Source organism: Vreelandella stevensii S18214, assembly GCF_000275725.1.
GTDB classification, from domain to species: Bacteria; Pseudomonadota; Gammaproteobacteria; order Pseudomonadales; family Halomonadaceae; genus Vreelandella; species Vreelandella stevensii.
This window is the reverse complement of record NZ_AJTS01000014.1, coordinates 1-56,826: the sequence shown is the minus strand read 5'-3', so window position 1 is coordinate 56,826 and position 56,826 is coordinate 1. Positions and strand designations below refer to the sequence as shown.

53 protein-coding genes, 1 tRNA gene and 1 other RNA gene (1 of these 55 only partly in view) are annotated in these 56,826 nt (G+C 60.9%); 30 read left to right on the top strand and 25 right to left on the bottom strand.

Going from position 1 to position 56,826, the window contains the following annotated elements:
* Positions 1-1,150, top strand: the 3' portion of a protein-coding gene (groL, locus tag HSS18214_RS0102350) for a chaperonin GroEL (RefSeq protein ID WP_016913702.1). It extends 494 nt beyond the left edge of the window; the window shows 1,150 of its 1,644 coding nt (coding positions 495-1,644); the start codon falls outside the window, past its left edge; the stop codon is at positions 1,148-1,150.
* Positions 1,151-1,260: 110 nt separating this feature from the next.
* Positions 1,261-1,995: an RNA methyltransferase gene (locus HSS18214_RS0102345; RefSeq protein WP_016913701.1), complete on the top strand. Its 735-nt coding sequence runs from the start codon at positions 1,261-1,263 to the stop codon at positions 1,993-1,995.
* Between the two features lie 71 nt (positions 1,996-2,066).
* Here HSS18214_RS0102345 and HSS18214_RS0102340 read toward each other — a convergent pair whose 3' ends face one another.
* Complete coding sequence (locus HSS18214_RS0102340; protein WP_016913700.1) at positions 2,067-3,413, bottom strand: Na+/H+ antiporter family protein; 1,347 nt, start codon at positions 3,411-3,413, stop codon at positions 2,067-2,069.
* 295 nt (positions 3,414-3,708) lie between these two features.
* On the opposite strand from HSS18214_RS0102340, the gene HSS18214_RS0102335 reads away from it, so the two are divergent.
* The 7 genes from HSS18214_RS0102335 (at position 3,709) to HSS18214_RS0102305 (ending at position 8,912) form a co-directional block, all read left to right on the top strand.
* Positions 3,709-5,100 (top strand): GntP family permease, encoded by a 1,392-nt coding sequence (locus tag HSS18214_RS0102335; RefSeq protein WP_016913699.1) that lies wholly within the window; start codon positions 3,709-3,711, stop codon positions 5,098-5,100.
* A 63-nt stretch (positions 5,101-5,163) separates the two neighbouring features.
* Positions 5,164-6,372 carry an MFS transporter gene (locus HSS18214_RS0102330; protein WP_016913698.1) on the top strand — a complete coding sequence of 403 codons (1,209 nt, stop codon included), beginning with the start codon at positions 5,164-5,166 and terminating at the stop codon, positions 6,370-6,372.
* Positions 6,369-6,497, top strand: a complete 129-nt coding sequence (locus tag HSS18214_RS19635) for a hypothetical protein (RefSeq protein WP_016913697.1) — start codon at positions 6,369-6,371, stop codon at positions 6,495-6,497. Before HSS18214_RS0102330 ends, HSS18214_RS19635 begins: the two co-directional genes overlap by 4 nt.
* A 103-nt stretch (positions 6,498-6,600) precedes the next feature.
* Complete coding sequence (locus tag HSS18214_RS0102320) at positions 6,601-7,368, top strand: DUF1538 domain-containing protein (RefSeq protein WP_016913696.1); 768 nt, start codon at positions 6,601-6,603, stop codon at positions 7,366-7,368.
* Positions 7,365-8,153: a Na,Li,K/H(+) antiporter subunit UmpB gene (umpB, locus tag HSS18214_RS0102315; protein WP_016913695.1), complete on the top strand. Its 789-nt coding sequence runs from the start codon at positions 7,365-7,367 to the stop codon at positions 8,151-8,153. The genes HSS18214_RS0102320 and umpB overlap by 4 nt, the downstream gene beginning before the upstream one ends.
* Positions 8,143-8,502, top strand: coding sequence for a P-II family nitrogen regulator (locus HSS18214_RS0102310; protein ID WP_016913694.1), 360 nt, complete (start codon positions 8,143-8,145; stop codon positions 8,500-8,502). The genes umpB and HSS18214_RS0102310 overlap by 11 nt, the downstream gene beginning before the upstream one ends.
* A 2-nt stretch (positions 8,503-8,504) precedes the next feature.
* Positions 8,505-8,912: a CBS domain-containing protein gene (locus tag HSS18214_RS0102305; protein ID WP_016913693.1), complete on the top strand. Its 408-nt coding sequence runs from the start codon at positions 8,505-8,507 to the stop codon at positions 8,910-8,912.
* On the opposite strand, the gene HSS18214_RS0102300 is transcribed toward HSS18214_RS0102305, so the two are convergent.
* From HSS18214_RS0102300 to HSS18214_RS0102290, 3 genes are read right to left on the bottom strand one after another with little or no spacing between them, the layout of a single operon-like run.
* Positions 8,909-9,838 (bottom strand): iron chelate uptake ABC transporter family permease subunit, encoded by a 930-nt coding sequence (locus HSS18214_RS0102300; RefSeq protein WP_026001671.1) that lies wholly within the window; start codon positions 9,836-9,838, stop codon positions 8,909-8,911. The genes HSS18214_RS0102305 and HSS18214_RS0102300 overlap by 4 nt on opposite strands.
* Before the next feature lie 14 nt (positions 9,839-9,852).
* Positions 9,853-10,677: a metal ABC transporter ATP-binding protein gene (locus HSS18214_RS0102295; RefSeq protein ID WP_016913691.1), complete on the bottom strand. Its 825-nt coding sequence runs from the start codon at positions 10,675-10,677 to the stop codon at positions 9,853-9,855.
* Positions 10,678-10,683: 6 nt separating this feature from the next.
* Positions 10,684-11,604 carry a metal ABC transporter substrate-binding protein gene (locus HSS18214_RS0102290; protein WP_026001670.1) on the bottom strand — a complete coding sequence of 307 codons (921 nt, stop codon included), beginning with the start codon at positions 11,602-11,604 and terminating at the stop codon, positions 10,684-10,686.
* A gap of 152 nt (positions 11,605-11,756) precedes the next feature.
* On the opposite strand from HSS18214_RS0102290, the gene mntR reads away from it, so the two are divergent.
* The 7 genes from mntR to HSS18214_RS0102260 all read left to right on the top strand — a co-directional run bounded on the left by mntR (position 11,757) and on the right by HSS18214_RS0102260 (position 17,121).
* Positions 11,757-12,233, top strand: a complete 477-nt coding sequence (gene mntR, locus HSS18214_RS0102285) for a manganese-binding transcriptional regulator MntR (protein ID WP_026001669.1) — start codon at positions 11,757-11,759, stop codon at positions 12,231-12,233.
* A 75-nt stretch (positions 12,234-12,308) separates the two neighbouring features.
* Positions 12,309-13,157: a MurR/RpiR family transcriptional regulator gene (locus HSS18214_RS0102280; RefSeq protein WP_016913688.1), complete on the top strand. Its 849-nt coding sequence runs from the start codon at positions 12,309-12,311 to the stop codon at positions 13,155-13,157.
* 289 nt (positions 13,158-13,446) lie between these two features.
* Positions 13,447-13,893, top strand: a complete 447-nt coding sequence (locus HSS18214_RS19435; protein ID WP_016913687.1) for a type 2 periplasmic-binding domain-containing protein — start codon at positions 13,447-13,449, stop codon at positions 13,891-13,893.
* 3 nt (positions 13,894-13,896) lie between these two features.
* Complete coding sequence (gene dctP, locus HSS18214_RS19430) at positions 13,897-14,484, top strand: TRAP transporter substrate-binding protein DctP (RefSeq protein ID WP_272942906.1); 588 nt, start codon at positions 13,897-13,899, stop codon at positions 14,482-14,484.
* Positions 14,485-14,502: 18 nt separating this feature from the next.
* Positions 14,503-15,075, top strand: coding sequence for a TRAP transporter small permease subunit (locus HSS18214_RS0102270; RefSeq protein ID WP_016913685.1), 573 nt, complete (start codon positions 14,503-14,505; stop codon positions 15,073-15,075).
* The gene (locus HSS18214_RS0102265) at positions 15,072-16,376 is read left to right on the top strand and encodes a TRAP transporter large permease (protein ID WP_016913684.1); all 1,305 of its coding nucleotides are present in this window, start codon (positions 15,072-15,074) and stop codon (positions 16,374-16,376) included. The genes HSS18214_RS0102270 and HSS18214_RS0102265 overlap by 4 nt, the downstream gene beginning before the upstream one ends.
* A gap of 4 nt (positions 16,377-16,380) precedes the next feature.
* A complete protein-coding gene (locus tag HSS18214_RS0102260; RefSeq protein WP_237718583.1) occupies positions 16,381-17,121 on the top strand; it encodes an aspartate/glutamate racemase family protein in 741 nt (246 codons plus the stop codon).
* Here HSS18214_RS0102260 and HSS18214_RS17740 read toward each other — a convergent pair whose 3' ends face one another.
* From HSS18214_RS17740 to HSS18214_RS0102250, 3 genes are all read right to left on the bottom strand, one after another.
* Complete coding sequence (locus HSS18214_RS17740; protein ID WP_040460747.1) at positions 17,122-17,907, bottom strand: DUF3750 domain-containing protein; 786 nt, start codon at positions 17,905-17,907, stop codon at positions 17,122-17,124.
* A gap of 162 nt (positions 17,908-18,069) precedes the next feature.
* Positions 18,070-18,166: signal recognition particle sRNA small type (gene ffs / locus HSS18214_RS18520), an RNA gene on the bottom strand.
* Positions 18,167-18,211: 45 nt separating this feature from the next.
* A tRNA-Met gene (locus HSS18214_RS0102250) sits at positions 18,212-18,285 on the bottom strand.
* 191 nt (positions 18,286-18,476) lie between these two features.
* On the opposite strand from HSS18214_RS0102250, the gene betI reads away from it, so the two are divergent.
* Genes betI through betA form a run of 3 tightly spaced genes read left to right on the top strand, consistent with a single transcriptional unit; the run spans position 18,477 to position 22,339 of the window.
* On the top strand, positions 18,477-19,100 hold the full coding sequence (betI, locus tag HSS18214_RS0102245; protein ID WP_193365613.1) for a transcriptional regulator BetI: 624 nt from the start codon (positions 18,477-18,479) through the stop codon (positions 19,098-19,100).
* Between the two features lie 10 nt (positions 19,101-19,110).
* The gene (gene betB, locus HSS18214_RS0102240; RefSeq protein ID WP_016913680.1) at positions 19,111-20,580 is read left to right on the top strand and encodes a betaine-aldehyde dehydrogenase; all 1,470 of its coding nucleotides are present in this window, start codon (positions 19,111-19,113) and stop codon (positions 20,578-20,580) included.
* 55 nt (positions 20,581-20,635) lie between these two features.
* Complete coding sequence (betA, locus tag HSS18214_RS0102235) at positions 20,636-22,339, top strand: choline dehydrogenase (protein WP_016913679.1); 1,704 nt, start codon at positions 20,636-20,638, stop codon at positions 22,337-22,339.
* Positions 22,340-22,686: 347 nt separating this feature from the next.
* On the opposite strand, the gene HSS18214_RS0102230 is transcribed toward betA, so the two are convergent.
* The 4 genes from HSS18214_RS0102230 to HSS18214_RS0102215 form a co-directional block, all read right to left on the bottom strand.
* Positions 22,687-24,105, bottom strand: a complete 1,419-nt coding sequence (locus tag HSS18214_RS0102230) for an IS1380-like element ISPsp9 family transposase (RefSeq protein ID WP_083844143.1) — start codon at positions 24,103-24,105, stop codon at positions 22,687-22,689.
* A gap of 66 nt (positions 24,106-24,171) precedes the next feature.
* Positions 24,172-25,473 carry an ISL3 family transposase gene (locus tag HSS18214_RS0102225; protein WP_016913678.1) on the bottom strand — a complete coding sequence of 434 codons (1,302 nt, stop codon included), beginning with the start codon at positions 25,471-25,473 and terminating at the stop codon, positions 24,172-24,174.
* 132 nt (positions 25,474-25,605) lie between these two features.
* Positions 25,606-25,914, bottom strand: coding sequence for an AzlD family protein (locus HSS18214_RS0102220; RefSeq protein WP_016913677.1), 309 nt, complete (start codon positions 25,912-25,914; stop codon positions 25,606-25,608).
* The gene (locus tag HSS18214_RS0102215) at positions 25,904-26,632 is read right to left on the bottom strand and encodes an AzlC family ABC transporter permease (RefSeq protein WP_016913676.1); all 729 of its coding nucleotides are present in this window, start codon (positions 26,630-26,632) and stop codon (positions 25,904-25,906) included. Before HSS18214_RS0102215 ends, HSS18214_RS0102220 begins: the two co-directional genes overlap by 11 nt.
* Before the next feature lie 113 nt (positions 26,633-26,745).
* Here HSS18214_RS0102215 and HSS18214_RS0102210 point away from each other — a divergent pair, with 113 nt between their 5' ends.
* From HSS18214_RS0102210 to HSS18214_RS0102195, 4 genes are all read left to right on the top strand, one after another.
* Positions 26,746-27,612, top strand: a complete 867-nt coding sequence (locus tag HSS18214_RS0102210; RefSeq protein ID WP_016913675.1) for a LysR family transcriptional regulator — start codon at positions 26,746-26,748, stop codon at positions 27,610-27,612.
* 433 nt (positions 27,613-28,045) lie between these two features.
* Positions 28,046-30,532 (top strand): acyl-CoA dehydrogenase, encoded by a 2,487-nt coding sequence (locus HSS18214_RS0102205; protein ID WP_016913674.1) that lies wholly within the window; start codon positions 28,046-28,048, stop codon positions 30,530-30,532.
* A 445-nt stretch (positions 30,533-30,977) separates the two neighbouring features.
* Positions 30,978-32,897, top strand: a complete 1,920-nt coding sequence (locus HSS18214_RS18515; protein WP_016913673.1) for an ATP-binding cassette domain-containing protein — start codon at positions 30,978-30,980, stop codon at positions 32,895-32,897.
* A gap of 92 nt (positions 32,898-32,989) precedes the next feature.
* A complete protein-coding gene (locus tag HSS18214_RS0102195; RefSeq protein WP_016913672.1) occupies positions 32,990-34,618 on the top strand; it encodes a glycerol-3-phosphate dehydrogenase/oxidase in 1,629 nt (542 codons plus the stop codon).
* A 114-nt stretch (positions 34,619-34,732) separates the two neighbouring features.
* Here HSS18214_RS0102195 and HSS18214_RS0102190 read toward each other — a convergent pair whose 3' ends face one another.
* The 7 genes from HSS18214_RS0102190 to HSS18214_RS0102160 form a co-directional block, all read right to left on the bottom strand.
* Positions 34,733-34,957, bottom strand: coding sequence for a hypothetical protein (locus tag HSS18214_RS0102190; RefSeq protein ID WP_016913671.1), 225 nt, complete (start codon positions 34,955-34,957; stop codon positions 34,733-34,735).
* 529 nt (positions 34,958-35,486) lie between these two features.
* Positions 35,487-36,971 (bottom strand): glycerol kinase GlpK, encoded by a 1,485-nt coding sequence (gene glpK, locus HSS18214_RS0102185; RefSeq protein WP_016913670.1) that lies wholly within the window; start codon positions 36,969-36,971, stop codon positions 35,487-35,489.
* 134 nt (positions 36,972-37,105) lie between these two features.
* Positions 37,106-37,864, bottom strand: a complete 759-nt coding sequence (locus HSS18214_RS0102180; protein ID WP_016913669.1) for a DeoR/GlpR family transcriptional regulator — start codon at positions 37,862-37,864, stop codon at positions 37,106-37,108.
* Between the two features lie 103 nt (positions 37,865-37,967).
* A complete protein-coding gene (locus tag HSS18214_RS0102175) occupies positions 37,968-39,797 on the bottom strand; it encodes an SLC13 family permease (protein ID WP_016913668.1) in 1,830 nt (609 codons plus the stop codon).
* Between the two features lie 181 nt (positions 39,798-39,978).
* Entirely contained in the window at positions 39,979-40,788 is an 810-nt protein-coding gene (locus tag HSS18214_RS0102170; RefSeq protein WP_016913667.1) for an enoyl-CoA hydratase-related protein, read from the bottom strand.
* Positions 40,785-42,956 carry an acetate--CoA ligase family protein gene (locus HSS18214_RS0102165; protein ID WP_016913666.1) on the bottom strand — a complete coding sequence of 724 codons (2,172 nt, stop codon included), beginning with the start codon at positions 42,954-42,956 and terminating at the stop codon, positions 40,785-40,787. The genes HSS18214_RS0102170 and HSS18214_RS0102165 overlap by 4 nt, the downstream gene beginning before the upstream one ends.
* Before the next feature lie 55 nt (positions 42,957-43,011).
* Entirely contained in the window at positions 43,012-43,821 is an 810-nt protein-coding gene (locus HSS18214_RS0102160; protein WP_026001668.1) for an enoyl-CoA hydratase/isomerase family protein, read from the bottom strand.
* A gap of 180 nt (positions 43,822-44,001) precedes the next feature.
* Between HSS18214_RS0102160 and HSS18214_RS0102155 the strand changes: the two genes are divergently transcribed.
* On the top strand, positions 44,002-44,898 hold the full coding sequence (locus tag HSS18214_RS0102155; protein ID WP_016913664.1) for a MurR/RpiR family transcriptional regulator: 897 nt from the start codon (positions 44,002-44,004) through the stop codon (positions 44,896-44,898).
* 21 nt (positions 44,899-44,919) lie between these two features.
* Here the strand turns inward: HSS18214_RS0102155 and HSS18214_RS0102150 are convergent, their stop codons facing one another.
* Positions 44,920-45,897 (bottom strand): NADPH:quinone reductase, encoded by a 978-nt coding sequence (locus HSS18214_RS0102150; RefSeq protein ID WP_016913663.1) that lies wholly within the window; start codon positions 45,895-45,897, stop codon positions 44,920-44,922.
* A 244-nt stretch (positions 45,898-46,141) separates the two neighbouring features.
* On the opposite strand from HSS18214_RS0102150, the gene HSS18214_RS0102145 reads away from it, so the two are divergent.
* Positions 46,142-46,906, top strand: a complete 765-nt coding sequence (locus tag HSS18214_RS0102145; protein WP_016913662.1) for a glycerophosphodiester phosphodiesterase family protein — start codon at positions 46,142-46,144, stop codon at positions 46,904-46,906.
* 2 nt (positions 46,907-46,908) lie between these two features.
* The gene (gene nfo / locus HSS18214_RS0102140) at positions 46,909-47,769 is read left to right on the top strand and encodes a deoxyribonuclease IV (protein ID WP_016913661.1); all 861 of its coding nucleotides are present in this window, start codon (positions 46,909-46,911) and stop codon (positions 47,767-47,769) included.
* Here nfo and HSS18214_RS0102135 read toward each other — a convergent pair.
* Entirely contained in the window at positions 47,739-48,326 is a 588-nt protein-coding gene (locus tag HSS18214_RS0102135) for a helix-turn-helix domain-containing protein (RefSeq protein ID WP_016913660.1), read from the bottom strand. The two genes, nfo and HSS18214_RS0102135, sit on opposite strands and share 31 nt — an antisense overlap.
* Positions 48,327-48,473: 147 nt before the next feature.
* On the opposite strand from HSS18214_RS0102135, the gene HSS18214_RS0102130 reads away from it, so the two are divergent.
* Positions 48,474-49,700 carry a benzoate/H(+) symporter BenE family transporter gene (locus HSS18214_RS0102130; RefSeq protein WP_040460744.1) on the top strand — a complete coding sequence of 409 codons (1,227 nt, stop codon included), beginning with the start codon at positions 48,474-48,476 and terminating at the stop codon, positions 49,698-49,700.
* Positions 49,701-49,757: 57 nt separating this feature from the next.
* Here HSS18214_RS0102130 and HSS18214_RS0102125 read toward each other — a convergent pair whose 3' ends face one another.
* Positions 49,758-50,207 (bottom strand): hypothetical protein, encoded by a 450-nt coding sequence (locus HSS18214_RS0102125; RefSeq protein ID WP_016913658.1) that lies wholly within the window; start codon positions 50,205-50,207, stop codon positions 49,758-49,760.
* A gap of 251 nt (positions 50,208-50,458) precedes the next feature.
* Between HSS18214_RS0102125 and HSS18214_RS0102120 the strand changes: the two genes are divergently transcribed.
* Positions 50,459-52,189 (top strand): proline--tRNA ligase, encoded by a 1,731-nt coding sequence (locus HSS18214_RS0102120; protein ID WP_016913657.1) that lies wholly within the window; start codon positions 50,459-50,461, stop codon positions 52,187-52,189.
* A gap of 40 nt (positions 52,190-52,229) precedes the next feature.
* Positions 52,230-52,760 carry a transglycosylase SLT domain-containing protein gene (locus HSS18214_RS0102115; protein ID WP_202801268.1) on the top strand — a complete coding sequence of 177 codons (531 nt, stop codon included), beginning with the start codon at positions 52,230-52,232 and terminating at the stop codon, positions 52,758-52,760.
* 4 nt (positions 52,761-52,764) lie between these two features.
* On the opposite strand, the gene HSS18214_RS0102110 is transcribed toward HSS18214_RS0102115, so the two are convergent.
* Both HSS18214_RS0102110 and HSS18214_RS0102105 read right to left on the bottom strand, forming a co-directional pair.
* A complete protein-coding gene (locus HSS18214_RS0102110; protein WP_016913655.1) occupies positions 52,765-53,994 on the bottom strand; it encodes a PqqD family protein in 1,230 nt (409 codons plus the stop codon).
* A 6-nt stretch (positions 53,995-54,000) separates the two neighbouring features.
* Positions 54,001-54,342 (bottom strand): hypothetical protein, encoded by a 342-nt coding sequence (locus HSS18214_RS0102105; protein WP_016913654.1) that lies wholly within the window; start codon positions 54,340-54,342, stop codon positions 54,001-54,003.
* 240 nt (positions 54,343-54,582) lie between these two features.
* On the opposite strand from HSS18214_RS0102105, the gene HSS18214_RS0102100 reads away from it, so the two are divergent.
* Positions 54,583-55,047 (top strand): group I truncated hemoglobin, encoded by a 465-nt coding sequence (locus HSS18214_RS0102100; RefSeq protein ID WP_337459479.1) that lies wholly within the window; start codon positions 54,583-54,585, stop codon positions 55,045-55,047.
* Here HSS18214_RS0102100 and HSS18214_RS0102095 read toward each other — a convergent pair.
* Together HSS18214_RS0102095 and HSS18214_RS0102090 are read right to left on the bottom strand one after the other, a co-directional pair.
* Entirely contained in the window at positions 55,031-56,104 is a 1,074-nt protein-coding gene (locus tag HSS18214_RS0102095) for a GGDEF domain-containing protein (RefSeq protein ID WP_016913652.1), read from the bottom strand. The genes HSS18214_RS0102100 and HSS18214_RS0102095 overlap by 17 nt on opposite strands.
* 41 nt (positions 56,105-56,145) lie before the next feature.
* Positions 56,146-56,523: a hypothetical protein gene (locus HSS18214_RS0102090; protein ID WP_237718580.1), complete on the bottom strand. Its 378-nt coding sequence runs from the start codon at positions 56,521-56,523 to the stop codon at positions 56,146-56,148.
* Between the last annotated feature and the right edge of the window lie 303 nt (positions 56,524-56,826).

The following is a 56,826-nucleotide window of genomic DNA, read 5'->3' as shown; positions in this document are numbered from 1 at the left end:
GATGGAGAAAGTAGGTAAAGAAGGCGTCATCACCGTTGACGAAGGTCGCGGCTTCGAAGACGAGCTGGAAGTCGTCGAAGGCATGCAGTTCGACCGTGGCTACCTCTCTCCCTACTTCGTCACCAATCAGGACACCATGGCGGTCGAGCTGGAAGACCCCTACATCCTGCTGGTCGACAAGAAAATCTCCAACATCCGCGAGCTGCTGCCGGTGCTGGAAGGTGTTGCCAAGCAAGGCAAGCCGCTGGCCATCATCGCCGAAGACATCGAAGGCGAAGCGCTTGCCACGCTGGTAGTCAACAACATGCGCGGCATCGTCAAGGTAGCGGCTGCCAAGGCACCCGGCTTTGGTGATCGTCGCAAGGCCATGCTGCAGGATATCGCTATCCTGACCAACGGCACGGTCATCTCCGAGGAAGTCGGTCTGACCCTCGAGCAGGCAAACCTGGATCACCTGGGTACTGCCAAGCGCATCACCATGACCAAAGAGAACACCACCATCATCGACGGTGCTGGTGCAGAAGGTGATATCGAAGCACGCGTCAATCAGATCCGCGCGCAAATCGAAGACACCTCCTCCGACTACGACAAAGAGAAGCTGCAAGAGCGCGTTGCCAAGCTGGCAGGCGGCGTTGCCGTTATCCGCGTAGGCGCAGCTACCGAAGTCGAAATGAAAGAGAAGAAAGCACGTGTCGAAGACGCGCTGCACTCTACTCGCGCTGCCGTCGAAGAAGGCGTGGTACCTGGTGGCGGCACGGCGCTGGTACGCGTCATGGCCAAGGTACAAGGCCTGACCGGTGACAACGAAGACCAGAACCACGGCATCAACATGGCCCTGCGTGCCATGCAGGCGCCGCTGCGTCAGATCGTCACCAACGCCGGTGAAGAGTCTGCGGTGGTCATCAACCGTGTGAAAGATGGCGAAGGCAACTTCGGCTACAACGCACAGACCGGCGAATACGGCGACCTGTTCGAAATGGGTGTACTCGACCCTGCGAAAGTGACCCGTACTGCGCTGCAGTCTGCCGGTTCCGTTGCGGGCCTGATGATCACCACCGAGTGCATGATCGCCGACGACCCGGAAGAGAAAGAAGCTGCCCCGGACATGGGTGGCATGGGCGGAATGGGTGGCATGGGCGGCATGATGTGAGCCCCACCACCTCGCTCTGACGTAAAACGTCCTTCAGAACCCCGCTTCGGCGGGGTTCTTTGCGTGTTACCATCCCCTTTCTTCTTGGCAGCTTTCAGGTTCGACGTCCCGTGCTTTCCAATATTCGTATCGTGCTGGTACACACCTTTCATCCCGGCAATATTGGCGCCACCGCCCGCGCCATGAAAACCATGGGCCTGACCCAGCTGGTGCTGGTCAACCCACGTGCTTTTCCTGACGAAGAGGCCACTCGACTGGCGGCGGGCGCTACCGATGTGCTGGACAACGCACGCTGCGTCAGCACCCTGGAAGACGCCCTGCAGGACTGCGTTCAAGTGGTCGGGGCCAGTGCCCGATTACGCAGCATGCCGCTCCCCCACTTCGACGAACCGGATGACATGGCACGTCAGGTCATCGTCAATGCCCATCAAGCCCCTGTGGCGCTGGTGTTTGGCCGCGAGCGCTCCGGATTGACCAATGACGAGATCCGCTGCTGCACCCACCAGGTCAGCATACCGGCCAATCCGGATTACGGCATTTTGAATCTCTCGCAAGCCGTGCAGATTCTTGCCTATGAAGTGCATCGCGCCTGGCGACGGCGCGACGACAGTGATTTCGTCTATCAACGGCCCCTGGAAGCGGCGCCGCCCAGTCGCGAACAGTTTGGCTACTTCCAGGAGCACCTGGGTCGGCTCATGCACGAGAGCGGTTTTTTGACCCAGCCCCACGCACGCACCGAAGAGCAGTTGCAGGCACTGTTCTCACGTGCCCAGCCAAGCCGCAAGGAATTATCGCTACTCCGTGGACTACTGAGCGCCTTCGAGGCACACCTGCCCAAACAGTAAGCAGCGCACGCCAACCGCCAGACAAAAAAGGCCGCCCGCCATTTGGCGGCCTTTTTCGGATGATGCGCAGATCAAAGCGACATGGCCGCCAGCCAACCAAACGCAATCAGCGGAAGGTTATAGTGAAGGAAGGTCGGCACGACGCTATCCCACATATGGTCATGCTGGCCGTCCACGTTCAGGCCGGCAGTGGGCCCCAAAGTGGAGTCCGATGCCGGTGAGCCAGCATCGCCCAATGCCGCCGCGGTGCCCACCAAGGCCACGGTGGCCATGGGCGAAAACCCGAACTGAATCGCCAATGGGACGAAAATGGCGGCAATGATCGGAATAGTAGAAAACGATGAACCAATGCCCAGCGTAATGAACAGTCCCACCAGCAGCATGACCAGCGCAGCCAGGCCGCGATTGTCACCAAACAGCTCGAAGGCGCCCGCCACCAGAGCCTCGATATCCCCCGTGGCTTTCATCACTTCGGCAAAGCCTGCCGCTGAAATCATGATGAAACCGATGAGTGCCATCATGCGCATGCCGCTGGTGAACAGATCATCGGCCTCACGCCATTTGAAAATCCCCCCCAATGACAGCAGGCCAATGCCCACCAGGCCGCCCACGATCATGGAACCGGTATACAGCTGCAGGCCCAGCGCAGCCACGATGGCGACCCCCGACATGACCAACCCCAGCATATGAGGCTCGGCGGGCGTATGCGCCTGCTCACCCGCAGGTGCGGCCAGCGGCTTGGCGGCGTAGTGGCGCTGACCGCGATAGCTGAACAGCAGGGCGACGACCAGCCCGATGGCCATTCCGCCCACGGGGATCGCCATGGCCATGGGCACCATGCCCCGAGTGATGTCGAGCCCCGCCGCCGCCCCTGCGCTATTCAGGTTGGCCAGCAGTATGTCGTTCAGGAAGATGGCCCCAAAGCCCACTGGCAGAAGCATATAGGGTGCCGTCAGACCAAAAGTGAGCGCACAGGCAACCGCGCGGCGGTCCAGCTGCAAGCGGTTCATGACCACCAGCAGCGGCGGAATCAGGACGGGAATGAACGCAATATGCACCGGGATGGCGTTTTGAGAAGAAATCGCCACCAGCAACACGGCGCCCAGCAGCAGCATTTTCACCCGCGCCTGATGCGCTGCCGTGGCCTCCTTACCCAACAGCTTGATCAACCGCGTGGCCAGCAAATCCGGCAGGCCGGAGCGAGAAATAGCGACCGCAAAGGCCCCCAGCGTGGCGTAGGCCAACGCCACCTGGGCACCGCCTCCCACACCATCATTGAAAGCGCTGAGCGTGTCATCCAGCGACAGTCCACCCGCCAGCCCTCCTACCAGGGCCCCTACCACCAGGGCAAACACCACCGACACACGAAGAAGTGACAGCGTCACCATCACGAGCACTGCAAGAATGACTGCATTCATGGAGATATCCAGAGCTAATGGAACGTCTTTAATACGAAGTCTTCACCAGGTTCTTAAAACCAAGTTCTTGAAACCAGGCACTTAAAACCAGGTTTTTAAACCATGCCTTTAAAACCAGGCGGCGGATTTTAGCAGATAGCGCGCCCTTCATCAGGCTTATCTGATCCCCGAGTACGCTGGCACAGCGGCTAAGACTTTAGTCACAGCGCTCTTGCTGCTATGCAACAATCCTCCTAGTATCGGGACCTTCATTGATGACCGGCACTGCTAATTTAACAATGTCTTAGGAGCCTGCATGGACATTTTCGCCATTCTCATTTCCCTGATACTGCTGATGTTACTGGCTTACAGAGGCATCTCAGTGCTGCTGTTGGCACCGCTCATGGCGTCGCTGGCAGTCCTGCTTTCCGGTGATGGCGGCCTGCTGCTGCCCATTTACACCGACACCTTCATGCGGGCGCTGGGTAACTACGTCACTCAGTTCTTTCCGCTGTTCCTGCTGGGCGCCCTGTTCGGCCAACTGATGGCCGACTCCGGTGCCGCGCAGTCCATTTCCAACGGTATCGTCAAGCGGCTGGGCACGCATCACGTGGTGCTGACCGTGGTCATGGCCTGTGCCGTACTGACCTACGGTGGCGTGTCACTGTTCGTGGTGGCCTTTGCCATCTATCCCATCAGCCGTGAGCTCTTCCGTCAGGCCAATGTGCCTAAGCGGCTCATACCTGCGTCCATCGCGCTGGGTTCCTTTACCTTTACCATGACGGCCCTGCCAGGCACCCCAGCCATTCAGAATGCCATTCCCATTCCTTACTTTGGCACCAACAGCTTTGCGGCTCCCGGATTGGGCATCATTGCCGGGCTTATCATGCTGGGCCTGGGCACCTACTATCTGCAGTCCAGGGTTCGCAAGGCGGCGGCCAACGGCGAAGGCTATGGCACGCATACCGAGCGTGAAGTCGACCCCCAGCAGGACGACTCGCCCGCCCCCACGCTCCCCCTGGCAGTGGCCTTGATTCCCCTGATCATGGTCATCGGCCTGAACGCGCTGTTTACCTATGGCGTTTTCCCCGCCATGGATCTGAGCTATATCAGCGACGCCTTCGAGAACATCACCCCCAGCCGCCAGACTGGCCTGTGGGCGATCCTGATCTCGCTGCTGAGCGCCTCGGCATGGCTGATCATTACCCGCTGGAATCATTGGAAGGATCTGAAAAACACCATCAACCAGGGCTGCTTTGGCTCGCTGCTGCCAATTTTCAATACCGCCTCCGAAGTGGGCTATGGAGCAGTGATTGCCAGCCTGGCAGGCTTCATGATCATCCGTGATGCCGTGCTCAACGTTTCCGGCAACCCGCTGATTTCCGAAGCCGTAGCCATGAGCGTGCTGGCAGGCATTACCGGCTCCTCATCGGGCGGCCTGTCGATTGCCTTGCAAACCCTGGGTGATGAGTACCTGGCCATGGCACAGCAGGCGGGGATCAATCCCGAACTGATGCACCGTGTCGCGACCCTGGCGGCGGGCGGCATGGACACGCTACCCCACTCCGGGGCGGTGATCACGCTGCTGGCCATTTGCGGGCTGACGCACCGCCAGTCCTATGCCAACGTGGCCATGGTCACTATCGTGCTGCCGATTTTTGCGTTGATCAGCGTGATTACGCTGGGCACGCTGTTTGGAAGCTTCTAAAGCCGCGTAAGCCATGCGATAGTTGGTTAACGTGTTAACCAGCGAACAACAACGAGACCCGTCATGGCCCTTACACGACACTCCTCCCTGCTGCTGATTCTTCTGGCCAGCCTCATCATCTCTACGGCGATGGGGCTGCGCCACGGTTTCGGGTTGTTCCTCGAACCCATGAGCAGTGAGCTTGGCTGGGGGCGCGGGGTCTTTGCCCTGGCGCTGGCCATTCAGAATTTGATGTGGGGCCTGGCACAGCCTTTCACCGGCGCGCTGGCAGACCGCTTCGGCGCGGCCAGAATCATCGTGGCCGGGGGCGTGCTCTACGTGCTGGGGCTGTGCTTCATGAGTCTTTCCACCAGCGCGTTGGGCATGACCCTGAGCGCTGGCCTGCTGATCGGGATCGGCCTCTCTGGCACGACCTTCTCGGTGATCCTGGGCGCTGTTGGGCGGGCGGTGCCTGCCGAAAAGCGCAGCATGGCCATGGGAATCGTCAGTGCGGCGGGCTCGTTTGGCCAGTTCGCCATGCTGCCGGGCACGCTGGGGCTGATCGAGTGGCTGGGCTGGTCGGCGGCCCTGCTGGCCATGGGCATGATTGCCGCCGTGATGATTCCGCTGGGCGCCATGCTCAAGGATCGCCCACGCCCCCATGCGCTGGGCGACCTGAGCCTGCGCGACGCGCTCAACGAAGCCGCCGGGCAAAAAGGCTTCTGGCTGCTCTGCCTGGGCTTTTTCGTGTGCGGGTTTCAGGTGGTGTTCATTGCCGTGCACTTGCCGGGCTACCTGTTCGATAACGGGCTTGCCGTGCAAGTGGGTACCACCGTTCTGGCCTTGGTGGGGCTGTTCAACATCGTGGGCACCTATACGGCAGGCTGGATAGGAGGAATCTGGTCCAAGCCGCGCTTGCTCAGCTGGCTATACCTGATCCGAGGCGTGGTCATCACCGCGTTTCTGGTCGCGCCCCTCAGCGCCTACAGTGCCTACGCGTTTGGTATCGCCATGGGCTTGCTGTGGCTCTCGACCGTGCCACTGACCAACGGCATCGTGGCGTCGGTGTTTGGTGTCAAACACCTCTCCATGCTGGGCGGCATCGTGTTTCTGTTCCACCAGTTGGGGTCGTTCATGGGCGTCTGGCTAGGCGGCTACCTTTATGACATGACCGGTCACTACGATACCGTCTGGCAAATCGCCATCGTGCTCTCCGTGGTGGCCGCCGCCTTGCACTGGTTCATCAGCGAAAAACCGCTGGCACGCGCCACTCCCACGAAGGTGATACCATGACACCACAAACCCTTTCGCTAGCGCTGCTGACGGTACTGATCATCGCCGGGGGAAGTGCCCTTGCCTGGTGGGGGTGGCACACGCTGGATGCTGGCCTGCTGTTGATGGGCAGTCGTTTGTGTTGAACGGTATTTTCGACCCAAAGCTTGCGCCATATCAGGCCTGCTTCATGATCATTTGATTAATATCAAGTCATTGCCCTGACGTTTACGGACTTCCCCAGACTTCATGAATATCGTCACTTCACTGCTTCATCAATTTAAAGACAGCCTCCGGGATTTGCTGCCCGTCGTGGCTGTCATGGCCTTTTTTCAGCTGGTCGTGATCGGTCAGCCGCTACCCGCAAGCCTGGCTTTCCTGGACTTGATCATAGGCTTGTTGTTTGTAGTGGTAGGCCTGACACTATTCATCAAAGGGCTGGAGCTTGGCCTTTTTCCTTTAGGAGAAAACCTCGCTCGAGCCTTTGTCGCCAAGGGCTCGATCGCCTGGCTACTGCTGTTCGCATTTGCTCTGGGGTTTGGCTCCACCGTGGCTGAACCAGCATTGATTGCAGTGGCTGCTCGTGCAGGCGAGGTGGTTGCTGCAGGGGGCCTGATTGCCAACACCGGTGAGTCACAAGCCTCGTTTGCTTTCACGCTACGAATGGTTGTTGCCTGCTCGGTAGGCACCGCCGTCATGCTTGGCGTATTGCGCATCTTCAAGGGCTGGCCGCTGCATTTGATGATTATTGGCGGCTACGCGCTGGTCATGCTGCTGACCCTTTTTGCACCCAGCGAACTCGTCGGTATTGCATACGACTCTGGGGGCGTCACAACATCGACGATTACTGTGCCGCTGGTAACGGCCCTGGGAGTCGGTCTCGCCTCGAGTATCAAGGGCCGCAACCCCATGCTGGATGGTTTTGGCTTGATTGCCTTCGCCTCCGTCATGCCGATTATTTTTGTGTTGCTCTTTGGCATTTTTGGACTCGATTTGGTCAAGGGGATCAATCCATGAATTTGCTTATTACGCTCTGGAGTACGCTACTCGATATCTTTCCTATCGCCGCGATTATTTTTGGTTTTCAATATCTTGTCATCCGCAAACGTGTGAAACGCCTGCCGCAAGTCATCGTGGGCTTTGTCATGGTTTGGGTAGGATTATCACTTTTTCTGGTGGGTCTGGAACAAGCGCTGTTTCCGATGGGAGAGCTCATGGCCGGCCAGCTGACCAATCCCGACTTTCTCCCCGGGCTCGCCGATGGCGCCCAGCGCCACTGGAGCGACTATTACTGGGTATACATCTTTGCCTTTACCATTGGCGCCAGCACCACCATCGCCGAACCCTCGCTGATTGCAGTGTCCATCAAAGCTGGAGAAATATCCGGCGGCACCATTCGACCGTTTACATTGCGCCTCGCCGTCGCACTTGGCATGGCCTTCGGCATCACGCTAGGGGCCTGGCGTATTGTCATGGGCTGGCCACTACAGTGGTTTGTATTGGGTGCCTACACGTTGGTGATCTTGCAAACGTTGCGCTCGCCAAAAAGCATCATTCCGCTCGCGTTTGATTCCGGCGGCGTGACGACTTCTACAATAACAGTTCCTATTATCGCCGCCCTCGGGCTTGGTCTGGCTTCCTCTATTCCAGGGCGAAGCGCACTCATGGATGGCTTTGGGATGATTGCGCTGGCCTGCCTGTTTCCCATCATCACGGTGATGGGCTATGCCCAAATCGCTCAATGGAGAGACCGCAGACTCAGCGTAAGGTTAACCAACGAAGGAAAACGTAATGCGCTTTAAACTCATCGTAGCACTGGTTGAAGACGACTTGACCGATGATGTCCTCAAGGCGGCTCGTGATGCGGGCGCAACGGGAGCGACCGTCATCAATAATGCCAGGGGCGAAGGACTCAAAAAAGCACGCGGCATCTTTGGCATGGAAATCACCGCTCAGCGGGACGTGCTCCTGTTCCTGACCGAAGAGCATATTAGCCGACTCATTCTGGAGTCCATCGCGGAGGTAGGTCAGTTCGATGAGACACCAGGCACTGGCATCGCGTTTCAGATAGACGTTGAAGATGCCGTGGGCGTACAGCATCAAATCAAATCACTGACCGAGGTGCTTGGTCAGCCAGCAGACAGGGAGTGAGCATGTTAGAGCATCAAAGTGCCATACCAACGGCAGAAACGATCATGCACTCACAATACAGGCTGGTCGATGGCCTGTTGACGGTTGCAGAAGGCATCGACGTGATGCGCAAACACAACGTTAACGTCTTGATCATACAACCACGTGACGCAACCGATGAGCATGGAATAGTGCTCGCAACGGACATTGCCAAAAAGGTACTGGCGGCGAATCGCTCGACAGAACGCGTCAGCCTGTACGAAATCATGACCAAGCCGGTCATCAGCGTCCGCCCCGAAATGAGCATACGTAACTGTGCTCGGCTATTTGGTCAATTTGGCCTTTCGCTAGCCCCGGTCACTAATCAACAACACCAGGTCCTTGGCATAGTGGATTACTCCTGTATCGTGACCGGGTGGGCATCCTCTTAACGTCCTAGTTGGCGATGCCGCCAGCGCCGCATCAGCACGCCATGCCGAGGAGAAAACAGTAGCGCCAGGAAGAAGCAGCTGGTGGCGACCAGGACGATGGTGCCTCCCGAAGCCACATCGAAGGCATAAGAGAGCCATAGCCCCAGCACCGCCGAGCCCACACCGACACCGGTGGAAATCAACAGCATCGTTGTGAAACGGTCGGTCAGCAGGTGGGCGGTGGCGCCAGGGGTGATCAGCATCGCAACGACCAGAATGATGCCTACGGTTTCCAGGCTTGCCACGATAGTCAGGGTCAGCAGCAGAATCAGGCCGTAATGAATGACGCTGGTATTGAATCCCAGCGCCTGGGCCTGCGTGGGGTCGAAGGCGTAGAGCATCAGCGGCCTGAAGGCGAGCCATATCACCAGCAGCGCCACGACGCTGGCGACCAGCGTGAGCATCAGTGCCGATTGCTGTACGCCCAGCACGTTGCCGAACAGGATATGCATCAGGTGCGTGCTGGAGGCCATCTTGCTGATCAGCACGATGCCCAGCGCAAAAGCGCCGGTGAACATGATGCCCATGGCCGCGTCCGACTTGATGCGGGTATGGCGCTCGATGGCACCGATACCCAACGACGTCAGCGCCCCCGTCACGAAAGCTCCGATGAAAAACGGCAGCCCCAGCAGGTAGGCAATCGCCACGCCGGGCAAGACCGCGTGGGAAATCGCATCCCCCAGCAGTGACCAGCGCTTGAGCACCACATAGCAGGAGAGCAGACCGCAGATGGCGCCCACCAGCATCGAGGTCAGCAGCGCACGCTGCATGAAGGCGTACTGAAACGCATCGGAAATGGCGTCGGGTAACAGATTGATGGGCACCATCAGCGCCGCCAGCAGGCCAGCGATCAGCGCGCTGGCCATGCTATCCAGTGTATCTAACATGTTAAAATTGACCGTTATTGAGGCATCAAAGCAGGAGCACTGGTCTGTTGCATGGTAAAAGAATCTGGCGCTGGCTGGGCGCTCACCGCCAGTTCGGCCAGCCTGCGGTCGCTGAGCATTTCATCCGGGGGCCCCGCCCCGCGGATGAAGCGGTTGATCAGCACCACGTGATCCACATAGCGGCGCGCTCCCGGCATGTCATGGGTCACCATGACAATGGTCCTGCCCGCTTCTCGCTCCCGCTTGAGCACATCAAGAATCAGCTGCTCGCTGGGCGGATCAACGCCCGCCAGCGGTTCGTCCAACAACAGGATACTGGCCTGCTGGGCCAGCGCCCTGGCCAACAGCACACGTTTTTTCTGGCCGCCCGACAGCGCCCCAATGGGACGCTCGGCCATGTCCAGCATATTCACGTCCTGCAGCGCCTTGCTCACGACGTCACGGTGGCTCAGAGCCTGCCAACGCCCAGGCAGCAGACGCCGCCATAGAGGGTCATGGCGCATGTGGCCGTAGCGCGCCGTCATTACGGTGTCCCATACCGAGATCGGAAAGTCCCACTCGATCGCTTCACGTTGCGCCATATAGGCGATACCGCCAGCTTTGCGACGCCGCTGAATGGGCTCTCCGAACGCCATCACCTGGCCACGCAGCGGCTTCATGCTACCGGTCAGCACATGAAACAGCGTCGACTTGCCAGCCCCGTTCGGCCCGACGATAGCCGTCCAACGCCCCGCCGGCAAGCTCAGCTGAATGTTTTCGAGCACCGGCTGGCGCTGATAGGCGGCATAGACCCCCGATACCTCAATGGCCGCCGGAGGTAGTGACGAAGCACTGTTCATGATGACCTACTCGACACCCAGATAACGGCGCAGCAGTTCGGCATTGTGGCGCTGCATGGCAAAGTAGTCACCCGCCACACCGTCCGGCTCGCTGAGCGAGTCCACGTAAAGTGGGCCTGCCACCGGCAGCCCCGTATCACGGGCGATGCTGGTCACATGACGGTCAGAAATGGTGCTTTCCCAGAACAGTGCGGCGGGCTGACGCTCATTGATCAAATCGATAATGCGCATCAGCTGGCGTGGAGAGCCTTCGGTTTCGGCATTGGTGCCCCAGATACCGTCGTGCTTGAAGTGAAAGGCATCGGCAAAGTAAAGAAACGCTGCCTCGCTAGTCAGCAGCAGGCGCCGATCGTCGGGAATCACCTCCAGGGTCTCCTGCAGCTCGACATACAGTGCGTGCAGCTCGTCTTCCAGCGCGCTGGCACGCTGGTGAATCTCTTCGGCCTGCTGCGGCAAGCGCTCTTCCAGGGCGTTGGCGATGGCCTGCACGTAGGCGCTGGCGGCCCGCGGGTCCATCCACAGATGCGGGTCAATGTCCCCTTCCATTTCACCAATCGCAATCGATTGAGTGGGATAGCCGGATGCCTCGGCCACCGCTAGCACGGGCACGCCCTGCGATACCGTGGCTTCCACCTGGCGCATCCACTGCTCCAGCTGGTAACCGTTGTAGAAGACCATATCGGCATTCTCGAGGGCCGCAAAATTATCCGGTGTCAGCTCCCATTCATGCACTTCCGCATTGATCGGGGTCAGCACGGTCACTTCGGCATCGTCACCCGCTACCCGCTGCACCAGATCGCCCAGCACCGAAAAAGTGACGGCCACGTTGATGGGCGGTTGCAACAGCTCGTTGGCATACGCCGAGGACGTGCTCGCACCGAAGGCCAGGGAAGCCCCCATCAACATCCATCCGTAAGATTTCGCCATCGCCAACTGCTCCCGTGTAAACTCACATATGATATCACTGTAGCGCAAAGAAAAAGCCAAGTGCAAATAGTTTAGCCTTGGCTAACAATTATCCGTCCAAATGCGCTACCATCACCAATCAACGATGCCACTAACCTTGATAAATATTGCCAATGAGTGATCACGACCCGCGGCACGCTCCTGCCTCATGTGAGAAAAGCGGTGACGCCCTACCGCCAGTGGAGCAGCACGCTCAGCAGTATGAAACCGTGCGCAACGCTCATGAAACCGAGCTCATCGAAGATTACGTGGAGCTGATCGGTGATCTGTTGCGGCACCGCGGTGAGGCCCGAGCAGCAGACATCGCCAATCGCATGGCCGTCAGCCAGGCCACCGTGTCGAAGATGATTCGGCGACTCAACGAGCTGGGGCTCGTCACCAGCCAGCCTTACCGCTCGCTGTTTCTGACCGAAGAAGGCCAGAAAGTGGCCGAAACCTCCCGCGCCCGGCACGACATCGTGCTGCATTTCCTGCGCGCTCTGGGCGTCGAAGACAGCACCGCGCGCATCGATGCCGAAGGCATGGAGCACCACGTGAGTGATACGACCCTGGCCATCATGAAGCGCTTCACCGAGCAACAGTCGCAGTGATCACTGACGCGGCCATCTTGTCCTGATGCCTGATAACCCGCATCATTCAAGAAACCGTGGTTTCAGGATACTGTCATGTCGCCCGCTTCGAAAGAACGCTCCTTTCTTGCCCGTGTTCGCCATGCACTGCCCTCCCTGCATCCGGCAGAGCGGCGGCTGGGTGAATTCGTCTGCGACTTTCCCGGCGAGTTGGCCAGCTACAATGCCCAGGAGCTGGCACGCTTTGCAAAAGTTTCCAAGGCGACGGTATCGCGTTTCGTCAGGCGCTTGGGTTATGACAATTACGAAGCCGCACGCAGGCATGCCCGCGAAGAGCAGACGACGGGGTCGCGCCTGTTTCTCCCCGCTCAGCGTCTCGGCCAATCCGAATCCTGGCTTGCCCAGGGGCTGACCTTCAGCAAGGACAACCTGGACAGAACCTTTGCCGCCATCACCCAGGCCGATATCGACGCCGTCGCCCATGCATGGCTGGCGGCACGTAAAATCTGGGTCGTTGGCTATCGCGCCAGCCGCCCGCTAGCCGACTACCTACGCTGGCAGCTGCTGCAAGTGACCGGAGATATCGCCGCCATTCCCGGCCCTGGCGAAACCCTGGGCGAGCACCTTGCCGACATTGGCCCGGAAGACAGCGTCATCGTGCTGGGGTTGCGGCGCCGAGTTGCGACGACCGAACAGCTGCTGAGCAGCGCCAGGGAGTGCGGGGCCTCGCTGGTGTATATCACCGATGAAGGCACGGAGCCCCACCCTTCCGCTACCTGGCATTTTCGCTGCCATACGCACGCTTCCGGGCCGCTGTTCAATCACACTGCGGTCATGACCCTCTGTCATCTGCTGATCATGCGCACCATCGAGCTGGCCGGAGACGCGTCACGACAGCGTTTGAGCCGCATCGAAACCCTCAACGACCGCTTTGAAGAGCTTTAATCGAGCCATTTCGACGAGCGCCTGCTTTTACTGAAGCACTCTTCTAGTTCATCACCCCATCAACATGCACTTTCAAGGTGCATTTTTGTCTCTCACGCCCCATGTCGTGTTACCCCATTTTTCGGGCAACGCGTGGTTTCTGCCTGTTTTATATATGAAATTTAAATTTCATAGCTCTTGTGGCATGAAATATGGATCTACTTAACAAACGCTGCGCAGGATGCGCGGTGAGCAACACGCCCAGCCTGGCGTACCACATCGCACCCACTACAGATAACAGGAAGCCTCCATGTTCAAGCGCACTCTTCTCATGACCGCCCTTTCCGCCGCTGTGATCGGCAGCGCCGCCAACGCCGATACGCTGTCTCTCAAAGTGCTCGGCCAACCTGCCGGTTCGGGGCTGATTGCCCAGAACAAGGAGCGCCCCTTCTTCGAAAATTTCGCCGAGCACAGCGGCCTGGAAGCCACGGTTCAGTACATTCCGGTAGATGTGGCAGGCATTCCCGATACGGACGGGCTACGCATCCTCAACTCCGGTCTTTTCGACATCGTCTCGCTGCGCGGCCCCCAGGTCAGCCGTGACGAGCCCTCGGTGCTTGGGATGGACTTGATCGGCCTGAACACCAGTTTCGAGACTGGCCGGGACAATGTCATGGCTTTTTATGATTATGTGGATTCACGCCTGCAGTCCCGCTTCAACGCCAAGTTATTGGGCGTATGGCCTGCCGGTCCCTAGGTCATCTTCTGCAACAAGGATATTTCCGGCCTGGAGGACTTGAGAGGCCTGCGCGTACGGGTGGGTGACCAGAGCGCAGCCAACTTCATTGGCCAGTTGGGCGCCACCGGCATTTCGATGCCCTTCGGCGACGTGCAACAAGCGCTCTCTCGTGGCGTCGTGGATTGCGGCATCACCGGCCCTGCCTCGGCCAACGCCGGCGGCTGGCCAGAGGCAACGACCACCGTGTTGCCCATCGCTCTACAGCTGGCCATCAATGGCTACGCCATCAACCTGGACACCTGGAACCGCCTGGATGAGACCCAGCAGTCCCAGCTGGAAACGGCCATTGCCGAGCTCAGCGACGACATCTGGAGCTACTCGGAAGCGCTTTACGAAGATGCCATGCGCTGTAACGCCGGTGAGTCGCCCTGCGAGTTCGGCAACCAGTATGCGCTGACCGAAGTCGCCGTTTCCGACGCCGATCTGGCTGCCGTCACCGCCGCCGTAGAGGAAGTGTCCCTGCCGCTGTGGGCCACCCAGTGCAATAACGTGGCCGCCGACTGCGAAGCCACCTGGCGCGAAACGGTCGGCGCTCAGCTTGGCCTGTAACGTTACCAGGAGACCCGTATGACTTTTTGTGCTCGCCTGATGGGGATCCTGTTCGGCACGTTCATGCTACTGCTGGCCGTGCTGATCACGATAGAGACCCTGATTCGCAAATTCTTTTCGCTGTCGTTTGGTGGCGTCGATGAGTTGGGAGGCTACGCCATTGCGGTGGCGGCGCCTCTGGCCTTCGGCGTCGCCATGATCGAGCAGTCGCATATTCGCATCAATCTGCTGCACATGCGCCTGCCCACCACCGTCAAAGCGATCCTCAATGCCCTGGCAGCCCTCTCGTTGGGGCTGCTGGCGGCCTTCCTGCTGTACTTTACCGTGCAGACCGTACTCGACACGCACAACTACCGCTCCATCGCCCAAACCCCTTGGGCCACGCCGCTGATCTACCCTCAGTCGGTCTGGCTGGTGGCCATGGGCATCTTTGCGGCGAGCGCGGCCCTGCTGGCCCTGCAAGCCCTGCGCCTGCTGATCCGGCGAGACTGGCCCGCACTGAACCAGCGCTTCGGCCCTGCTTCAGCCAGTGAAGAACTCGAAGCCGAACTGGCCGATCTCGAGCAGCGTGAAAAAGGAGCACAGCCATGAGTATTCCGGTCATTGCAGGGGCGTTCATGGTTATGCTGGCCCTGATGCTGCTCAGCCTGCCAGTGGCGGTGTCGATTTTGCTGGTGGGCGTGGCGGGCGGCTATCTGATGTACGGCGCCCCGCTGGTGAACATGATGGGCGGCGTCGTCTGGAGCAGCCTGAACAGCCCGTCGATGCTCGCCATTCCACTCTTCATGCTGCTGGGGGAGCTGCTGTTACGCGGCGGCATCGCGGACCGCATGTATGCCGCGCTGGCGGTGTGGTTCAATCGCCTGCCGGGTGGTTTGCTGCATACCAATATCGCTACCTGCACGCTGTTCTCCGCCACCTCCGGCTCCTCGGTGGCCACCGCGGCCACCGTAGGCACCATCGCCCTGCCGGCGCTCCAGCAGTATCGCTACCCCATTCGTCCTTCGCTGGGCTCGCTGGCAGCGGGCGGCACGCTGGGGATTCTCATTCCCCCCAGCATCAACCTGCTGGTGTATGGCCAACTGGCCAATACCTCCGTCAGCCAGCTCTTTGCTGCCGGGTTGATACCGGGCATTGCCCTGGCGCTGCTGTTCTCACTCTACCTGTGGCTCGCCCACGGCAAGGCGGGCAAGGCATCGCTGGTCGAGGTCAATGTCTCGCTTCAGGACAAGCTGTCGCTGTCGAAGCACCTGATTCCTCCCGTGGTCATCTTTGGCGTGGTCATGGGCAGCATCTACGGCGGCCTGGCCACCCCCACCGAATCCGCCGCCATTGGCGTGGTCATCGCCCTTGGCTTCATCGCCGTTGGTGGCAAGCTGACGCTGGACCTGTTGATTCACTGCTCGCTGCAGGCGGCCAAAACATCGGGCATGGTGATCATCGTCTTGATGTGCGCCCTGCTGCTCAACGTCACCATCTCGATGCTGGGAGTTACCCAAGCACTTACCCAGTGGGTCGCCTCCTTCGGCCTGACGGCAGTAACGCTGCTGCTGGTGCTGTTCGTGTTTTACGTGATTCTGGGCACCTTCATGGACGCCATGTCGATGCTGGTACTGACCGTACCCATTACCGTGCCCATGGTCATGGCGGTGGGGATCGACCCCACCTGGTTTGGGATCTTCATCGTGCTGATGTGCGAGATCGCCCTCATCACACCACCGGTGGGCATGAACCTGTTCGTGGTTCAGGGCGTGCGCAAGGATGGCGGCAGCTTCAACGACGTCATCATGGGGTCGATTCCCTTCGTGGGCATCATGGTGTTGTTCACCTTTGCCATCATGATTTGGCCAGACATCGTCATGTGGCTACCCGACCTTCTGGCGGGGCGTTGAGGCAATGACGAACAAGACTGGACCCAGCCATACAGCCCCCATCGGCAGCATGTGCCAAGCGTCGCGAACCGATACCCCGCGCATTCTGGTCATCAACCCCAATACCAATCCCCAGGTCACCCGGGAAATACGCCGCCTGGTACGGCAGTGCTCGCCTGAAGGGGTTCAAATGGAGGTCACCAATCCACTGGCGGGGCCTATCGCCATCGAAAATGCAGCGCACAAGGCCACCGCCACTCGGGAGGTCATGGCGCTGATCCAACAGCGCCAGTCCGCCGACGACGTTGGCTACATCATGGCCTGCTTCGATGATCTGGCGGTTCAAGAACTGCGCGATGCAACACAGCGCCCAGTGGTGAGCCTGGCCGAGGCAGGCATGCGTGCCGCTGGCCAGCATGACCGCCCCTTCACCGTCATCACCACGTTCGAGGGCGCCGTGGAAACCATCCGCGCGCTGAGCCGTGGCTATGGCCTGGACGTGCGCTGCCGGATCGTGGCCACTGGCATGGGGGTGTCGGAAACTGCGGCCCGCACGCCGCAGGCCGAACAGCGCTTGCATGACGCCATCGTGAGTTCGCTCGAACAGGGTACCAATGCCATCGTGCTGGGCTCCGGCGCCTTCGTGGGACGAGCGGCTCTGCTGAGTGAGCGGTATGGCATCGATATTACGGACGGGCTAAGCGACGCCATCCGCTACGTGCACACTCCTTTACTAACGTTGAGCTCCGAGGCTCCAGCAGGTTAATCACCCCTGCGGCTCTGCCTGCTCGGCAGCATTCCCCAGCACCCGAGCAGGCAGGCCCACCCGGCCCACGCCAGGCAGCTTCAAGGCCGGCCTGAGAATATCGACGCCCAGGCTCGTGCCCAGCACGTTGAGCTCCACGCCCTCTTCCAGCGCCAGCATCAACCCCAACACCCCGCCCAGCGAAAACTGATACCCGGTGCCGCTGGGCACAGGGGCTACTACGCTATCGAACAGGAAATCCTTGCCCACGGCGGTGACCGGCAACGCCACCGCCAGGCCCTCCACTTCGCGGGTAAGCCATGCGATGAAACTGTTGCTGTTGGGGCCGGGCCACACCCGGTATAAATCGGCCTGAGGGTAACGGCCAATCACCTCTTCTATCTGGGTAATCAACTGCCCCGCTTCATCGCCGCGGTAATCGGCCAGCAGTTCGGGCGCATGGCCAAACCACGCCCGATCCGGCGTATCGGTGCTCGACACCACGGTGGGCCTACGCCAACTGAGCACCTGGTGCAGGCGGTAGTCGCTGGCATTGTCAGCTTTGGTAGCCACCCAGATATGCACCCCAAACGCGCCCCGCCAGTGATACGCCCGTGCAGCGTACACTTGCACCACCGCCTCGGGATGGGCGTCAGGGTCTGGGGCCAACCCCGCCGATGAGCGGTCCAGATTCGACCAGTGGCCATCGGTAACCACCTGGTTACTGGCCAACATCCAGGCGGGCCCGGCCAACAGCAGTGCCAACAGCACCACCACGCCCGCTATCCAACGCAGTAGAGTTTTCATGAGCTTTCCGAAGTGACAAAGAGACGTTTCTGGCACGCACGACCACTCAGAAAGCGCAAAAGGCCATCAGGGTGCCAAATGGAGCCTCGTACGGGCAACAGAATCTCGACCCACAGGGAATCAAGCGAAGCAAAACTAAGGGGGAGGATATAATGGAGGCGGCCCCAAAAGCCACATCCCGGCACACGCAGCCACCACTACCGTTGCTCCCTTCCGGGCCTGGCGGGGTTCGCAGTTTAGCGTTGCGGGAGGACCTAAGGGGCCACCATGACGGCACACAAGAGAAGCGTACCTGGCTGACCGGTGGCTACGCCCTGATTTGAACAGGGGACCCCATCATTATGAGTGATGTGCTCTAACCAGCTGAGCTACGTAGCCTTTCCGACATCAGCGGGTGCAGAGTATGCCAATCTCGTTGGCAAAAGGCAAGTCAATCGCCGCAGGTATTTCATTTCCCAATGAACAAGACAGCCCGCAAGTACCGTCAATTGCCTTTTATTGATTGAACGTTCAATAAAAAAGTGCCATGATAATTTTCATCATCCTCGAAGAGTGTTCAGGAGATCGCCGTGCCTAAGGTGGGAATGGAACCAATACGTCGTCAGCAGTTGATCAAGGCCACCATGGCCGCCATCGACGAAGTGGGCCTGGCGGAAGCGACGGTCATGCGCATTGCACGGCATGCCGGAGTCTCGGCAGGCATCATCAGCCACTATTTCGGCGGCAAGGATGGCCTGCTCGAAGCCACCATGCGCCAGATGCTGACCGACCTGACCGATGCCGTTGCGGCGCGCCGCCAGGCGCTGGACGACGACTCGGCACGCGCCCACATCGGCGCCATCATCGAAGGAAACTTCGACCGCTCTCAGGTGACCGGTCCGGCCGCCAAGACCTGGCTCGCCTTCTGGGCTAGCAGCATGCACAAGCCCGTGCTGCAACGTCTACAGCACGTCAACGACCGTCGGCTATATGCCAACCTGTGCCATCAGTTCCGGCGCGTCATGCCGCATCGCGATGCGCGCAACGCCGCGCGCGGGCTGGCTGCCATGATCGATGGTCTTTGGCTACGCGGCGCCCTGGCGCCGGAAGGGCTCGATGCGCTGGAAGCACGGCAACTGGCTCACGCCTATCTGGATCAACTGCTGGCCCACCACGGCTGCCTGAAGCACACCACCGCTGACGCATCATATTAAGGAGAACCCCATGGCCCATCAGGACGTACTTCCTCTATATATCAATGGCCGCACGGTCGCGGCGACGTCAGGTGACACCTTCACCGTCACCAACCCCTACGATGGCTCGCTGCTCGCCACCGTTGGCCAGGCAAGCCAGGGCGATCTCGACGAGGCCGTGCGCACCGCGCAGCAAGGCCAGCGGGTCTGGGCGGCCATGACCGGTATGGAACGCTCACGCATTCTGCTGCGCGCGGTGGCACTGCTACGCGAACGCAACGACGAGCTTGCCGAGCTGGAAACCCGCAACACCGGCAAGCCCATCAGCGAAACTGCCAACGTCGATATCGTCACCGGCGCCGATGCGCTGGAGTATTACGCAGGCCTGGCCCCCGCCATCGAGGGCAGCCAGATACCGCTGCGCGAAAGCTCGTTCGTTTATACCCGCCGGGAACCGCTGGGTGTGATCGGTGCCATCGGCGCCTGGAACTACCCCATCCAGATTGCCTGCTGGAAAGCCGCGCCTGCGCTGGCAGCGGGTAACGCCGTGGTCTTCAAGCCCAGCGAGGTCACGCCGCTGACGGTGATGAAACTCGCCGAAATCTTCACCGAGGCAGGCCTGCCAGATGGCGTCTTCAACGTCGTTCAAGGCGACGGAAAAGTCGGCGCCATGCTCACCGAGCACCCCGGCATTGCCAAGGTATCCTTCACTGGCGAAGTGGGCACCGGCAAGAAAGTCATGGCCGCTGCCGGTGGCTCCACGCTCAAGGACGTGACCATGGAGCTGGGCGGCAAATCGCCGCTGATCGTGTTTGCCGATGCCGACCTGGACCGCGCCGCCGATGCCGCCATGATGGCCAACTTCTATTCGAGTGGCCAAATCTGCACCAACGGCACCCGTGTCTTCGTCGAGCGCAGCGTCAAGGAAGCCTTCGAAGCCAAGCTGGTCGAGCGCGTGGCGCGCATCAAGGCCGGTGACCCCATGGACCCCAGCATCAATTTTGGCCCGCTGGTCAGCTTCGAGCATCAGGAGAAAGTGCTCTCCTACATCGCCCTGGGCAAAGAGCAAGGAGCCCGCGTACTGGCCGGTGGCGAACAGTGGAATAGCGGCCCATGGGCCAACGGCGCATGGGCGGCCCCCACGGTGTTCACCGACTGCACCGACGACATGCGGATCGTGAAAGAGGAGATTTTCGGCCCGGTCATGTCAGTGCTGGCCTTCGCTGATGAAGACGAGGTGATTGGCCGCGCCAACGACACCCTGTACGGGCTGGCCGCTGGGGTGTTCACCGAGAGCCTCAACCGCGCTCACCGAGTGATTCACCAGTTGGAAGCCGGCATCTGCTGGATCAACACCTGGGGAGAATCGCCGTCGGAGATGCCGGTGGGCGGTTACAAGGAGTCGGGCATTGGTCGCGAGAACGGCGTCGAGACGCTCAATCACTACACCCAGACCAAGTCCGTACAGATCGAGATGGGCCCGTTTGAATCGGTGTTTTAAGGCGCCCACCGCCACCGTTTGATGCTCTTTATGTCGTCTTTGCCAAGGTAAACGAATGTCGCAAGTACGTGAATTTGATTATATCGTCATTGGCGCTGGCTCAGCAGGCAACGTGCTGGCCACGCGCCTGACCGAAGACAGCGATGTCAGCGTGCTGCTGCTGGAAGCAGGCGGCCCGGACTACCGCTTCGATTTTCGCACCCAGATGCCCGCCGCGCTGGCGTTTCCGCTACAGGGTAAACGCTACAACTGGGCGTTCGAAACCGACCCCGAACCGCATATGGACAACCGCCGCATGGAGTGCGGCCGAGGCAAGGGGCTGGGCGGGTCTTCCTTGATCAACGGCATGTGCTACATTCGCGGCAATGCCCTCGATTACGACCACTGGGCCAAGCAGCCCGGGCTCGAAGAGTGGGATTACCTGAGCTGCCTGCCCTACTTCAAGAAGTGCGAAAACCGTGACATCGGTGCCAATGAGTATCATGGCAGCGGTGGCCCGGTGAGCATCACCACGCCCAAGGCGGATAACAACCCGCTGTACCGGACTTTCATCGAAGCGGCCAAGCAGGCGGGCTACCCGGAAACCGAAGACGTCAACGGCTATCAGCAGGAAGGGTTTGGCCCCATGGACCGCTTCGTCACGCCCAAGGGGCGGCGCGCGTCCACGGCCCGTGGCTACCTGGACACCGCCAAACAGCGCAGCAACCTGACCATCGAAACCCATGCCGTCACGGACGTGATCGAGTTCGAGGGCAAGCGTGCCGTGGGCGTCCGCTACGAACGGAAGGGCCAACCAACGCAGGCTCGGGCACGTCGTGAAGTGCTGCTGTGTGGCGGCGCCATCGCCTCGCCGCAGATTCTGCAGCGCTCAGGGGTGGGCAACCCGGAGTGGCTGAAAGAGCTGGGCATCCCCGTGGTGCATGAACTGCCCGGCGTCGGCGAAAACCTCCAGGACCATCTGGAGATGTACATTCAGTACGAGTGCAAGGAGCCCATCTCCCTCTACCCGGCGCTGAAATGGTACAACCAGCCGAAAATCGGTGCCGAGTGGCTGTTCAAGGGTACCGGCATTGGGGCCAGCAACCAGTTCGAATCCTGCGGATTCATCCGCTCCAACGACGAGGAGGAGTGGCCCAACCTGCAATACCATTTCCTGCCCATCGCCATCAGCTACAACGGCAAAAGCGCGGTCGAGGCCCACGGCTTCCAGGCCCACGTCGGTTCCATGCGCTCCGAGAGCCGTGGCCGCATCCGGCTGACCTCGAAAGACCCCCACGCCGCGCCCAGCATCCTGTTCAACTACATGGCCAAGGAGAAGGACTGGCAGGAGTTCCGCGATGCCATACGCCTGACCCGCGAGATCATCGCCCAGCCCGCCTTCGACGCCTACCGCGGGCGTGAAATTGCCCCCGGCCCCGAGGTACAAAGCGATGCCGAGCTGGACAGCTTCGTCAAGCAGCACGCCGAAACCGCCTACCACCCCTGCGGTAGCTGCCGGATGGGCGAAGACGCCATGGCCGTCACCGATGCCCAGGGCCGGGTGCACGGCCTGGAAGGCCTGCGAGTGGTGGATGCTTCGCTGTTCCCGGTGATTCCTACCGGTAACCTGAATGCGCCCACTATCATGCTGGCCGAAAAGATCGCCGATCGCATTCGCGGTCGCGAACCCCTGCCCCGCGCCCAGGTCGATTACTACATTGCCAATGGGGCACCTGCCAAAGGAGCGGTCGCCAAAGGAACGCCTGCCACACAGGCCTGACCCGACCTGCACTCGCTGCTCCAGCAACCCGCGCCATGGCATTCGCCATGGCGTTTTTTTGGGTATCCGGATTAACTGGTTGAAGGGGCTTTCAAACTCCTCCGCCCCCTTAATCCCGCCTTATTCACGAGGGCGCTGATTGAGCGGTCTGAAGGTACTGGCTGTTGGCATTGCTCATCAGGATTCGCCTTTTCAGCGCGAGTGGCTGTTGAGTAATGCCTGAACGCAGCCCTTTTCCTACTTACTTATAGCTCTTTGGAATCAATGGTGGCCGTCCAAGCAGCCGTGATCGCCGACCGCCGCTCCGGTCGCTCGCTTTCTGATGCTGTGGTGGTCTCGCAGGAGCGTCAGCTCAGTGCGGTCAGCTTCGGTAGCCCCTTCAGCAGCGTCGGCCACCACTTGTCGGCGGCGGCACCCAGATGAACGGTGATTCGCCGAGCGTGCAGCCTCAGCGTGGCGGCGACCTTGAGCACCTGCTCGCGCATCCGACTCAGACTCCAGCCTTGTCGGGTTTGCCGCTCCAGGAGGCAGCGCAGGCCATGCAGGACCTGGTAGGCGTAGAGGCTGAGCAGCAGGCTCACCTCGTTGCGCGCCATCACGTTCTGAACGGTGGAGGCGCCGCGATCGGTCGACGAGAGGTGCACGTCGAGCGCCGACTTCACTTCGCCCATGTGCGCCTCGGCGCTGCCGCGCTTGCGATAGAGTGCCAGGACCTTCTCTGGCGGCCAGTCGAACTTGCTGAGGTTGGTGACCAGGAAGAAGGCATGCAGCAGCAGGTCATCGGGGCGTTCCTGCACCACCAGCACTACGCGCCGCGGTGCCGACCAGGAGCCGGCTTGGTACTCCAGATCGTGGCACCACTCGCGAGGCTGCTCGGGTGGCCGGCCGGGTGGCCGCTTCAGGAGCGGTGCTGCCAGCTTCTGTAGACCGGTGTGACTGCGCAACCGGCCCAGGTATTCGATCTCCCGATCCTCCAGGGCCTCCAGCGTCGCGTTATCGGTAAAACCGGCGTCGATGCGCACACGAACCTGTGCCCCGGTGCTCTCGTTGAGTCGTCGTACCAGATGCGGGATCCAGGTGTCGGCGTTCTCTGCCGGGCCGGCGTTGCCCTCGCGCAGCAGGCCGCCCACCATGTCGCCGGTCTCCGCCAACGATGCGACCAGCGGCGAGTAGATGCGGGCCCCGTAAAGGCCATGATAGGCCGACCCGCCCTGATGGCCATGCACCTCGATCGGCAGGCCATCGATGTCCAGCGTCAGCTGTTTGGGGCGCTCGCCGTTCTTCAGCGAGGTCAGGCGCCAGACCACCAGTCGCAGCAGGCCTTCGTGCACGGCATCGATGTTGTCGTCTCGGCCGAGGCAGGTCAGCAGCCGCGACAGCGTGGCTTGAGACGGCCTGTCCTGCGCCAATGGCGTCGTCCCGCGTGCATCGCTGCAGGCCAACTGCCAAAGCGGGTCACGGCGCAGCGTGTCGGTATCGCTGAGATCGATCCAGCCCATCGCACGCTGCAGCACCAGGGTACGCAACTGGCTGGCCAGCGAATGAAGGATGCGCAGCGGGTGGCGTCGATCGACCAGATTGTCTTCCAGCGCCTCAATCACGCCGCTGTTGTCGAGGGCCTCACGCAACAGCAGAGCGCCGCTGTCGCTGGTGGTGCGCTGGCCGCTCAGCTCAACACGGACAGAGCCGTTGCATGAGGGCGTCCAGGTGGATAGGCTTTCACCCATGGCGAGTGGTCCTCTTGAATCGTGTTCTGGCAGGAATATCCTGATTCTACAAGAGAAAACCACTCGCCATCTTCGTTTTCAGGTCGGCCTCATGAATAAGCCGGGTTAATCTGTCCAGAAGGTTGATAGATCGACGCCGTAGTTCTTCTCGACCGGGGGAAGGCTCTTGCCGTAGGTCATGGTGGCCCTGCCCAGAAACGGGGATTCCTTGGCCTGCGGCGACTTCTTCTTGTGCTTGGTGGTGTAGAGCATCCGAGCACGCATCACCTCGAACGAATAGCCCCGGCCATCGCGGTTCTTGTCCTTGGCCAGTCGGTTGATCGACTCCGTGAAGGCGTTGGTGATCGGGATGTCCGTCTCGAAGTAGGTCAGCATCTCCTCACGCCAGTTGCTGACAGCTTTGACAAGATCCTTCCAGACTTCCTTCTGCCCCTGCGGGATGTCGTCAATCCATTGAGCCAGCGCCTTCTCGGCGTCACGCCGGTTGGTGCAGTCCCAGATGTGGAAGAACCGTTCCTTGTGCTCGTAGGCCGACAGAAGCTGGGGAAAGGCCCCGGCCCAGGTCTCCATGATGAGTCGTTCGCGGTCTGAGACGTCGTGAGCCCGCTTCAGCAGGATCTTCCGGTCGCCCTTGAGGGTTCGGCGCTGGTTGGCCGTCAGCTCCCTCCTGAGGCCCTTGCGGATCTTCTCCAGGGCTTCGTTAGCCATGCGCACGACGTGGAATTTATCGACCACGATGCGAGCCTGTGGAAGCACCGCCTGGACGGCGCGGCGGTAGGGCTTCCACATATCCATGCTGACGATCTCCACCTTTTGGCGATCGGTCATGCTCATGAGGCGCCTGGTTACTGCGTCTTGTTGACGGCCGGGCAGCAGATCCAGCAGAGTGCGCTCCTCCAGGTTGGTCAGGATGCAGCGGTAGCGGCGGTTGAGGTACAGCTCGTCGATGCCCAAGCATCGGGGCGTCTCGAAGCGGTGCCAGGCTGCTAGGAACTCGGCCTTCTTCTTGAAGATCTCGCGGACGGTCTTCTCGTCGAGGCCTGTGGTATCGGCCACGTAGGCATAGGGGTGTTTGAAGGCTTCCTTCTCGACATGAGTGTGGAGCCGGCGAGTCATGCGGTGGTCATCCACCATATCCGGGAGCTTAGGGCGGAACGTTTTCTCGCAAGCCCGGCACACGTAGCGGCGGCGAACAACCCAAAGGTTGACTCGCTTTCCATGGATAGGCAGATCTCGGTAAGCCATATCGCGCTTGCCGAACCTGACGAACTCACCCTTAACGCCACATTCCTCGCACGCTAGAGGTTCAGGCGCTTCAACTTGATAGTGGAGATCATGCTCATCTTGTTTAGTGTTCAGGATATTATATTGCGGTAAATGCAGGGCATTGTTGGGCAGGTTCGTCACACATCTCTCCCTGAGAGGTTCACCATTTCACCTAACCCCGGGTGTCTGGTTTAACTGGTTCAAGAGAGCCCAGCATGACAAGCTGGGTGCTTTTTGTAGAAAACGCAGCGCGTCCGTGTCGCTAGGGTATGGCTACATCTGACGGAACAGTGCCGCCACTAGAATACCGCCGGCGATCGCTGGCAGTGGCTTCTTCAGCGTTAGCATAATCACGGCGGTGGTCAGCAGGGCCAGACGGGCGCCATTGTCACCGGTGATCGCCAGCGGCGCGAGCAGCGCCACTAGCACAGAGCCGGACATGGAGTGAATGAACCGTTTGACGCGGTAGCCGATGGGCACGAAGGACATCGCGAAGACGCCACCCCAGCGAGTCACCAGGGTCACCACCGCCATGATCAGGATGATGGCGAGCGCGCTCGGGTTGCCTGTCTCAATGCTCATGGTCACGACTCCCCCAAAAGAGGCCGACCAGGCCACCGGCGATGGCACCCACGACCACATGGCTGTTTTCCGGCAGGTAGCGATAGGCCAACAGGGAAGCTCCCGCCGCCACCGCCCAGATCACCAGCATCCGCAGGTTCTTCTCTCCGCCCACCACCATGGCGAGCAGGAAGCAGCCCATCACCATGTCCAGTCCCAGGCTCGCGGGATCGCTCACGGCGTTGCCGAAGTACAGACCCAGCCAGGTGCCGAGAACCCAGAAGCTCCATAGGGCGATACCACCGCCCAGCAGCAGCCCCAGCCCCGGCCGGCCCTGGCTGAACGCCTGCATGGCCATGGCCCAGTTGGCATCGGAAGCCACCAGCATCACGCCGTAGCGCTTCGCCGGCTTGAGTGGTTGCAACCAGGGGTAGAGCGTAGCGCCCATCAGCAGGTGCCGGGCATTGATCGCGAATACTGTGAGCATCATCGTAAAGAGCGGGATATGTGGCCCCCATAACTCCAGAGACGCGAACTGTGCAGCACCCGCGAAAACCAGGGTACTCATGATGACGATGGAGGCATCGCTCAACCCAGCCTGAGTCGCCGCCAGGCCGAAGGCGGCGCCGAAGACGATGACGAACAGCGAAATGGGTACCAGCTCCCTGAACCCTTGCCACGTTAGCGCCCCGTCCAGGCGATGCAGTGCCGCCTCTTCACTTGCCGTCTCGTTGGTCATGCCATGCTCCTCCTGTCTCATGACATGGTCGTCACTGTGCCGCGGTACATCTCTTGATGAAAGCGAATGATTTTGCTATTAGATATTCGAAAATCGAATTTATGTGACAACGTATGGCCTACCAAGATTTGCAGATCGACTGGCTCAAGTGCTTCGTCGCGGTGGTGGACGCCGGCTCACTCTCCTCCGCGGCCCCTGAGGTGCATCGCTCCCAGTCGGCGGTGAGCATGCAGCTGAAGAAGCTGGAGGCCGCTCTGGGTCATCGCCTGCTGGAACGAGGGCCACGGTCGCAGCAGCTCACCCCGGAAGGGCAGCGGCTGCTGGGCTATGCTCGCAGGATGCTTGACCTGCACGCTGAGACCCAGGCGGCGTTTCACGGCCGGGTGCTGACTGGGCATATCCGTCTCGGCGTGCCGGATGACTATGCGGCCCGCTACCTGACTCCGGTGCTGAAGCGCTTCGCGCCGCAGCACGGCGCGGTGGAGATCGAGCTGAGCTGCGAGCAGTCGACCGCACTGATTCCGCGGGTCGAGAATGGCGACCTAGACCTCGCACTGGTCTCGCGAGAACAGCCGCGTCACGGCACCCTCCTGTTCCATGAACCGATGGTGTGGGTCGGCTCGCCGGAATTTCCTACCTGGCGACGCGACCCGTTGCCCATCGCTGTCTACGAGAGCACGAGCCTCGCCAAGCGCAGTGCCATCAACTCCCTGGCTCTGCAGGGACGTCGCTACCGGGTGGTGTACAACAGCTCCAGCCTGGCAGGGCAGATCGCTGCGGTGGAGAGCGGTCTTGCCGTCGCCGTGTTGACGCGGTGCAGTGCCCCGCCCCACCTGGAAATCCTTGGCGGCAAGCACGGTCTGGGCCCGCTGGAGCCCATGGCGGTGGCGGCCTATCGCAGTCAGGCCTCTCAGGGCAACGAAGCCGTCGACAGCCTCTATCAGCTGCTGATCAGGACGCTGCGCAGCACGGTGGATTGAGCTTTCGCTCAGCGAGCGGCGGTAGCCCGATACCCCTATGGCCGGTCGAGGACGGAGCGCAAAAGCCCCAGGCCAGCCGTTTCCTAGTAGGGGGCACATGAATCCCAAAAGCTAGCTACTACGATCATCTGTTGGCTAGCGACATTGGACGATCATTGATCGATAAGGCAGCGCTGCTGGCTGCACAAGACCGCTCAGCATCCTAATTCTATCAACCGAATAATCCGGAGAGCATAGGAATAGATGCCACATCATAATGGGGAGCTATCAACCAGTTAATCCGGATACCCGTTTTTTTATGCCGCAACTGAGCTACAGTGAAGGGATAAAGCGAACGTATAAGGCCGAAACGCTTGCACACTGCCAAGCGATTCTGCGAATATTCAAACATACGTTTAAATACCTTCAAGACCACCCACCTATGGAGAACCCCATGCTCACCCTACTACTCATCGTGCTGGCCGTGGCTGGCCTGCTGGTGGTGATGCGCCGCGAGGCAGGCGCACCTCCTGCCCTGGCCCTGCTGGGCGTACTGGGCCTGGTCGGCATCGTGCTGGGCGCCCCCGTAACGGGCACTCTGCTGCTGATCGGCGCATTGGCCGTGGCCGTGGCCGGTTTGCCCGCCCTGCGTCGCCTCTGGTTGACCCCACGCATCTTTGCAACCTTCAAGAAAGTGGCCCCCAAGGTGTCTGCCACCGAGCGCACCGCGCTGGAAGCGGGCAGCGTCTCCTGGGATGGAGAGCTGTTTTCCGGCAAGCCCAAGTGGCAGTCGCTGCTGGATTTCAAGGATGACGGCCTGAGCGAAGAAGAGCAGGCCTTTCTGGATGTGCAGTGCGCCAAGGCGGCAGGCATGTGCAACGCCTGGGACATCGCCAAGGAGCGTGCCGACCTGCCCCAGGAACTGTGGGATTACCTGAAGAAGGAAGGCTTCTTCGGCATGATCATCCCGAAGGAGTATGGTGGTCTGGGCTTCTCTGCCAAGGCGCAATCCATGGTACTGCAGAAGCTTTCCGCCAACGAAACGCTGATGGTGACCGTCGGTGTCCCCAACTCCCTGGGCCCCGGCGAGCTGCTGCTCAAGTACGGCACCCAGGCACAGAAGGATCACTACCTGCCTCGCCTGGCCGATGGCCGTGAAATCCCCTGTTTTGGCCTGACCGGCCCCCGCGCAGGCTCCGACGCCACCTCGCTGCCGGATACCGGCGTGGTCTGCAAGCAGGTCATCGATGGCCAGGAAGTGGTCGGGGTGCGCCTCAATTTCGAGAAACGCTGGATCACCCTGGCGCCGATTGCCACTGTAGTGGGCTTGGCATTCCGCCTGTTCGACCCGGAAAAGCTGCTGGGCGACGAAGAAGACCGTGGCATTACGCTGGCCTTGATCCCGCGTGACACGCAGGGCATGGAGATTGGCCGCCGCCACCACCCCATCGGCAGCCCCTTCATGAATGGCCCAATCAAGGGCAAGGACGTGTTCGTACCGCTGGACACCATCATCGGCGGCCCGGACATGATCGGTCAGGGCTGGCGGATGCTGGTGGAGTGCCTGTCGATTGGCCGCTGCATCACGCTGCCTTCGGGCGCTACTGGTACCGCCCGCTATGCGCTGGGCTGGAGCGGCGGCTTTACACGGGTACGTCGTCAGTTCAACGTGCCGGTTGCCGAAATGGAAGGTGTACAGGAGCCGCTGGCTCGCATGGCCTCGCTGGCCTACATCTCTGCCGCCACGGTATACCAGACCGCCAACCTGATCGACCACGGCGAAAAGCCCGCCGTCCCCTCGGCCATTCTGAAAAGCCAGCTGACCGAGTTCCAGCGCGTGCTGCTCAGCGATGCCATGGACGTTCACGGCGGCAAGGCCGTGACCCTCGGCCCACGCAACTACCTGGGCATCGGCTATAGCGCTAACCCCGTCGCGATCACCGTGGAAGGGGCCAACATCATGACCCGCAACCTGATGATCTTTGGTCAGGGCGCCATCCGCTGCCACCCCTACGTGCTTGAGGAGCTGGCCGCCAAGGATGCCAACGACGCAAAAGCATTCGACAAGGCGTTCTTTGGTCATGCGGGCCTGATTTTCGGCAACGCGGCCCGCGCCTTCACGCAGGGCCTCGGCCTCGGCAAGCCCAGCGTACCGTTCAGCGGCCCGGCCGTTGGCTACGCGCAGGACATCGCGCGCCTGTCAGCCGGCTTTGGCCTCTGCGCCGACGCCGCCATGGCCAGCCTGGGCTCCACGCTGAAGAAGCGCGAAATGCTCTCGGCACGACTGGGCGACATTCTCTCCAACCTCTATCTGGCGTCCATGGTGCTCAAGCAGTGGCACACCGGCAATAAGGTAGAAGGCGAAGAAGCGCTGCTGCACTATAGCCTGCAGTTCCTGCTCAACCGCGCTGAACAGGCGTTTGTCGAGATCTTCGACAACCTGCCCAACCGCGCCCTGGGCAAGGTGCTGAAAGTGGTCGTCATGCCGACGGGCCGCCGCTGGAACAAGCCCCATGACGACCTGGCCCGCGACATCGCTCATCGCGTCTCCACCCAGAGTGCCCTGCGCAGCAAGCTGCTGAGCAACACCTGGGACAAGGATGACGGCGCCGAGCGCAATCCGCTGGCCCGCTACAATGCACTGTTGCAAGAGTACGAGCGCGCCGAGGCCATCTACCGTACGGTGAACAAGGCCTATGCCAAGGGCGAGCTGCCGCAAACGGCGCTCCACCCGGAAGCACGCGTGGAAGCCGCGCTGGAGAAAGGGCTGATCAACGAGGACGACGCCACGTTCATGCGCACCTTCGAGGCCGAAGTGCTCGAAATGCTCACCGTGGATGACTTCGCCTACGATGCCTTTGCCAACGACAAGGCGACGCTGATCGACCACAACGCGGCGCCTGCCAAGGCCACGCCGCAAGCAGAAACCAGCGTCAAGTAAACGACGCTTGAGGGTGAATGAAACCGGCCTGACACAGGCCGGTTTTTTCGTTTATCGCCTCACAATGTTCAAAAGCGAAACGCACGACGCCACTTTGCTTTTATTCGGCACTGCGCCGCCCCCTCTTCTCCCTCTTCTCCCTCTTCACATCCTCTGCTCATCTATTGCGCACACTATAATGGGCTCTCTACGCCTAAAAGCGAATATATGAGCCATCAAAAAAGCGTTGCACGTTCGAAAATGATCAACTAGCCTTTCGTTAATGAAAATATCGCCTTGGTCGGTGGTCTGGAACAATAGAAAAACAGAGAACAAGCTGCTTGACCGATCTACCCGCGCGATAGACACACTCGTTTTCGCACTACCTGTTCATGACAACAGCTATAACAACACGCATAGCAATATCCATAGCAATATCCATAACAACGACGCTAACGAGATCGGCATGTCCTTACATCTGCAAAACATCGACCACGTCGTCGGCGGTGACCCTCATATCACGGGGGTCGATCTGGCACTGGAACCGGGCTCTTTCAACGTGCTGCTGGGCAGGACCCTGGCAGGCAAGACCACGCTGATGCGCTTGATGGCCGGCCTGGAACAACCTACCCGCGGGCGCATTTACATGGATGGCAAGGATGTCACCGGCGTTTCGGTACGCAAGCGCAACGTTTCCATGGTGTACCAACAGTTCATCAACTACCCCAGCCTGACGGTGCGCGACAACATCGCCTCACCGCTGAAGCTGGCCAAGACGCCCTCCCAGGAGATCAAACGGCGGGTCGAAAGCATTGCGGAAATGTTACATATCGAGCATTTGCTGGAGCGCTACCCCCAGGAGCTTTCCGGGGGTCAGCAACAGCGCACCGCCATGGGCCGTGCGCTGGTCAAGGATGCCGACCTGATCCTGTTCGACGAGCCACTCGTCAACCTCGACTACAAGCTGCGTGAAGAGCTGCGCGACGAACTGCGCGAGCTGTTCAAGGCGCGCAACTGCATTGCCGTGTACGCCACCACCGAGCCCAACGAAGCGCTAGCCCTGGGCGGCACCACCATCAACCTGACCGAGGCCATGGCCAACGAATGGGCGGACTACACCCTGCCTACGCTGGACCTGGACGACTTCATCGGCCTGCAGTACGGCACCGGGCCTGATGGCAGCGTCTACCAACTGCCGACCCAACAGTTCGCCAACCTTTACTGGTTCCGCTATGACTGGTTCCAGCGTGAAGACCTGCAGGAACAGTTCCGGGACATCTACGGTTACGATCTGGGCGTTCCCACCAACTGGACGGCCTACGAGGATATCGCCGAGTTCTTTACCGTCCACGTGGGCGAGATCGATGGCACCAAAGTGTATGGCCACATGGATTATGGTCGCCGTGACCCCTCGTTGGGCTGGCGTTTCCACGACTCCTGGCTGTCGATGGCCGGCATGGGCAGCCCAGGGGTGCCGTTTGGTAATCCCGTCGACGACTGGGGCATCCGCGTGAACGAGGAGAGCCAGCCGGTGGGCGCCAGCGTCAGCCGCGGTGGTGCCACCAACTCACCGGCGTCGGTATTTGCCATGCAGAAAGCCGTGGATTGGCTGCGTGACTTTGCGCCCGCCGAAGCCCAGGGCATGACGTTCGGTGAAGCCGGGCCGGTGCCTGCGCAGGGTCACATTGCCCAGCAAATCTTCTGGTATACCGCCTTCACTGCCGACATGACCGACCCCTCCGTGGCCGTGACCGATGACGAAGGCAACCCGCTGTGGCGCATGGCACCCTCGCCCACGGGCCCGTATTGGGAAGAAGGCATGAAAGTGGGTTATCAGGACGTAGGTGCCTGGACCTTCTTCGACTCCACGCCCGAAGACCGTCGTACGGCGGCCTGGCTGTTCGCCCAGTTCACCGTGGCCAAAACCACCTCGCTGGAAAAACTGATGCACGGCCTCACACCCATTCGTGAATCCGACATCTTCTCGGACCAGATGACCGAAATGGCCCCCAAACTCGGCGGCCTGGTGGAGTTCTACCGCAGCCCCAACGAGTCCAACTGGACACCGACCGGCACCAACGTGCCTGACTATCCGCGCATGGCACCGCTGTGGTGGCAAAACCTGGCACCGGTCATGAGCGGTGAAGTCACGCCCCAGGAAGGTCTGGACAAGCTGGCGGCCGACATGGACAACACCATGAATCGCCTGGCTCGGGCCAATGTGTTCGACAGCTATGCCCCGGTACTCAACGAAGAGCGTGACCCCCAGTACTGGCTGGATCAGGACGGCGCGCCCAAACCAAAACTCGACGATGAAATGCCGCAGGGTACCACCGTGCCCTACGACGAAATGATGGAAGCCTGGATGGCCGCAGGCACTCGCTGAGCCCTTGGGCGGGCGCAAGCCCGCCCATCGTTTCGGCAGTCAGTGACGACCGCGTGCCAAGCTGGGGCTTTTTCTTGATAAGTGGATCCGCCATGAAACTGCGTAACCGTAATGTAGAGAAATTGCACACCGATGACTTTGACGCACTGATCATTGGTGGTGGCATCAATGGTGCAGCCACCGCTGCGGCGCTGGCAGGCAAAGGCGCCAAAGTGGCCCTGATTGACCGTGGTGACTTCGCTGGCAGTACCAGCATGCACTCCTCCAACCTGGTTTGGGGGGGAATCAAGTATATGGAAAGCAAGGACTTTGCCCTGGTGCGCAAGCTCTGCAAGAGCCGTAACCACCTGATCAAGAGCTACCCTTCGACGGTGGAAGAAATTCGCTTTTTAACCACCATCACCCAAGGTTTTCGGCACTCGCCCCGCTATCTGTGGGCGGGTACCTGGCTGTACTGGCTGATGGGCAATGGCTTTACACGCCTGCCCCGCCTGCTGTCTCCCAGGAAACTCAAGCAGGAAGAGCCCATCATCGATATCAAGGATGCCGTGGGCGGGTTCGAATATTCCGATGCCTACCTGCACGACAACGATGCCCGCTTCGTCTTCAACTTCGTGCGCCATGCGTTGAACTACGGTGCCGTCGCCGCCAATTACGTCGAGTCGCTGGGCGCCGAACGCGATGGAGAACACTGGGTCACCCGCGCCCGCAACGTCATGGACGGCACGACCTTCAATATTCGTTCCAAAGTGTTGATCAACGCCGCCGGGCCGTGGGTCGACCAGCACAATGCCCTGACGGGCCAGAAGACCACCCATCAGCACTTGTACTCCAAGGGCATTCACCTCATCGTGCCCCAGCTCACGGCGACCAAGCGCGTGCTGGCCTTCTTTGCCGATGATGGCCGTCTGTTCTTCGTGATCCCCATGGGCAATCGTACCTGTATCGGTACCACCGATACGCACATGGAAAGCCCTGAAGTCGATGTCACGGCAGACGACATCGCCTTCGTGCTGGAAAACATCAACAAGCGACTGACACTGGACAAGCCGCTGACCCAGGATGACATCATCTCCACCCGCTGCGGCGTGCGGCCGCTGGCCATCAAGGCCGAACAAGGCAGCGACCGAGACTTTCTGCAGCTGTCACGCAAGCACGTCATCGATACCAACCCGGAAAGCGCGCATATCAGCATCTTTGGCGGCAAGCTGACCGACTGCCTGAACGTGGGCGATGAAATTTCCGGTGAAGTCATGAAACTGGGCGTTACCCTGCCCGACCCCAGTTTTCACTGGTACGGTGAGCCGCCCGAGCCGGTCAAGCAGCAGTTCATGGACCAGGCCAAGCGCATGAATCTGGACGCCATGACGGCCGCCACCTCCTCCGAGCCGCTATCCTCTCGGCTGTGGCGACGCTACGCCGAACAGGCCATCCCGATGCTGGAAAAAATCCGCCAGGACCCTTCGGAGGCCGATATTCTCATCGAAGGCACCGAGTACATCCGCTGTGAAATCGAGCATGCCCGAGACCATGAAATGATCACCCAGCTGGAAGATTTTCTGCGTCGGCGTGCCAAGGTGTCGATGGTGGTTCATCACGAGCAGCTACGCCACTCCAGCGGGTTGCAAGAAGCCTGCCGCGTGCTGTTCGGTGAAGAGGCCGAGGCACGCCTGGCCACTTACTTTGCGGAAAACCGCGATACTTCTCGCCCCCCCAGCTAACCCGCCAGCCTGGCGTAACCCCCCCGCTTGCAGGTGCACGCCCAATAAAACCCAATAAAAAGCCCCCTGCCATCACTGGCAGGGGGCCAATCAGTTCAGCAAGCGAGTGACGACCTACTCGTCGTGTACCACCGCCAGTTGAGAGTCGCCGGCCAGTACTTCATCCCAAGCCTCTTCCAGGGTACACCCCTGTCGGCTGTCGATGGTGTCGATGACCTCGACCGCGTGTTGCAGCGACTCGCGATTGCCTTTTAGCGCCAGGACCAGTTTGGCCAGATCCTGTTTACTGAAAGTGCTAGCGATACGGTCAGCTTGTTGGCTCAATTCGATGCAGTTCATGGTAAGTCCCTCATGGTATGCTCAGCCGCTGCCTGTTACGGTTCACGGAGTGTGGTAATCAAGCAGCCATCTTATTAATGAAGAATGATGACATTGCTACTCATGCTGGGCCGGGTAAGTGCCCAGTTCGGTAACTGCGAAACGGTCACAAGCGTTACAAGACCTTCGCCTTTGGCGCTTTGGTAAAACATCAGCGCCTCGGTGTGTAGCAAGGAACCCTGCGGCGTATCGGGATAACAAGACACCGCCGTGTTCCATGACTTCACTATGGTTCACGGGGGCAATACTCACAATGCACCCTTGGCAGCAGGTGCGGTTGTAGCTTGACTACATAAACGCCATAACCATGAAAGTGCTGATGGTTACTTTCACAAGCGCAGTTAAACGACTGTTTTAAATGAAACTTGAAAAACAAGTAAGAGTGCTAACAAAAACCTGAATACTGAAAAAACATAATAAAAAAACGCCACCCTTGTTTGGGCAGCGTTTATTGCTTGAATCCAGGCAGCAAATAGGCGTTATATAGAGACTACGTGGAGCGCACGCGGGAAACGGCATCCAACCAGCCCTGATAAAGCTGTTCGCGAGTCGCCTCCTCCATGCTGGGCGTGAAGCTCTTCTCGCAGCGCCACAGCTGTTCTATCTCTTCCAGGGTGGCGTACCACCCCAGCCGCAGCCCAGCCAGATACGCCGCCCCCAGCGCCGTGGTTTCCAGAATCGTCGGTCGATCCACCTGCACGTTGAGCATGTCGGCCAGAAACTGCATCACCCAGCTATTTTTCACCATGCCGCCATCGACACGCAGGTTGCCTGGCGCAGCATCCATATCATCGTTCATGCAGAGCTGAAGGTCTCGAGTCTGGTAACACACCGCCTGCAGCCCGGCCGCGACGATTTCGGCGATCCCGGTGTCTCGGGTCAGGCCAAAAATGGCACCGCGGGCCTTGGGGTCCCAATGGGGGGCACCCAGCCCGGTAAAGGCAGGCACCAGGTACACGCTGTGCCCGCTACGGGTTTTCTGGGCCAAGGCTTCGGTTTCCGAGGCGTCGGCAAACAGGTTCAGTCCGTCACGTAGCCACTGCACGGTCGCCCCGGCCACGAAGATACTGCCCTCCATGGCGTAGGTGGGCTGGCCATTGATCCGGTAACCCACGGTGGTCAGCAGGCGGTTGCGAGATACCGACGGCGTATCGCCGGTATTCACGATCATGAAACAGCCCGTGCCGTACGTGCTTTTGCCCATGCCGGGTTTGAAGCAGGCTTGCCCGACCAGGGCTGCCTGCTGGTCACCCGCAACCCCGGCGATGGGCAAGGCAGCCCCCAGCCAGTGGGCTGCCATCGTGCCAAAGTCGTCGCTGGAGTCTTTCACGTCTGGCAGCATGTTGTCGGGCACGCCGAACAGCGCCAGCAGCTCATCGTCCCAACGCTGCTCATGAATGTTGAACAGCGCCGTACGCGAGGCGTTGGTGGCATCGGTGACGTGCTGTTGGCCTTCGGTCAAGCGCCAGATCAGGAAGCTGTCGATGGTACCGAAGGCCAGCTCCCCCTTGGCCGCCCGTTCGCGAGCGCCCTCGACCCGATCGAGTATCCAGGCCAGCTTGGTGGCAGAGAAGTAGGGGTCGATCAGCAGCCCGGTTTTGGCCTGCACCGCCTCGGTATGGCCCGCGTCCCGCAGCGCCTGACAGCGTTCGGAGGTGCGCCGATCCTGCCAGACAATGGCGTTATAGAGTGGCTTGCCCGTGGCGCGATCCCATACCACCGTGGTTTCTCGCTGGTTGGTGATGCCGACACCGTCTATCTGTTCGGCACTGACCCGGGCCTTGGCCAGCACCTCTCGGCAAGTCGCCACCACGGAGTCCCAGATATCCTCCGGGTCGTGCTCGATCCAACCATCCTGGGGAAAGTGCTGGGGAAACTCCTGCTGGGCAACGGCCGCTACCTGGCCCTGGCGGTCGAAGAGAATGGCACGAGAGCTGGTGGTACCTTGATCGATGGCAAGAATGAAGGAGGACATATCGTGTTCACTTTGTTGTAGGGTTCTTTCGATTTTGTCGGTTTTGTTTCGTTTTATTATGCTCCAAGGCTACGCCAGCGGCTCGCAATGCTCAAGTATGAAACTTGCCAAGGTGGCATGCCCTTCACGCTGGGTCAGGCGATGTGCAGCGCCACATCGTGCTGGGTAAGCAGACGGGTAATCGACTCCGGCGGCCGACGGTCGGTGAACAGCGCATCCAGTTGCGACAGATTGCCCTGACGCACCACCGGGTTACGGTGAAACTTCGAGTAGTCGGCAGCGAGATACACCCGACGAGAGTTGGCGATAATGGCCTGGGCCACTCGCACTTCCTGGTAGTCGAACTCCAGCAGCGAGCCATCTTCATCGATACCACTGATACCGATGATGCCGTAATCCACCTTGAACTGATTGATGAAGTCGATGGTGGCTTCACCGATGATGCCACCATCGCGCGAACGCACCTGCCCCCCGGCGATGATCACCGTGAAGTCTTCCTTGTGCTGCAGGATGGCAGCCACGTTCAGGTTGTTGGTGATGATTTCCAGCCCCTGGTGCTCCAGCAGCGCCTGGGCAATCATCTCGTTGCTGGTACCGATATTGATAAACAGGGAAGCATGGTGAGGAATATGCTGGGCCATGCAGCGGGCAATCCGCTCTTTCTCTTCCAGGTGCAGCGTCTTGCGCGTGCTGTAGGCGGTGTTCACCGTGCTCGACTCGACCCCTACACCGCCATGCACGCGCCGGACGCGCCCATCATTGGCCAGGGTATTCAGATCACGCCGGATGGTCTGGGGCGTTACCGCAAAATGTTCGGTCAGTTGCTCGATGCTCATGTAACCATGCTGGCGCACCAGCTCGACAATGGCATCCTGGCGATACTGCTGGTTCATAAGCCCGGCCTGTTCGTTATTGATTGATCCATGTGCGTAATAGATTAGCAAAATTTTCGATAATCGATCACGCGAACATGGCCAAAAGCCGATGAGGTATTGCTTATAGTGGCCAGACCCACAGAATCATCGGTATCGTCACGCACATCACCACCAGCGAGAGCGGCAACCCCAGCTTCCAGTAATCACCAAAGCGGTAGCCCCCTGGCCCCAGCACCAGGGTGTTGGACTGATGACCGATAGGCGTGAGGAAGGCACAAGAGGCGCTGACGGCCACCACCATCAGGAAGGGGTCCAGGGAAACGTCGAATCCATTGGCCAGGCTGGCGGCAATGGGCGCCATCAGCAGCGCGGCAGCGGCATTATTGACCACGTTCGACAGCAGCATGGAGAGCAGAAAGAGCCCCGCCAAGGAGACGATCACCGGCCACTCCAGGCCAATGGTCAGCAGCGCGTTGGCAATGATCGCCGCCCCGCCGCTGGTTTCCAGCGCTTCGCCCACCGGCAGCATGGCCGCCAGCAGCACAATCACCGGCCCGTCGATGGCCTGATACCCCTCTCGCAGCGGCAGCACGCCGATCAACAGCGACACCAGCGCCGCCGTGCTCATGGCCACCGCAGCGGGCAGCAGATCCAGCAGCATGGCGATAATAGCCATCACGAAAATACCGATCGAGAGCAACAGTTTGCGCGGCTGGCCCAGGTTCAGCTCGCGGTTGGCCAGCGGCAGGCAGCCCAGCGTGGCCAGGCTGTCGGCGATCTCGTTTTCGCTGCCCTGCAGCAGCAGGACGTCGCCGGTTTGAAAGCGAATGTCGCGCAGCCGCTGCTTGAGCCGGGCGCCGTCGCGGGCCACCGCCACCAGATGCAGGCCAAACTGATGATGCAGGCGCAGTTGGCGCACGCTGCGATTGACCATCATCGAGTCGTTGCGCACCACCGCTTCGATCAACTGCAGCCCTTCGGTATCGACGGGCTGACGCTCCTTCTCGGCTTGCTCGTCGCTCTCTGCTTCTGCGTCTTCCTCGGGCTCGGCAATGACGCTCAGGCCCACCTTGTCTTCCAGCAGCCTCAATTCATCGGGGCCTGCCTCCAGCAGCAGGATATCGCCTTCGCGCAGCACGCCGTGGAAACGGTAGCCTGCCCGCCGGTCATCGTCGCGCACCACCGCCAGCACGGGAATGGTCTCTTCCAGCTCGTCGCGCAGCTGTTGCAGCGTCAGTCCGTTGGCTTTCGAGGCCTCGCTGACCTTGAGTTCGACCAGGTAATTAGCGGTATCGAACATGTCATTATCGGCCGACTGGGCATTGCGTTTGGGGGTGAATCGCCAGCCCACCAGCACAATGAAGGCCAGACCCACCAACGCCACCGCAGCACCCACGGGCGTAAAGCTGAACATGCCGAAATTTTCGCCCGTGATATTGCCACGATACGCCGAGATGATGATGTTCGGCGGAGTACCGATCAGGGTGGTCAGGCCGCCCAGCAGCGAGCCAAACGCCAGCGGCATCAACAGCAGCGAGGGCGACGTATCGTGTTCTCGCGCCAGCCGCATGGCCACCGGCAGCAGCAGTGCCAATGCCCCAACATTGTTCATGACCCCCGACAACAGCACCACCGTGCCCACCAGCACCAGCAGCTGCAGCATCAGGCGCTCGCCGACCTTGAGCACCTGATGGGCAATGACGTCCACCACCCCTGAGCGTTCGAAACCACGGCTCAGCACCAGCACGGCGGCAACGGTGATCACCGCCGGGTGGCCAAAGCCCATGAACGCATCGTCTGCGGGTACCAGCCCCAGCATGACCGAGCCCAACAAGGCCGCCAGGGCCACCAGATCATAGCGAAAACGCCCCCAGACAAACGCCGCCAGGGTGAGTCCAAGAACTACAAACACCAACGTGCTGGGCGCAAGCCCCAAACTTTCCATGGACATAGAGTGCCATCTCCCTGAGCGTTACAGCGGCGCGACTCCCTCCGCCATCTTCTCATTACATTAGACGATCACAAGCAGGCCGTACAGCCTCTGAACAACCGTCATTCACTGCGCAGGGAGCCGCAAAACGCTCGGCAAAACCGAGCGTTAGAGGCGTACCAGGGGAGGTGCAGGTTCAGCGTCAGGCGGGGCGATGCAGGCGCGCCAGCAGGCGTTCGACGGCCTCCAGGTGCTCGGGCTCGTTATGGCACAGCCCTTGGAACACGGCGCAAACATCCAGGAAGGCTTTCAGCTCCATGCCCGGTGCCATTTTCATCAGCCGCTTGGTCAGGCGTGTGGCCTTGGGGGGCTGGCTGGCCAGACGCGCTGCATGGGCCATGGTAGCCTCCATGAGCTGTTCAGGCTCGACCACTTCCAGCACGACGCCGTAGGCAAGCGCCTCGTCGGCATCGATCACGCGGCCCGACAGGGTCAGTTCGAAGGCACGCTGATAGCCGATCTGGCGCTGCAGGAACCAGGCACCGCCATCGCCGGGAATGATGCCCAGATTGAGAAACGTCTCGCCGAAGCTCGCCTTGCGGGAAGCAATACGTAAATCCGCCATATTGGCCAGGTCGAACCCGGCACCGATGGCCGCACCATTCACGGCGGCAATGATCGGCACTTCCACCTGGGCAAGCGCCAGCGGCATGCGCTGAATACCCTGACGATAACGCTCGGCGACTTCTGCCACGTCGCCAGCGAAGTCGCCGCTGCGGTTGGCCATGTCCTTGACATTGCCGCCTGCACAGAAGGCGCTGCCTGCCCCTGTGATGACCAGCACCGATACCTCTGGGTAAGCATTGACCCAACGAGCCGTGGCCACGATGTCATCCACCAGTGCCGTGCCGGTCAAGGCGTTGCGCACGTCATGGCGGTTCAAGGTCAGCGTGGCGACCCGCTCGTGCAGCGTCAGGGAGGCATCGGTCAAGCTGGGCAACGTCATCGTCATTGGTCGCGCTCCACGATAATGCGGGCATCCACGATGGCATACCCGGTAGGGTGCCCCTGCGGATAGGCCAGCACGGGGTTCAAGTCGAGTTCCTGAATCTCGGGGTAGGCCTCCACCAGCCGCGAGACCTGCATCAGCAGAGCCACCAGGGCCGGTTTGTCCACACCGGCAGCGCCGCGCACGCCGTCGAGGACTTTCTGCGCCTTGATCTGTTCCACCATGGCGTAGGCGTCCCGCTCGCTCAGCGGCAGAGCCCGGAAGGCAACGTCTTCCAGCACCTCCACGAAAATGCCGCCCAGGCCAAACATCACCACCGGCCCGAATACCGGGTCACGGAACATGCCGATGATCACTTCGACCCCTGGCTGGGCCATGGGGCTCACCAGCACGCCTTCGAAGCGGGCCCGGGGGTCGTAGGCATGGGCATTGTGCTGGATGGCCTGGAACGCCTCGCGCAGCGCCTCTTCCCCGCTCAGGTGGAGCTTGACGCCGCCCGCATCGGATTTGTGCAGAATGTCCCGCGACACCACCTTCATGGCCAAGGGCTGCTGGCCGGCCTGTTCGATGACCGATGTCAGCTCATCGGACTGGCTTACCCACCACTGTGGGGGCACGGCAATGCCGTGTTCGGCCAACAGTGCCTTGGCTTCGAACTCGAACAGGTCGCGCCCTTCCGCTCGGGCCCCAGCGAGCAGCGCGGCTCCCTTGGCCGTAGGCTGCCAGGCCGTCTCCAGGCGTCGAGCCTGCGTCAGGTACTCGCCTCGCTCGCCCAGCGCCGCCAACACCCTGACCGCGTGTTCGATGGAGGCATACACCGGCAGCCCTGATTCATGCAGGTGGCGTAGCGCAGGCGGCTTGATGGGCGCGTACAGGCTGTACACCACCAACGGCTTTTCGCTGCCCTGGGCCAACGTCAGCAGTTGCTTTGCCCCCTGCAGCTCATCGTCGGCCAGCGACTCGGAAAACCGCAGGCTGTAGCCACCCAACATGCCCACCAGGAAGACGCTGTCGACGCCGGGGTCGGCCATCACGATCTCGACACAGCGAGCCAGCAGCGACGGGCAGGCATCCGAGGAGCCCGCCACATCCACAGGGTTGTCCAGCGCCGCCTGAGGAAGCAGCACCTCTTCCAGAGCGTGACGCGTTGACGGTGCCAGCATCGCCAGGCTCAGCCCGGCTTCGGCGAGCCGGTCGGCGGCGATGGTGGCCTGGCCGCCGCCGTCGGAAATCACCGCGACCCGCTTGCCGGGCGCCTGCTGCAACTGCCCCAGGCCTTCGGCAACCGGCAGGATCTCGTCGGAGTACTGCACCACGCTGACACCCACCTGACGCAGCAGGTCTACCGTCATCTGGTAGCTGCCTGCCAGGGCGCCGGTGTGCGAGCTGGCCGCTTTTTGCCCCTGCTCGGTGGCGCCGGATTTGTACACCACCACCGGCTTGTGCGCCGTGACCTGGCGGGCCACGTCCAGAAAGCGCCGTCCATCCCGAAACCCTTCCACGTACAGGGTCGCCACTCGGGTATGCGGGTCCTCACCGAGATAGCGCAGGTAGTCGTTGAAACCAATGTCGCTTTGGTTACCGGGGCCAATATAGCTACTGAACCCCACCTGGCCGTTATGCTGTGCTTCCAGGGCCAGCGCCAGCAGCATATTGCCCGATTGCGAGACGATACCGATATCGCCTGCCCTGACATTGGTCAGGTCCAGCAGGTTGATGCGCTGATGCAGGTTGAACAGACCGGAGGTGTTGGGGCCGATGATGCGCACCCCATGCGCCTCGGCCGCCGCCATCATCGCTTCCTCCAGGGCAGCACCCGCCGCCCCGGTTTCGCCGAACCCGCTAGCCAGCACTACCGCGCCCTTGATCCCCTGACGGCCACATTCGGCAATCAGCGTCGGTACACTGGCAGCCGGGGTACACAACAGAGCCAGCTCCGGCGTACCCGGCATGTCCGCCAGTGAGGGCCAGGCCGGAATGTCGAGGATCTGCTCCGCCTTGGGGTTGATGGGGTAGATCGCCCCCTCATAGCCGCCCTTGATCAACCCCAGCAGGGCTTTATAGCCGCGCTTGGTCGGGTCGGCAGAGGCACCGACAATAGCGATACCCGTTGGGGAAAGCAGTGTGTGCAGCGGGCTGCGGGAGCCGTGTGATTCGTTGAAGCGGTTCATGACGTGACCTGTAGGGCGAAACGGACGATAAAAGGATTGCAGGGTGGCAGCCGGCTCATTTGCCCTGAAAACGCGGGGCACGTCGTGCGGCAAAGGCATCGACCCCTTCTTGCCAATCGTCGGTGATCGAGCAGGTAAACACGGCGTCCAGCTCCTGCTGAAGCTGGCTTTCCATGCTGGTTTCGCTGGCGCGATTGAGCAGCGGCTTGAGCATCGCCATGGAGACCGGCGCCTGCCCGGCCAGCCGAGTAGCCAGCGCCTGGGCCTGGGCCATCAGCTCGGCTCCCGGATGGTTGGCCAGTGCCAGACCGATCCGAGTGGCCTCCACGCCATCGATGCGGTCGCCCAGATACAGCAGGCGGCGCGCCTGGCCCAGACCCACCCACTGCGGCAGACGCTTCGAAACACCGCCCCCGACACAGGTGCCAATACTGGTTTCCGGAAAGCCGATCTGGGCATCCTCAGCCATGACGATGAAATCACAGGCCACGGCCATTTCTGCCCCCGCCCCCAAGGCATAGCCATTCACGGCCGCCACCACCGGCTTACCCAGCTGGTCGATGGCTTCACAGACATCATTGCCCAACTGCAGATAAGCCCGCCGCTGAAACAGCGAGCGCTGTGCACTGCCATGGGCTTTCATGTCCGCGCCGACACAAAAGGCGCGTCCCTCTCCGGTCAGGATCACCGCTCTTACCTGCGCTGCGCGCTGGGCAAAGCGCAGGGCATCGAGCAGCTCTTCATAAAGGGTTTCAATCACCGCGTTCAGCCGGTGGGGTCGGTTGAACCGCAGGGTCAGCACGTGTTCATCCAGAGAGATCAGGAGCGTTTCATAGGTGGGCAGCGCGGGCGCGTCGGCAGACATGATGCTGTTGGTAACCTCGTTCGGAAAAAGCAAATAAGGAAACGATTGTTCCTTTAAATAAAAAAAGAGAAACAAACGTACTGCCGAACGATAGGACACTGCTGGGGGATAATCAATACATTCGTGACAAAAACATTTATCATTGGCACAAATGTTTTACACCTCATCAAAGAGAGTCCCATGCCTGACCACGCCACCCGCCCTGCGCCCGACCTGGAAAGCGTCCACCGGCAGCTGGCCGAGCACTACGCCACGCTCAGCCCACAGCTCAAACGGGCGGCCAGCTATGTGCTGGAACACCCGACGGAAATGGCGTTTCAGTCAGTGCGTAAAACGGCCCAGGCCGCGTCGGTGACGCCTTCCACTCTGGTTCGACTGGCCAAGCGGCTGGGCTTCGAGAGTTACGAGTCGTTTCGGGAGGTTTTTCAATCGGCGGTGCAGGCTGCACCGGTCGAGCTGAGCGGCCGTGCCAGTCGGCTCAAGCAGCAGGTTCGCAACCCGCAAGAGGCGCTGTTCGTGGAGGTGGGTGATGCCGCTTTCGACAACATTGGCAGACTCTTCACGGCGGATAACCAAGCGCGGGTAAAAGACGCCGCGGAGCGCATACTGGCGGCTCGTCGGGTGGCCGTGATCGGCTTTCGCGATACCTTTGCCTGCGCTTACCACTTTGCCTACGTGGGGCGTATCGCCATGCCCGACGTGACGCTGATTCGCGGACAGGAGGGCGGGCTCCTGACGGAGCTGGCGCCCTTCGACGAACAGGACGTGGTGGTGGCTTTCGGCTTCGAGCCTTACTGCGCCGAAACGGTCAAGGCGCTGGAGATTGCCCGCGCCAACGGCGTGCAGGCCATCGTGGTCACCGACACCCTGCGCTCACCGCTGGTGCCTGGCGCCAGCGTGACCTTCACCGTCGCCAACGCCACGCCTCACTTCTTTCCGTCGCTGCTCTCGGCCATTACGCTCAGCGAAGCGATTCTGGCTGAGTGCGTGGCCGTCGGCCCCGACCAGCTGGTGGATAACGTGGCCAGCTTCGAGCGGCGCATGCGCCAGCTGGGGGCCTATGTCGACGTGGACTAACCCCCGGCTCAGGCGAGCGGCTCAAGGCAGCAGAATGGTCGAGCCGGTCGTCTTGCGGCTCTGCAGCGCATCCTGGGCCTTGCCTGCTTCCTGCAAGGGGTAGCGGTTGGCGACATCGATGCGAATCTTGCCGCTTTCGATCATGGCGAAGAACTCTTCGCACATCATTTCCAGCCGCTCGCGGGTATCCGCATAGCCGTTCAGGCTGGGCCGCGTGACGAACAGCGATCCCTTTTGATTCAGGATACCGATATTAACGCCGTCCACCGGGCCGGACGCGTTACCAAAGCTGACCATCAGCGAGCGCGGCTTGAGACAATCCAGCGACATCTCCCAAGTGTCCTTGCCCACGGAGTCGTACACCACATCACACATTTCACCGTTGGTCAGCTCGCGCACCCGCTCGACGACGTTCTCTTCGGTGTAGTTGATGGTGGCCCAGGCGCCATTGGCCATGGCCAGGTCAGCCTTCTCCTGAGAGCTGACGGTGCCGATCAGCTTCACGCCCAGCGCCTTGGCCCACTGGCAGGCAATCGAGCCCACGCCCCCGGCCGCCGCGTGGAACAGAATGGTCTCGCCGCCCTTGAGCGGCTGGGTTTGACGCAGCAGGTACTGCACCGTCAAGCCTTTCAGCATACTGGCCGCCGCCGTTTCGAAGTCGATGAAATCCGGCAGCTTGACCACCTTGGCCGCGGGCAGCGTGTGCAGCTCGGCGTAGGCGCCCAGCGGGCCCTGGGCATACGCCACGCGGTCACCTACCTTGAGATGCGTGACGCCCTCGCCCACCGCATCGACGATGCCTGCGCCCTCGGTGCCCAGGCCAGAAGGCATGCTGGGGGCCGGGTACAAGCCTGTGCGGAAATAGATATCGATGAAGTTCAGGCCAACGGCCTTGTTGGCGATACGAACTTCACCGGCAGCCGGTGCGACAGGCTCGACCTCGACCCACTCGAGTACGTCGGAGCCACCGGTAGTGGAAAACTGAATACGCTTGGACATCAAAAAACTCCTGTGATTGGCGATGGGGTATCGTTTGTTATGAATTATCGTTTGCCGTGAATGATCGCGTTGAATACCGCTGACCGAAAACACATGACGGGGACGGCACGGGTCCGCTATCCAACCGCGTCGGGGCGCTGAAATCAAGTCGTCCAATCCTCTGGCCGACACACGCCTGTCACGGGTACATGCTAGACTAAGGGCCATTTTATAACACGCCTGGTCACCACAAGACGGATCGTCCATGACCCACCCTGCCATTGAAGTACCCACCCTGATTGCCCACCGCGGCTACTCTGCGGCCGCCCCCGAAAACACCCTCACCGCCGTGCGCGCCGCTCATCAGGCGGGGGCGCGCTGGGTTGAGCTGGATGTTCAACTGCTGGGGGACGGCATGCCCGTGATCTGGCACGACAGCGATGTAAGCCGCTGTTCGGACGGGCGCGGCGAGCTGGCCAGCATGACCTGGCGCCAGGCCCAGGCGCTGGATGTGGGCAGCTGGTTCGGCGACCGCTTTGCGGGGGAGCGCATGGCCAACCTGGAGGCCATGCTGGCGCTGCTGAATGAGCTGGAAATGGGCGTCAATCTGGAAATCAAGGTCAACAAGGGGCGCGACCCCATTACCCTGGTCGATGCGGTGCTGCCCATGCTGCTGGCAGCGCTACCTGCCGAGCGCTGCATCGTCTCCTCTTTTGACGGGGCCGCACTGGCCCACAGCCGTCGGCATGCGCCCCGAGAAGCTCTCGCCCTGGGCGCGCTTTACGGCAGTTTACCCAAGCAGTGGCGCGCCCAATGTGCCGCCATCCAGGCGTTCAGCATTCACCCCCACTGGCCCCGGCTGAAGCGCACCCAGGCCGCTGCCATGCGCCGGGATGGCTATCAGATCCTGTGTTATACCGCCAACGATCCCAGTGCGTTTCAAAGCCGCTGGGCCTGGGGCATCAACAGTGCCATTACCGACGAACCAGCCGCTTTCCAGCGCTATCTCGACAACCGAAAAGAAGGATGACAATGAAGTATCTTGGTGCCCATGTCAGCGCGGCCGGTGGCGCTGATCAGGCCGTGCAGCGCGCGGTGGAGATCGGGGCGACGGCGTTTGCCCTGTTTACCAAAAACCAGCGTCAGTGGCAGGGCAAACCGCTCACTGACGAGGCCATCGCAGCCTTCAAGCGGGCGTGCCGCGTCCATGGCTTCGCGCCAGCGCAGATCCTGCCCCACGACAGCTACCTGATCAATCTGGGGCACCCTGAGGCGGAGGGCCTCGACAAGTCGCGGGCCGCCTTCATCGATGAGATGCAGCGCTGCGAGCAGTTGGGCCTGACGCTGCTGAACTTCCACCCCGGCAGCCATTTGAACAAGATCAGCGAAGCCGACTGCCTGTCGCGCATTGCCGAATCCATCAACCTGGCTCTGGATGCCACTCAGGGCGTGACCGCGGTCATCGAAAACACCGCAGGCCAGGGCACCAACCTGGGCTGGCGCTTCGAACATCTGGCCAGCATCATCGAGCAGGTGGACGACAAGCGCCGGGTCGGCGTTTGCATCGACACCTGCCACGCCTTTGCCGCAGGCTACGACCTGCGCAGCGCCGAAGCGACCCGCGCCACGCTGGACGAACTGGGCAGCGTGGTGGGGTTCGAATATCTGCGCGGCATGCACCTCAACGATGCCAAAAGCGCCTTCGCCAGCCGTGTGGATCGGCACCACAGCCTGGGGCAAGGCAACATTGGCCTGGCGGCCTTCACCACGATCATGCAGGATGCGCGCATCGATGGTATTCCCATGATTCTCGAAACCATCGAGCCCGAGATCTGGGCCGACGAGCTGAATTGGCTGCGCGCTCAGGCCCCGGAGGCCGCCCCCGGCAGGTAGTGAATCACATCGTGAAAGCGTAACCGCGACGTACCGTTGTTGCGCATGGCGTGGGGCCGGTCCGCGAAAAAGCGCAGCCCCTCGCCAACGCCCAGGGTTTGCCAGCGCTCGTCGATGCGCAGCTCCATCTCGCCTTCCACCACCACGATGTGCTCCACCACGCCGCTGGCATGGGCCGTGGATTCGCTCATGGCCCCCGGGGCCAACTCGATCAGGAACATCTCGAACCCCAGCAGGGGGTCGTAGGGGAACAGCAGGCGCGCCTGCATGCCCGCGCTGTCATCCCCCCACACCGACTCCCACCCATCCCGATGCAGCTCGCCCAGCGCGGGCTTGTCACTGTCGAACAGGGTAGAAAACGACACCCGAAACCCGCTGGCGATCTTCCACAAGGTGGCCACCGTGGGGCTCGACTCCCCACGTTCGATCTGCCCCAGCATCGCCTTGCTGACCCCGGTTTCACTGGCCGCGCGATCGAGGCTCCAGCCCCGCTCCTTGCGCAGCTGCTTCACCGTTCCTGAAATATGCTCGGCAATGGTATGCGGCGTTAAAGCCATGCGACTCTCCTGACGGTCGGATTCAGATAGCGGGGTTGGTCGGATGACTATCATGCCAGAAAATGGTTGTGCGTCATAACGCACAATGTTAGCGTGACCATCCGTGCGTTATAGCGCACGCTCAACATAACCACGTGGGAGCCACCCATGGACACGCCAACGACGCTGCCCTCTTCATCATCTGACTCGCCTCATCTATGGCGGGACATGAGCCTGTCTACGCTGATTGCCGGTTTCGTCGCCGTCATCATCGGCTATACCAGCTCCGCTGCGATCATTTTCCAGGCGGCCGCCGCTGCGGGCGCCTCCACGGCCCAGATCAGCTCTTGGCTATGGGCGCTGGGCATCGGCATGGGCATCACCTCGCTGGGGCTTTCGCTGCGTTACCGCATGCCGCTGCTGACCGCCTGGTCGACGCCGGGAGCCGCCTTTCTGGCCACCAGCCTGCCGGGAATTCCCATCGAAGAAGCCATCGGCGCGTTTCTGTTTTCAGCGCTGTTGATCACGCTGTGCGGTGTCACCGGGCTGTTCGAGCGTTTGATGCGCCATATTCCCGGCGCCATCGCCTCGGCCCTGCTGGCGGGCATTCTGCTGCGTTTCGGGCTGGAGCTGTTCAACGTCATGGAAAGCCAGTGGCTGCTGCCGCTGGCCATGCTGGCCGCCTGGGTTGCGGGGCGGCGCTGCTGGCCTTCACTGGCGGTGCCGGGAGTCCTGCTGGTGGGCGTGGGGCTGGCCCTGTGGCAAGGCCAGATCTCGGCCCAGCCGATCCCGCTGGCGCCTACGCTGCCGGTCTTTACCGCCCCGGTATTCAACCCGATGACGCTGATCAGCATCGGCATTCCGCTGTTCGTCATCACCATGGCGACCCAGAACCTGCCCGCCGTGGCCGTCTTGCGGGCGGCTGGCTATCGCCCCAACAGCTCACCGCTGATCACCTGGACCGGTGGCGCCACCCTGCTGCTGGCGCCGTTTGGCGGCTACGCGCTCAACATGGCGGCCATCAGTGCGGCGGTATGCCTGGGCCCAGACGCCCATCCCAACCCCAGGCGGCGCTACACCGCCGGGGTGGCTGCCGGGGTCTTCTATATCGCCATGGGCATCTTCGGAGCCACCGTGACCGGGGTGTTCAGCGCCTTGCCCAGCGTTCTGGTGATGGCACTGGCGGGAATTGCCCTGCTGAGCACGCTGGGCACGGGCCTCGCGGGCGCTTTCGAGAAGAGCGAACAGCGCGATGCCGCCATCGTGACCTTCCTGCTCACCGGTTCCGGCGTGACGCTACTGGGACTGGGCGGGGCTTTCTGGGGCCTGGTGGCGGGGCTTGTGGTACTCAAGATCGGCACATTCAACGCCCGCGCGCACCAGAAGGATCGCTAAAAAAACGCCCCGCCATCGTGGATGGCGGGGCGTCTATCGGCCAGCGGTGTACGGTGGTTACATCACCGCTGGTTCCATGTTGGCCAGGCGCTCTTCATCGAACACGCCGGACATGCGCACCATGGCCAGCGCTTCATCCAGGCTGCTCATCTCTTCGATGACCAGCAGCTCGTTCTCCAGCGTTACCGGCTGACCGGCCTTGTCGGACAGCAACTTCTCCAGCGAGGCCACGTCCATGGCATCGTCGAGATGATGAATATCCACGGACGCACTGTTCTCGCTGGGCAGGTAGATAGTGCCGTTGGAGAAGTCCACGGCGTAGGCGATCACGCCCGGCACGATGAAGAACAGCAGGCCAACGCTATTGGCAATGGCGACCACGGGGTCGACATCACCGCTCAGCTGGCCTTTGCGTTCCGGATAGAAAAGCGTACCGCACCCACTCAATGCCACAATGGAGACACCAACGACCGCCCCCGTCAACCAACGGCGCACTGCTTGCTGCATGGAGGTTCCCTCGGAATTTTCAATGTAACGATAGCCATCATATGAAGTGACACGCTTGTTATAGGCGCAGGCTATCGCGTTACAAAACGGGTCGAGTTTAGCATATTTCGTGCTAAGCACACGCCCTGACGTCTACACAGGATTTTGCCGCCTTCCCCGCTTGGCCGTACAATGCCGCTTTCAACGCTGGATTAAGCGCAACGCGCTTCTCATACTCAGCACCATCGACAACCCAAGGAATGCTCACGCCCATGCGCGCCAGCCAACTATTGATCGCCACCTTGAAAGAAACCCCGGCCGACGCTGAAGTCATCAGCCACCAGTTAATGCTGCGCGCCGGTATGATTCGCCGTCTGACCTCGGGCCTGTATACCTGGCTGCCGCTGGGCCTGCGCACGCTGCGCAAGGTCGAAGCCATCGTGCGTGAAGAGATGAACCGCGCCGGAGCCCAGGAAGTACTGATGCCCGCCGTACAGCCCGCCGACCTGTGGCAGGAGTCGGGCCGCTGGGAGCAATACGGCCCCGAGCTGCTGCGCCTGACGGACCGCCACGACCGCGACTACTGCGTGGGCCCCACCCATGAAGAGGTCATCACGGACCTGGTGCGCCGGGAAATTTCCAGCTACAAGCAGCTGCCGGTGAACTTCTACCAGATTCAGACCAAGTTCCGCGATGAAATTCGCCCCCGTTTCGGCGTCATGCGCTCGCGTGAGTTCATCATGAAGGATGCCTACTCTTTCCATCTCGATGAAGCGTCGATGAAAGAGACCTATCAGGCCATGTACGATGCCTACACGCGCATCTTCACGCGCCTGGGGCTCGACTTCCGCCCGGTGATTGCCGATAACGGCTCCATCGGTGGCACCGGCTCTCATGAGTTCCATGTGCTGGCCGACTCCGGCGAAGACGATATCGTCTTCTCCAACGCTTCCGACTACGCCGCCAACATCGAAAAAGCCGAAGCCCTGCCCGCCCCGTTGGGCAGTCAGGTAGAGCGCAGCGCGCCCAGCGAAGAGATGCGTCTGGTCGACACCCCCGATGCCAAGACCATTGCCGCCCTGGTCGAACAGTTCAACCTGCCTATCGAAAAGACCCTCAAGACGCTGATGGTCCACGCCGCAGAAGGTGGCCTGATTGCTCTGCTGGTGCGTGGCGATCACGCGCTGAACGAGGTCAAGGCAGAGAACCTGCCGCAGGTCAAGGCACCCCTGACCATGGCCAGCGAAGAAGAGATTCGTGCAGCAGTAGGAGCCGGCCCGGGCTCCCTGGGCCCCGTGGGCCTTGACATGCCGATCATCATCGACCGCAGCGTGGCGCTGATGAGCGACTTCGGCGCGGGCGCCAACGTCGATGGCAAGCACTACTTCGGTATCAACTGGGAGCGCGACGCCCCCCTGCCCCAGGTCGCCGACCTGCGCAGCGTGGTAGAGGGCGACCCCTCGCCGGATGGTCAAGGCACCCTGCTGATCAAACGCGGTATCGAAGTGGGTCATGTGTTCCAGCTGGGCCAGAAGTACTCCCAGGCCATGAATGCCAGCGTACTGGGCGACAACGGCAAGACCAGCCACCCGTTCATGGGCTGCTACGGCATTGGCGTGACCCGTGTGGTTGCCGCTGCCATCGAGCAGAACCACGACGATGCAGGCATCATCTGGCCCAACGCCATCGCGCCTTTCCAGGTGGCGCTGGTGCCCATGAACGCCCACAAGTCTCAGCGGGTGCGTGAAGAGTCTGAGCGCCTCTACCAGGCACTCACGGCGGCAGGTCTGGACGTGCTGCTGGATGACCGCGACACTCGTCCCGGCGTCAAGTTCGCCGACCTGGAACTGATGGGCGTGCCGCACCGCCTGGTGATCGGCGACCGTGGCCTAGACAACGGCGAGCTGGAGTACAAGGGCCGCCGCGACAGCGACGCCACCATGGTGCCCGCCGACACGATCGTCGAGTTCCTGCGTGAAAAAGCGGGCCTGGCGCAGGGCTGATCGGTCCTTCATGGTGGACGGCCTGACGCGAGCCCTGATAATGGGGCTCGCAGTGATAGGACTCAACAGCGCCCTCACGGTAAACGCAGCGGAGCCCCCGCTGCGTTCGACCCTCGATGCGGCCGCGCTGCAAACGCCCTATCATCAGTGGCAACTTCAACAGTGGCGCGCCCGTCAGGATGCGCCACTGTCGCGTTTCATGACCGACCCCGACGCGCGCATGGCCTTGCTGACGCGGGTGTATCAGGAGGCGCATCTGGCCGGCCTGCCCCCCGACCTCGTGCTGGCGCTGATTCAGGTAGAGAGCGCCTTCAAGGCCGATGCCGTTTCTTCGGCAGGGGCCGTTGGGCTAATGCAAATCATGCCCTTCTGGGTCGCCGAACTGGGCCTGCCCATGGACGACCTGACCGACCCCAACCGCAATCTGCGCTACGGCAGCACCATTCTGGCCCACTATCTTGCCGTCGAGCGGGGTGACTTCACCCGCGCTCTGGCTCGCTACAACGGCAGCCTTGGGCAAACCTGGTACCCCGAGCGGGTATTGAAGGCCTGGCGCGACCATTGGCGTTAGCCGGTCACTCAGTCACCCTGTCAACCTCTGCTTCAACACTGTGCAGCAAGCCCGCCTTAGCCAGATTGGCCAGCAACTGTGCCACGTCACGCGTTACCTGCGGCAGCGACGCCCCTTCGAAAAACGCCACGAGCGTCTCACTCAATTCCTGCAGGTTCATCGGCTCATGCTGCAATAGAGCCCATACTGCGCGGCTGGTCGCGTTCATTCGATGAATATCACCCCCGTTCTGGCCAATCACGAACAGCTCATCGCCCAGCGACCACTCGAAGGCTGCCGGGCTGGTGTGCCAGTAGCGGGCGTCGTCCAAGGGCAGCGCAGGCACCTCCGGCTGTTCAGCACTTGCCACCGATTGCCCCTGCTGCCGATCTGCTGAGAACGGCTGACCCTCCCAGCGCTGTGCCAGCCACAGGGCTGCCTCATAAGCATCCGAGTATCGCAGCAGAAAGCACGGTAGCCGCTGCAGTAGCAGCAGGAAGCGATCCATCAGCGCCTGATCCGACTCGTGCTCGGCAAAGTTCTGTTGCAACAACTGCCATAGGCCATCGCCGGGCTGCAGGCGTGTCAGTTGGGGGGCCGCCAACATGGGGTCTCGGTCGATCAGCAGCACGGCCCCCAGCGGGGAGCGATCGCCATGGGCTGCCAGTTGGGAACTCGACAAGTTCAGATAACCGTAACGGTCGTCGAAAGGACCAAGATGGCAGGCCACGAAGTGCTGAAAATCTACCGACAAGGCCTCCGGGACCGGTAACCGCAAACGCGGTGCCACGCCAAGCGCGATGCCTTCACCTTCAGGATTGAGCGCCAGCACATCATCCCCGAACACACGGCAGCCTGCGGCAGCAAATGCCGAGGTCAAGGTGCTTTTTCCAGCACGGTGGGCATCGGGAAAAATCACCAGCTGCCCGTTGAGCTCCACCGAGCCACAGTGCAAGCCCACCAGCTCAGGGTGGCGATGCAGGAACGCCCCGGCCAAATCGGCGACAACGCTACAGGCAGTGCCGACATCAGTGTCCAACAAGGCACCTTGGGGCAGCGCGGGAGCCTCCTGCCAGTAGCCGTCGGGGTGCTGCCAAACGCAGATTTCGGGGGCTTCCGGCAACGCCGAGCAGCGTTCGATGGGCCAGCCTGGCATCGCCTGCTGCAACACGGGCAAGAGCTCCTCCGCGTCCACCAGACGCAGGCAGGGGCCGAGACTGGGCAGGCTGATATCGTGAGTGGTGTGGGTTGTCATCGGCCGTTACCACCTTGGCAGTACGCGGCTCAAGCGAATTTCGATGACGCCATCGCGCTCCCAGCGGGATCGATGCGGACGCGAATAGCCAGCCCGGCGACAATCATGAGGGCGGTAGTATTGCTCATCACGACGGGCATGATGCTTGTGCCGAGGGCGTGAGTAGCTGGGGCGTGAGTAGCTGGGCCGCGAACGGCTGTGCCGTGAGCGACGGCCGCGCGCTTCTGCCTGCCCCATCGACAGGAACGTGGGAGCAACGTAGAGCGCTGCGGCCCCCAGCCCAAGGCTGGCCAGCACCTGGCGGCGCGAGCGGCGCTTCTGCAATACCTCTTCAGTTTCATGGGGCATGGTGATCCTCCTGATCAAGGTAATTGAGCAAATTAACGAACACCGTTTCGTAAATCACTCTAGCCAAGCTCAGTGACCGACACCAGACGCCTTCAATGACTTCCCTATTGTTTACTCTTTTTTACCTCTCAGGGTTTTATCGTTAGAGCAAAAACATGACTTTTCAACTGATAATAAATAGATCACAAGGCCATTTCCCTAACCCTGCTTAGGCACATCCCATGCCTGCATTGCGTCAATTTGCGAGAACCCGCACTTTTGCCTGGCCACTTGGCCATCCGCAATACGTTGATCATTGGAGCCCTGTCAGGTCTCCTGCTCACTGGTTGCGCCCATCAGCAGCCATCTACCACGTTATACGAACGCGTCGGCGGGCAGGCCAGCTTGGAAAACGTCGTGGAAAACCTGCTGTATCGCATCGCTGATGACCCCGACATCGTCGGCTACTTTGCCAATAGCAATATCGATTTATTCGCGGCGTCCTTGGTCACTCAGCTATGTGATATCAGCGATGGCCCTTGCCAGTACGAAGGCCCGCCCATGGACCGTGCCCACCAGACCATGGGCATCACCGATGCTCACTTCAACCGGGTAGTAGAGTACTTGAACGAGGCCATGATAGAGGAAGGGATACCGCTAGCCGCACGTAACGACATGCTGGGCCGCCTGGCGCCCATGTATGCCAACGTCATGCGCCTGCAGTAATCTGCCAGCCATCACGTCCGGCGGTCTTGACCTGGTACAGGGCTTTATCCGCCGCTTCATACGCACCGGCAAAGGCCGTTGCCATGGCAATGAAACGCGTGGCGCCAACGCTAAGCGTCACGCGCTTTTTATCCGGGTGAGCGGGATGCGGGTACTCGGCCGCATCGAGCGCCGCCTGAAGCGCTTCGCACTGCTGTGCCAGTACGCTATTGGAAGGGCACGGTAGCAACGCCGCAAACTCATCGCCTCCCAATCGATAAAGCTGGGCCGTCGGCCCCAGCGCCTGCTCGATCATGCTTGCCAGTTGGCGCAGCAGTCGGTCGCCCTGAGGATGCCCCAGCGCATCGTTGTACTGCTTGAAAAAATCGATGTCGATCAAGATCAGTCCCAACGACTCACCCTCGCGACTCACCACGTCCTGATGCAGTGCACTGCGATTCCCGATCCCCGTGAGCGGGTCGCGCATGGCGCGGGCCATCCAGTCCAGTTTCTCAGCAGTGGCGTTTTCCGTCTGACGCAGCTGCCGCTCATGCATCGCCCAAAACCCTAGACCCAGCACGAAGATCAGCAGACTGGAGTAGGTCAACACCTGGTTGTGGCGTCGGGTGCTTTCGGAAAAATCATTGATCGCCATACCGCGCCGATCCAACTGGTGCATTTCGATACGCGTCAGGCAGTCCACGGCGATGAATAGCGCGTGGACCGCGTCGATGGGTTCGATCTGCTGTTGTTCCAGGCGTTCGGTCATCTCGTCGACCAGTGCCAAGCTGGGCAGGGTACAGGAGTAGTTCTGACGGTATACACTGACATCGAAAAGCCCATAGGCAAGATCCAGCGCATGGTTGGCCTCGCTGATGTCCAGTGGCGACGTCGCCACCAGCAGCGACTCTTGGGCGCTCTGCACGTAGCCTCTCGCCCGAGTCGCCAGCTGCTGCCCGGTCAGGCTGCCGGTCTGGCTGAAGTAGGCCTGGATTTCCGGGTAGACCCAACGAGACTCATAGACGATCAATACCATCAGGCCCATGAAACTCATCAAGCTCAAGGAGAGCCACGTCATGTAGCGGGGGCGACGCTTTGGCTCTCCTGGTGGCGCTGCACTCACCACTGCGCCTCGATGCTGCGAATCATCCAGATCCAGTCGTTGAATTCACGCAGGTTTTCGGTATCACGGCCAGAGTATTCACGCTCCACCAGACGCACCGGGCCCCGCGAGCGCAGCGTCAGCGGCTCACCATCTTCGACGGTGACCAGATACCAGACCGGGTTATCCCAGCCCCCCAGGGTCACTTCGTAATCATCCCAGGCAGTGAAGTGCAGTTGCGGGGGTACCGACCCGAAGTGTTCCACCAGAAACTCACGAAACGGAATTCCCTGCATTTCCACGTCGCGCCCCTGATAAGGGTCGTAAACGGTAAAGGTCGTATTGGGCTGCTCACGCAGATCACTGATGGCGATTGTTCTCGGTGGTCTCCCCATTGACCAGATTCAACGCCTGCGCCTGGGCCAAGGTCGGGAGACATAGCGCAAGGAGCAGCCCCAGCACCATGTTGCAGAGAGGTTTCAAAGAAGTGCGGGGCGTTACAGCAGTACGTGGCAGCACAGCGTTCATGGCCGTTCGGTTCCTGGTCAGGGTAGGCGTTCAAGTGGTCACACTTTACCAGAGCATCAGGCCAAAACACTTCAACGGCTGTCAACTGATTTACCACAGGATCGAGTAGGAGGGGGAGTCGCCTCCCCCGTCCTCTCACACCACCGGGCAAACGGATCCGTACCACGGCG

Bases quoted from the DNA above. Each gene is read 5' to 3' on its own strand.
- glpK (WP_016913670.1), bottom strand. From the start codon at position 36,971: ATGTCCTCCTTCATTCTTGCCATCGATCAAGGTACCACCAGCTCTCGT.
- HSS18214_RS0102295 (WP_016913691.1), bottom strand. From the start codon at position 10,677: ATGAACAGTGCTTCGTCACTACCTCCGGCGGCCATTGAGGTATCGGGG.
- mntR (WP_026001669.1), top strand. From the start codon at position 11,757: ATGAGTGATCACGACCCGCGGCACGCTCCTGCCTCATGTGAGAAAAGC.
- HSS18214_RS0102110 (WP_016913655.1), bottom strand. From the start codon at position 53,994: ATGACAACCCACACCACTCACGATATCAGCCTGCCCAGTCTCGGCCCC.
- HSS18214_RS0102340 (WP_016913700.1), bottom strand. From the start codon at position 3,413: ATGAATGCAGTCATTCTTGCAGTGCTCGTGATGGTGACGCTGTCACTT.
- HSS18214_RS0102180 (WP_016913669.1), bottom strand. From the start codon at position 37,864: ATGAACCAGCAGTATCGCCAGGATGCCATTGTCGAGCTGGTGCGCCAG.
- HSS18214_RS0102330 (WP_016913698.1), top strand. From the start codon at position 5,164: ATGGCCCTTACACGACACTCCTCCCTGCTGCTGATTCTTCTGGCCAGC.
- HSS18214_RS19435 (WP_016913687.1), top strand. From the start codon at position 13,447: ATGTTCAAGCGCACTCTTCTCATGACCGCCCTTTCCGCCGCTGTGATC.
- HSS18214_RS19635 (WP_016913697.1), top strand. From the start codon at position 6,369: ATGACACCACAAACCCTTTCGCTAGCGCTGCTGACGGTACTGATCATC.
- nfo (WP_016913661.1), top strand. From the start codon at position 46,909: ATGAAGTATCTTGGTGCCCATGTCAGCGCGGCCGGTGGCGCTGATCAG.
- HSS18214_RS0102335 (WP_016913699.1), top strand. From the start codon at position 3,709: ATGGACATTTTCGCCATTCTCATTTCCCTGATACTGCTGATGTTACTG.
- HSS18214_RS0102270 (WP_016913685.1), top strand. From the start codon at position 14,503: ATGACTTTTTGTGCTCGCCTGATGGGGATCCTGTTCGGCACGTTCATG.
- HSS18214_RS0102120 (WP_016913657.1), top strand. From the start codon at position 50,459: ATGCGCGCCAGCCAACTATTGATCGCCACCTTGAAAGAAACCCCGGCC.
- HSS18214_RS0102220 (WP_016913677.1), bottom strand. From the start codon at position 25,914: ATGAGCATTGAGACAGGCAACCCGAGCGCGCTCGCCATCATCCTGATC.
- HSS18214_RS0102150 (WP_016913663.1), bottom strand. From the start codon at position 45,897: ATGTCCAAGCGTATTCAGTTTTCCACTACCGGTGGCTCCGACGTACTC.
- HSS18214_RS0102155 (WP_016913664.1), top strand. From the start codon at position 44,002: ATGCCTGACCACGCCACCCGCCCTGCGCCCGACCTGGAAAGCGTCCAC.
- HSS18214_RS0102320 (WP_016913696.1), top strand. From the start codon at position 6,601: ATGAATATCGTCACTTCACTGCTTCATCAATTTAAAGACAGCCTCCGG.
- HSS18214_RS0102280 (WP_016913688.1), top strand. From the start codon at position 12,309: ATGTCGCCCGCTTCGAAAGAACGCTCCTTTCTTGCCCGTGTTCGCCAT.
- HSS18214_RS0102135 (WP_016913660.1), bottom strand. From the start codon at position 48,326: ATGGCTTTAACGCCGCATACCATTGCCGAGCATATTTCAGGAACGGTG.
- betB (WP_016913680.1), top strand. From the start codon at position 19,111: ATGGCCCATCAGGACGTACTTCCTCTATATATCAATGGCCGCACGGTC.
- HSS18214_RS0102175 (WP_016913668.1), bottom strand. From the start codon at position 39,797: ATGTCCATGGAAAGTTTGGGGCTTGCGCCCAGCACGTTGGTGTTTGTA.
- HSS18214_RS0102195 (WP_016913672.1), top strand. From the start codon at position 32,990: ATGAAACTGCGTAACCGTAATGTAGAGAAATTGCACACCGATGACTTT.
- HSS18214_RS0102210 (WP_016913675.1), top strand. From the start codon at position 26,746: ATGGCCTACCAAGATTTGCAGATCGACTGGCTCAAGTGCTTCGTCGCG.
- HSS18214_RS0102310 (WP_016913694.1), top strand. From the start codon at position 8,143: ATGCGCTTTAAACTCATCGTAGCACTGGTTGAAGACGACTTGACCGAT.
- HSS18214_RS0102290 (WP_026001670.1), bottom strand. From the start codon at position 11,604: ATGGCGAAATCTTACGGATGGATGTTGATGGGGGCTTCCCTGGCCTTC.
- HSS18214_RS0102190 (WP_016913671.1), bottom strand. From the start codon at position 34,957: ATGAACTGCATCGAATTGAGCCAACAAGCTGACCGTATCGCTAGCACT.
- HSS18214_RS0102115 (WP_202801268.1), top strand. From the start codon at position 52,230: ATGGGGCTCGCAGTGATAGGACTCAACAGCGCCCTCACGGTAAACGCA.
- HSS18214_RS0102145 (WP_016913662.1), top strand. From the start codon at position 46,142: ATGACCCACCCTGCCATTGAAGTACCCACCCTGATTGCCCACCGCGGC.
- HSS18214_RS0102215 (WP_016913676.1), bottom strand. From the start codon at position 26,632: ATGACCAACGAGACGGCAAGTGAAGAGGCGGCACTGCATCGCCTGGAC.
- umpB (WP_016913695.1), top strand. From the start codon at position 7,365: ATGAATTTGCTTATTACGCTCTGGAGTACGCTACTCGATATCTTTCCT.
- HSS18214_RS0102125 (WP_016913658.1), bottom strand. From the start codon at position 50,207: ATGCAGCAAGCAGTGCGCCGTTGGTTGACGGGGGCGGTCGTTGGTGTC.
- HSS18214_RS0102130 (WP_040460744.1), top strand. From the start codon at position 48,474: ATGGACACGCCAACGACGCTGCCCTCTTCATCATCTGACTCGCCTCAT.
- HSS18214_RS0102265 (WP_016913684.1), top strand. From the start codon at position 15,072: ATGAGTATTCCGGTCATTGCAGGGGCGTTCATGGTTATGCTGGCCCTG.
- HSS18214_RS0102165 (WP_016913666.1), bottom strand. From the start codon at position 42,956: ATGAACCGCTTCAACGAATCACACGGCTCCCGCAGCCCGCTGCACACA.
- HSS18214_RS0102105 (WP_016913654.1), bottom strand. From the start codon at position 54,342: ATGCCCCATGAAACTGAAGAGGTATTGCAGAAGCGCCGCTCGCGCCGC.
- HSS18214_RS0102170 (WP_016913667.1), bottom strand. From the start codon at position 40,788: ATGACGATGACGTTGCCCAGCTTGACCGATGCCTCCCTGACGCTGCAC.
- HSS18214_RS0102260 (WP_237718583.1), top strand. From the start codon at position 16,381: ATGACGAACAAGACTGGACCCAGCCATACAGCCCCCATCGGCAGCATG.
- HSS18214_RS0102160 (WP_026001668.1), bottom strand. From the start codon at position 43,821: ATGTCTGCCGACGCGCCCGCGCTGCCCACCTATGAAACGCTCCTGATC.
- HSS18214_RS17740 (WP_040460747.1), bottom strand. From the start codon at position 17,907: ATGAAAACTCTACTGCGTTGGATAGCGGGCGTGGTGGTGCTGTTGGCA.
- betA (WP_016913679.1), top strand. From the start codon at position 20,636: ATGTCGCAAGTACGTGAATTTGATTATATCGTCATTGGCGCTGGCTCA.
- HSS18214_RS18515 (WP_016913673.1), top strand. From the start codon at position 30,978: ATGTCCTTACATCTGCAAAACATCGACCACGTCGTCGGCGGTGACCCT.
- HSS18214_RS0102095 (WP_016913652.1), bottom strand. From the start codon at position 56,104: ATGACGTGGCTCTCCTTGAGCTTGATGAGTTTCATGGGCCTGATGGTA.
- HSS18214_RS0102090 (WP_237718580.1), bottom strand. From the start codon at position 56,523: ATGGGGAGACCACCGAGAACAATCGCCATCAGTGATCTGCGTGAGCAG.
- HSS18214_RS0102300 (WP_026001671.1), bottom strand. From the start codon at position 9,838: ATGTTAGATACACTGGATAGCATGGCCAGCGCGCTGATCGCTGGCCTG.
- HSS18214_RS0102305 (WP_016913693.1), top strand. From the start codon at position 8,505: ATGTTAGAGCATCAAAGTGCCATACCAACGGCAGAAACGATCATGCAC.
- HSS18214_RS0102205 (WP_016913674.1), top strand. From the start codon at position 28,046: ATGCTCACCCTACTACTCATCGTGCTGGCCGTGGCTGGCCTGCTGGTG.